This window comes from Nonomuraea gerenzanensis, assembly GCF_020215645.1.
GTDB lineage: Bacteria > Actinomycetota > Actinomycetes > Streptosporangiales > Streptosporangiaceae > Nonomuraea > Nonomuraea gerenzanensis.
Map to the genome: position 1 here is coordinate 726883 of NZ_CP084058.1, position 54979 is coordinate 781861.

A 54979-nucleotide genomic window follows, 5' to 3' on the forward strand; every position below is an offset into this window, starting at 1 on the left:
GCGTGGGAGACGATCTCCACGCCGTTCAGGTCCTGGGACGACTTCGTGTCCTTCGCCGGCACCGTGGGCGCGGTGGCCGGGCTGGCGGTGCTGGTCATCGGCACCGGCGGGCTGGCCGGGGTGATCCTGGCCGGCGTGGCGGTGGCGGCCGGCGCGGTGGTGCTCGGCGACGCGCTGAACAAGTACCGGCAGGGCAAGGGCTCGCTGGGCCAGGTCGGCCTGGCCGCGCTGGGCGTGCTGCCGGTCGGCAAGGGGATCGCCGTGCTGGGCCGCGGCGCCAAGGCCGTCCTGGGCCTGAACGGCGCGGCGGGAGCCGTACGCGCCGGCGGCGGCACGGTGCTCGGCACCGGCGCCCTGGCCATGCGTGGCGGCGGGAACGCGCTGGGGTCCCCGGCGCTGCGTACGGCGATCCAGAGCGGCGGCGCCCGCCAGGGCACGGCCGCGACCGGCTCGTGGCAGCGTGGCCGCCAGTTCTTCAGCCAGGACCCGGTGCACTTCCCGACCGGCACCGTGCTGCTCCCGCAGACGGACGTCGAGCTGCCGGGCGTGCTGCCGCTGCGCCTGGAACGTACCCATCTGTCCACTTACCGCACCGGCCGGTGCTTCGGCCGCTCCTGGGCCTCGACGCTGGACCAGCGGCTGGAGGCCGACGCCGACGGGCTCTGCCTGGCCACGGAGCACGGTGCCCTGCTCACGTTCCCCTACCCGGAGCAGGACCGCCCGGCGTACCCGGACGACGGCCCCCGCCTGGCCCTGTACGAGACCGACGGCGGCTACGCCGTCACCGACCCCCTCACCGGCCGCACCGTGCACTTCGCAGAGACCACCGAGGCCGGCGTGCTGCCCATCGCGGCCGTCACCGACCGCAACGGCAACCGCGTCGAGGTGCGCTACACCGACGGCCTGCCGTCCGAGATCGTGCACTCCGGCGGCTACCACCTGGACATCGAGACGTCCCAGGGCCGCGTCGTGGAGATCCGCCTGCGCGGCGCCGGCCAGCGGCTGCTCTCCTACGCCTACGACGAGGCCGGCGACCTGACCGAGGTGACGAACTCCTCCGGCCTGCCGCTGCGCTTCACCTACGACGAGGAGGGCCGGCTGACCCGCTGGCAGGACCGCATCGGCACCTGGTACGCCTACACCTACGACCTGCGGGGGCGCTGCGTGTACGGCACGGGGTCGGCGGGCGTGTTCAACACCGAGCTGTCCTACGGCGACGGCGTCACCCGGGCTCACGACTCGCTCGGCCACCCCACCACGTACCACCACAACGACCTGCTCCAGGTCACCGCCGAGACCGACCCGCTCGGCCACACCACCCGCTACCGCTGGGACGAGCACGACCGGCTGCTCGCCCGTACGGACGCGCTGGGCCGCACCACCCGCTACACCTACGACGAGGCGGGCGCCCCGCTGTCGGTCACCCGCCCGGACGGCGCCACCCGCCGCTGCACGCGCGACGCCCTGCACCTGCCCGTCACCGTCACCGACTTCGACGGCAGCACCACCACCCTGCGCCACGACGAGCGCGGCAACCTCCTGGCCACCGAGGACACCACCTGCACCTACGACGAGCGCGGCCACCTGACCACGATCACCGACGCGCTCGGCCACACCCACACCGTCGCCACGGACCCGGCGGGCCTGCCCGTGGCTATCACCGACCCCACCGGCGCCACCACCCGCTACGAGCGCGACGCCTTCGGCCGCGTCACCGCCGTCATCGACCCGCTGGGCGCCACCACCCGCCACACCTGGACGGTCGAGGGCCGGCCCGCCACCCGCACCACCCCCGGTGGCGCGGTCGAGCGCTGGGTGCACGACGCCGAGAACAACCTGGTCGAGCACGTGGACGCGCTGGGCGAGTCCACCCGCGTCGAGATCGGCCCCTTCGACGTGCCCACGGCCCGCACCACCCCGGACGGCGCCCGCCTGGAGTTCACCTACGACACCGAGTCGCGCCTCACCAAGGTGACCAACCCGCAGGGCCTGACCTGGCACTACTCCTACGACCCGGCGGGCAACCCGGTCGAGGAGATCGACTACGACCACCGCGTCCTGAGCTACCTGCACAACCCCGTGGGCAACCTCACCGAGCGCGTCAACGGCGCGGGTGAGTCCACCAGCTTCGTCTACGACGTCCTCGACCGGCTCATCGGCCGGCGCGCGGGCGACCGGCTGACCACGTTCGACTACGACGCGCTGGGCCGCCTCGTGCACGCCGCGAACCCGGACGCCGACCTCACCATCGTCCGCGACGCACACGGCCGCGTCGTCCGCGAGACCTGCAACGGCCGCACGCTCACCTCCGCCTACGACGCCCTCGGCCGCAGGGTGCTGCGCCGCACGCCGTCCGGGGCGGAGACCGTCTGGACGTACGACGCCCGCGACCTCCCCCTCACCCTCGAAACCGCCGGCCAGACCCTCCGCTTCACCCACGACCAGGCGGGCCGCGAGACCTCCATGACCTTCGGCGCCGACCTCGCCCTCCTGCACGAGTGGGACGACGACGGCCGCCTCCACTCCCAGACCCTCACCAGGGGCCCGGCCGCCCGGATGGTCCAGCGCCGCACGTACGGCTACCGCAGGGACGGCGGCCTCACCGAGATCGACGACCTCCTGTCCGGCCGCCGCCGCTTCGACCTCGACCCGGCCGGCCGCGTCACCGCCGTCCACGCCACCGGCTGGTCGGAGACCTACCACTACAACAGCGCCGGCCAGATCACCGACGCCGCCTGGCCCGCTCCGGGCGACTCCCAGGGCCCGCGCGCCTACACCGGCACCATGCTCCGCCAGGCCGGCCGCACCCGCTACGAGTACGACCGCCAGGGCCGCACGATCCTGCGCCAGCGCAAGGGCCTGTCCGCCAAACCCCGCACCTGGCACTACACCTGGGACGCCGACGACCGCCTCACCACCGTCACCACCCCCGACGGCACCCGCTGGCGCTACCTCTACGACCCCCTGGGCCGCCGCATCGCCAAGGAACGCGCCGACGGCGCCCACCGCACCGACTTCACCTGGGACGGCTGCACCCTGGCCGAACAGTCCACCGACGACCGCACCACCTCCTGGGACTGGGCACCCGGCTCCTTCCGCCCCCTGACCCAGACCGAACGGTCGCAGGACTGGGTGGACGAGCGCTTCTACGCCATCGCCACGGACCTGCTGGGGACGCCGGCGGAGCTGGTGTCGGCGGAGGGCGAGGTCGCCTGGCGCACCCGCCGCACGTTGTGGGGGGCTTCGCCGGGGGCGGTCACGGCCGGGGTGGAGTGCCCGTTGCGGTTCCCTGGTCAGTACGAGGATGCCGAGTCGGGGCTGTACTACAACTTCCTGCGGCATTACGACCCGGAGGCCGGGGTTTATGTGGCTGCGGATCCGATCGGGTTGCGGGGTGGGTGGGATCCGCATGCGTACGTGCCGAATCCACAGGTGTGGATGGATCCGCTGGGGCTGTCGGCCTGTCCACGGGAGCTGCCGGCGGGCAAGCCGCCCAACATCATCCCGGACCGGATGCCGCGAGCGGAGATCCCGCAGGCCCAGGAGATCGTCGCCTTCCGCGGCGGAGAGTTCGTGGGGGCGCCGACCCGCAACTTCCCCGGCATCGACGGCTGGCTCGACGGGACGCCGGCCAGCCTCAAGGGTTACGCGGGCACGTCACCGATGGGCGTGCTCTCGCACGCGACCAAGGCCGAGACCCAGGCGCGCAACGCGGGATACTCGGGTGTGGAGCTGTTCGTCGACGCCAAGAACGTGCCGGCCCGCCAGCTGGTGGACTTCGGCGTCAACGGGCCGCTGGTGCAGATACCGCGCCAAGGAACCATCAGCAGCATCTACGTCAACACAGCCGACGGCTGGGTCGTCTTCCCGGGGTGATGCATGTCCATCGAGATCGGAGTCGTGTGTCCGAGCAGGCCTGATCCGGACACTCTCGCGCGCGTGACCGGTTTCGCCATGCGCTCGATCCTGGACGTGTCGAACGTCGAGGTCGCCTTCGTCGACGAGGACGACCTCTGGAGGTTCCACTGGGGCGGGGCAGGGCAGGTCGCCGCGTTCTTCCTGCCTTCGGACCGGCACGAGTTCGCCGGGCAGTGGTACCTGTCGATCGAGGCGGGCCACGGGGACGAGCAGGTCACGGAACTGCTCATGATCGTCTTGTCCGCGGTCGCCGCGTTGCTGACCGGCGGCACGCTCGACGACGACAACTACCCCTTCGAACGCCCCGACCTCACCGCCGACGCGCTGCTGAGCCAGGCCCTACGCGAGGCACCCCTTGAGCCGGAGGCCGCCGTCCACCTCCTCGTGACCGGCCACCTCTAAACCCCCGCGAACTGCACCAACTCCAACCGCCGCCCCACCCCCATATACCCCCGCCCCACCGGCCCCCCAAAAAACTGATCAGGCTCCAGATTCACCCCATGCTCCCGAGCATGCACCCGGCTGGTAGGCGTCAACACGAACCGCACCCCCGACCGCACCACCTCACTCACCTCCCCCGCCAACGCCCGCCGATGCCCCTCCAGCAACGGCGTGGCATCCCCGCACAACACCAGCGCCCGCCGCCCCAACTCCGACGGCGCCAGAATGTCCTGCACCAACGTGGGCAGCGTGTCGAACCCCTGCTCCCGAGGCGTGACAGTCACCTGATCGAAGTCATCGACCACCACCGCATACCGCTCCCCCTCGAACGCCTCCACCGCCTCCCGCAACGCGGCGTCGGTGAACGCGGTGCCCGCCAGCGCCCTGGCCTCCGGCAGGGAGCGGACGAGCGGCGAGCGGGGCGGTCCGACGGCGAGCACCCGGACGCCCGCCCGCAGCAGCACGGTGGCCATGACGAGCGCGGCGTTGCTGCGGCCCGAGCCCGAGGGGCCGGAGACGAGGACGAGGTGCGGGCCGAGGTCGAAGAGGTCGAGGTCGACGGGGGTGACGTCGGGGCCGCCGAGGCCGATGGCCGGGGCGGGCAGGTCGCGGAGCGCGACGGTGGCCGGCAGCGGCGGGAAGGGTTTGGGGCCGGGGGAGGGCTCGCGGCTGTGGCGGGCGGGCGCGGGCGGGGCGGGAAGGGTCTCGGGCGGGAGGCAGATCTGGGCGTGCAGGCCGCTGGCCGCCTCGATGGCCCGCCCCGCCAGGACGGGCGGCGAGACCATGCCCGAGGTGAGGTAGGACCGCCGGGTCTCCTCGCGCGGGAACGGCAGGAACAGCCGCCGCGAGAACAGGTCGGGCGTCTTGCCGCGCAGCATGTCGTGCCCGCCCACGGCCACGACGTGGATGCCGACCGGCGGCCCGCCGGCGACGATGCCGCGCAGGGTGACGAGCAGCGGGGTCTCGAAGAAGTCGGGGCTGCCGCGATCCTCGAAGTACTCCCATCCGTCGATGACGAGCACGATCACCGGCGCGGACGACCCGCCGGGCGAGAGCCGCGACAGCCGCCGCCGCTCCACCTCCTCCGCCAGCCACGTCACCAGCCGCCTGATCCGGTCCGGCTCCCCGCCGCCGACGACCGCCCCGCAGAGCGGCAGTGACGCGTACGCGCCCAGCCCGCCCGGCTGGTGCTCCACCACGTACAGCCACACCTGCGCGGGCGAGCAGCGCGCCGCCAGGCTGGAGACGAGCGTCCGGCAGAACGTCGTCCGCCCCGACTGCGGCCCGCCCGCCACCATGAGCCGCTCGGTCCCGCCCAGGTCCAGCCCCATGGCGGGCTGCGCCTGCCCGGCCGGGTCGTCCAGCAGCGCGAACGGCACCCCGCCGGCCCCCGACAGCGCCGCCCCCGACAGCGCCGCCAGCGGCAGCGCGGCGGGCAGCGGCGGCAGCAGCGGGCGGAACGGCGGCTCGGTGGACAGGCGCGGCGCCGCCTCCAGCACGGCGGCGATGGCCAGGTCCTGGTCGGTACGGCTGGCCCTAGGCGCGCCCCTGGCCTCCGGGCGCGGCAGCCCGAGCGCCGGCCAGGGGGTGAGCCGGGCGGTGGCGGGGGCCGAGCCGGTGGGCGGCGGGTCGCCCAGGTAGCCGGTCTGGAAGAGCTGGGGGGTGCGTTGCTCGCCGCCCACCCGCATGATCATGCCCCGGCCGCGCAGCCGCGACGGGATCGTGGCGGCGTCGGGCACGCCGAGCACCTCGGTGCTGTCGGACGGCTCGTTCTGGCGCAGCGTGATGCGCAGGGAGATGTTGTTCTTCAGCTCGGGCGACAGCTTGCCCTGCAACGACTGCGTGGCCAGCACCAGGTGCATGCCGAGCGAGCGGCCCTTGGCGGCCACGTTCACCAGCTCGCGCAGGAAGTCGGGGGAGGTCTCCAGCACCCGGGCGAACTCGTCGAACACCATGACCAGCCGCGGCAGCCGCCCGCCCGCGTTCCAGTAGACGTCGATCTCGCCGCCGTACCTGGCCAGGATCGCCTCCCGCCGCCGCACCTCGGCCCGTACGGAGGCGAGCACGCGGCGGGCCGCGCTCTCGTCGAAGACGTCGGCGGCCGTGTCGCCGGTCGAGCGGATCAGCCCGACCACGTGCGGGCAGTGCTCGAACGGCAGGAACGCGCTGCCGCCCTTGAAGTCGACCAGCACCAGGTTCAGCTCGTCGGGCCGGTTGGCCAGCAGCAGCGAGGTGACCAGGGTCTGCAGCAGGATGCTCTTGCCCGCCCCCGTCGCCCCGCCGAGCATCGTGTGCGGGCCGTCCGCCGCGAGGTCCACGGTGACGGGGCCGGTGCCGTCGGCGCCGACGCACACCCTGGTGGTCGGCCCCGGATCGGCGGCCCAGCGCGCCAGCACGGCCTCGGCGTCGGGGACGCCCAGGCCAAGCGTGTCCAGCAGGCGCACGGCGTCGGGGATGACGCTCTCGGCCCTGGCCAGCGTGAGCCGGTCGCGCATCGGCGCCACCGCGCGGGCGATGCGCTCGGCGGCCTGCTCGCCGAGGCTCTCCGGCTGCACCGCGACCGGCAGCCCCTGGCGGCCCCGGGTCAGCAGCATGCCGGTGCCGTCCAGCTCGCAGACGCCGCGGCACTCGTTCAGGCTGCGCTGGTCGGCGCAGATCACGTACACGCCGACGGACGGCCCCTCCCGCAGCACCTCCTTCATGCCGGGGATGTCGCGTAACGCCCGCGCCCCGTCGAGCACGACGACCACTTCCTCGCCGAACGCGACGCGCCGCTCCTTGGCCTTGAGCCGCTCGGTGACCAGGTCCTTCAGCTCCTCGATCCGTTCCGTGCGGGTCTCGGGCGTGTTGCCGACCAGGCACGGTACGGGGGCGTCCACGTTCAGGTGCGGCAGCCAGCGCGCCCAGGCCAGGTGTTCGCCGCCGGAGGCGGTGATGAGCACCAGCCGCAGCTCGTCGGGCGCGCGCAGCGTGCCGAGCTGCACCAGCAGCCAGCGCAGCAGCGCGTCCACCGGGTCCGGCGGGCCGATGACGCCGAGCACGCCGATCTGGCGCAGGTCCACCGTGACCGGCACTCCACGCAGCACCGGCGGGGTGAACTCCGGCCACGGCTCGCCGTCGAACGTGATCGTGGCCGGCTCGTTCGCCACCCCCACGCGCAGGGTCAGCCCGTCGGGCGAGTCGGCGTTGCGCGGCCACAGGCCCGGCCCCTCGTGCGTGGCGGCGAACGTCAGGTCCACCTCGTCGGGGGCGACGACGTGCCGCAGCCACTGCTCGTGCACGACGTGCTGTCTGATGCGTTCGAGGGTCTCGCGTTTGCGCTGGTCGAACTCGCGCTCTTTCTTCCTGCGCTGCCGCCCTTCCACCCACTGGGTGCCGAAGAACGTGATCGGCGTCAGAATTCCGAACAGCAGAAAATACGGGCTTTTCAACAGGACGGCCATCGCGACCGAAATCGGCAGCGGCAACAACGACGAAATCAGCGCCACCGCGATATTGCGCTGCGGGATCTCGTTGCGCGGCATGGTGATCCGCGTGCCCGCGACGGCGGGCGCGGGGGAGAAGGCCCGGTCGAAGTCGATGTGGCCGTCCCGCGCGCGGGTGGTCCTGAGCCGGCTGGGCGGCAGCGGCGCCCACCGCAGCCGGTCGTCGCCCACCTGGAGCACCCCGTCGGGGCGCAGCGGCACGGGGCCCTGGACGCCCAGCTCGCCGACCAGCGTGCCGTTGCGCGAGCCGAGATCGACGACCGTGGCCTCGCCGGTCCACGACACGTCGAGGCGCGCGTGCCGCCTGGAGACCTTCTGGTCGCGGAGCAGGGGGATGTCGGTCCACTCGCGGCCGATCACGTGGCTGCCCGGGCTGAGCCAGACCACGCGGCCCGCGTCCGGGCCGGCGAACACGCGGATCGCACCCGCCGCCGCCAGGGGCCGCCAGGGCTGGGCACGCTCCGGCTCACCCACGCTGATCGTCGCTCCGGGCACCAGCGGGCTGTCCGCGAGGCGGGACTCGGGGTCGAGCTTGTCGCTGCCGACGTAACAGGCGCGGCCTCTGACGGGGAAGGGCAGCGCCCGCAGCAGCGAGCCGACGAGGGTCTCCGGCTCGGCCGTCACCTCGGCGTCGACGGCGGTGGAGGCCGCCGGATCGCGGATCGTCAACCGAATGATCATAATCCCCTCTCCAGGGGACTGAAGCACGATTTAACAGATAAATCTAGCTATGCAGCGAGACGGGCAAACTACCCAACCTTGGCCCCGTCTCGTGGCTAGAGTGATAATTCTCAATATCAGCCTACCGAGCGCGATATTTCATGATATCCGCAGCGCAGGGAGCCGCGGAGTGTCTCACCGCGTAACCGACGAGGCCATGGTCAGAGCCCTCTACCGCGAATACGGCGCCCCCCTGATGGCCTTCGCCGTCAGGCTGACGGGCGGCGATCGCCGCTGGGCCGAGGACGTCGTCCAGGAGACCCTCGTGCGAGCCTGGCGCAACCTGCACGACCTCCGTACGGACTCAGGCTCGCTGATGCCGTGGCTGGCCACGGTCGCGCGGCGCGTCGTCATCGACGACCGCCGCCGCTCCGGCTCCCGCCCCCTCGACACCGTCGAGGACATCCCCGAACGCGCCATGCCCGTGGCGGCCGAGGACGAGCGACTCTTACGGGAGATCGTCGTGACCGACGCGATGATGTCGCTCTCCCCGGCCCACCGGCAGGTGCTCACCGAGACGTTCCTGCTGGACCGCACCGTCCAGGAGGCGGCGGAGACGATCGGCGTGCCCGTGGGCACGGTGAAGTCCCGCGTGTACTACGCCATGCGCGCCTTACGGGTCGCGCTGGAGGAAAGGGGGGTGACGCTGCCGTGATGGTGGTGCGTCACGATGACAGGGGGGTGGCGCCATGACAGAGGTACACCACGAGGACGTGGCCGCGTACGCGCTCGGCCTGCTCAGCGAGGAGGAGCGGGCCGCTTTCGAGCGCCATCTCGACGGCTGCGGGAGCTGCGCGTCGGAAGTGGGGTCGTTCGCCGCGATGGGCGAGCTGATCAAGGGCGTCCATCCGGACGACCTGCTGCCCCACCCGCCGGACCCGCAGGTGGAGTCCCTGCTGGTGCACCGCGCCGCCAAGGAACGCAGGCGCCGCAGCCTGCACCGGGGCTTCCTGACCGCCGCCGCGTGCCTGGTGGTGGCGGCCGGCGTCTTCCTGGCCGTCAGCTCGGTGACCAGCGGGCCCAACCCCGACAGCATCCACGGCCCGGCCCGCGAGCTGCTCATGACCGGCCGCACCTACTCCGTCACCGACCCGGCCACCGGCGTGACCGGGCTCGTCGGCCTGGAGGACAAGGGCTGGGGCACGCACGTCGCGCTGGAGCTCAAGGGCGTCAAGGGGCCGCTGCAGTGCCGGCTGCTGGCGGTGGGCGACGACGGGCGCTCGGAGGTGGTCGCGAGCTGGGGCGTGCCGGAGAAGGGGTACGGCGTGCCGGGCTCGCCCGACCCGCTCGTCCTGCACGGCGGCACCAGCCTCCCGCAGTCCGAGCTGAACCACTTCACCATCCAGACCTTCGACGGGAGGACCCTGGCGACCGTGACGGTCTGACGCCCGGCGACCGTGGCGGCCTGACAGCTCTCACAACGCCAGCAACAACGACCGCAGCTCGCTGACCTGCTTCGGCTCCGCGATCCCGTCCCACGGCGACAGGGCCGCCAGCCCCGCCTCCTGGTGCTCGGCGGCCCGCTCCCGCCGCAGCCTGGCCAGGTGCAGGTGGGCCAGCGCGGTGCTCACCCCGGCCGGGGGCAGCCGCGACTCGGCCTCCTCCAGCAGCGCCGCCACCGCGTCCGGCGCGTGCCCGGGGTCCTCCAGCATGATCCCGGCCAGGTGCACCAGGCAGCGGGCCCGCCCGATCTCGTCCGCGGTCCCGGCGTAGAGCCGCTCCGCCTCGTCCAGGTGCAGGCCGGCGTCGTGGCTCTGGCCCAGGTAGTGGTGGACCAGCGCGAGCAGCTCGCGGGCGTGCGCCTCGGTCGTGGGGTCGCCGGCCCGCCGCGCCAGGTCCAGCGCCTGGAACAGCACGACCCTGGCGTTGGCGTACAGCGTGCGGGCCTCGGGGCCGCGGCCGTCGTGGTCGAGCGTCTGGCTCCTGCGCATGAGCAGCGCCGCCACGTTCACCAGCCGCGTCGCCTGGCCGAGCACGTCGCCGCCGGCCAGCGCCTGCCCGTACCTGACCAGGGCGGACTCGACGGCGGTGAACTCGTCGCCGCCGGACAACAGGATCGCCGCGTGCGCGAGGTGCAGGTCGGCCGGCCACGACTCGACTCTGACGCGCAGCGCCGCCGCGCGGTCGAAGTGGCGGCGCGCGGCGCGCGGATCTCCCGTGGTGAGCAGGGTCGTGCACTGGCGCAGCTCGGCCGTGGCCTGCACCGGCTCCTCGCCGAGCGCCTCGGCGGCCCTGGCCAGCTCGGCCGCCGCGCGCAGCCGGTCCTCGTGCCGCTGTTCGAGCCGGAACCAGCTCTCCAGCGCGTCCGCGATCCGCGCGAGCGCGCGCCCGGTCCTGGGCGCCGGAGTCTTGCGGGCCAGCACCTGCAGCAGCACCCGGTCCTCCATCGCGAACCAGGTCCTGGCCTCCTCGGCGGGCAGCCGCCCGGCGTACGAACCGGCCTGCTCGGCGAAGTGCTCGGCCAGCCGCCGCCAGGCCGCCTCCTCCTGCGGCGTGCCCTCGGCGCCGCTGCCGCGGTACGCGCTCGACACCCGGACCCGGGTCATCCGCACGTTCTCCACCAGCCCGAGGTCGGCCAGCTCCGCGATCGCGTCCGTGGCGGACGGCACGCCGAGCAGCGCGGCGGCGGCCTGGTGGTCCACCTCGGCGACGGGCAGGCCGGCGAGCAGCACGAAGAGCTGCTTGGCCGTCGGCCTGAGCTGCTTGACGCTGAGGTTGAGCACGAAGTCGAGCGTGTCGGCTACGGGCAGGCTGCGCAGGTCGTCCACCAGTGTCTGGAGGGACACGCCCGGGTTGCCCGCCAGCCAGCGGCCGACCCTGACGATCTCCAGCGGGCTGCCCAGGCAGACGTCGACCAGCAGCTCCAGCGCCTTGGGGTCGCGGGCCACCCGCTCGGGGCCGATATGCCTGGCCAGCAGCGCCTGGCCCGCGTCGGGGGCGAGCGGCCCGAGCTGGATGGGCTCGACGTGCTGCGGCGGGGCGTCCGTGAGCGTGCCCGCCAGCACGATGTGCGCGCCGGGCACGCGGGTGGGCAGCCAGTCGACCTGGCTCCACGCGCTGACGTTGTCCAGCAGGAGCACCTGCCCGGTGCCGGTGAGCGCCTCGATCACCTGCGCGGTCGCGTCCTGGGGCTCCTGGATGGCGCCCGGCGGGCGGTTCAGCGTGCGCAGCACCCGCTGCGCCACGCTGAGCGGCGTCTCGGGGTGGTCCCTGTCGGGGCCGCGCAGGTCGGCGTAGCGCTGCTTGCGCGCCTCGCCCGCCAGGTCCCACGCCGCCTGGAGGGCCACGGTGGACGTGCCCATGCCGATGCCGCCCTGCACGACGACGATCCCGCGCTCCAGGGCCTCGTCCTTGATCCGCCGCAGCTCGGCGTCGCGGCCCACGAGCCCGTCGATCCTGTCGGGGAACGGCATGGCCACCGTGCCCGGGCGGGGCGGCGGCTCTCGGCGGCGGCGTACCCAGTAGGTGAGCGAGGCGGCCCCGAGCGGCACCAGCACCACGAGGACGACCAGCAGCCAGATCGGCAGCCCGCCGATGAGCTGCTTGATCAGCTCCTCCTGGAGGATCAGGACGGTGCCGCCCACCGTCAGCGCCCCGCCGACCCCCAGCTCGGGCAGGTGCGCCACGGCCCGCCGGTACAGCCGTGAGAGCCGGAAGCTCAGCCGCTCCCTGCGTGAGATGTCCGTCATCGGCGCACCCCCCGGGTCAGCCCCCGATACAGCCGGCGCGCGGTCAGCGCCAGCACGAGCACGGGCACCGCGGTGGCGATCACGGCCTGCGCCGCCAGCTGGCTCGCGGCGCTCATGAAGTGGCGGGCCTGCTCCAGCAGGATCAGCGGCAGGTGGTCGCCCGACGGCCAGTTGAGCAGCAGCCCGACCACCGCGTCGTTCCAGACCAGGACGAACGCCAGCACCCCGGCCAGCACCACGGCCGGGCGCGCCTCGCGGACGACGTGGAACAGCTCGTACCTGTCCCGCGCGAGCATCGGCGCGGGCACGCGGACGAACGCGTTGTGCAGCACCAGCACCGCCAGCGGGATCACCAGCGCCGCGTGCACGATGATCAGCGGGAGCGCGGCGCCGACGGGGCTCAGCCAGCGCTGCAGCGGCACGGCGAACGCCTGCGGCGGCAGCGCCGCCAGGGCCACCGAGACCAGCAGCACGGGCCGCCAGGCGCGGCGCGGCAGCAGGTGCTCGTGCGCCAGCACGTACGCCGCAGGCACCGCGGCCAGCAGCACCACGCACACCACCGCCACGGCCCGCAGCAACGTGGTGCCCAGAGCGCCGGTGAACGCGCTGTCGGACAGGGCCTCGGCGTACGAGGAGAGCGTCCACGGCTCGCCGTTCCACCACCCGGTGCGCGCGGCGGCGGCCGGCTCGCGCAGCGAGGTGAGCAGCAGCGCCGCGAACGGCAGCAGCCACACCACCGCCACCGCCCCGGCCAGCGGCCACAGCCGCCTGCTGCGGCCGGGGCGCGGCCGCGCGGCCGGGGCCGGGTCCGCCCAGCTCACCCGCCCGCGCAGGCCGAGCAGCGCCGGCGAGGCCAGCCCCGCCACCAGCAGGGACATCAGCACGGCCAGCGCGGCGGCCCCGGCGTCGCCCAGGTCGTCGTTGTGCCGCCACCAGTACAGCCCGCCGCCCTCCACCAGCGCCTGCGTCGAGCCCGGCACCCCCATCAGCACCAGGTCGAACACGCGGGCCGCCGCCACCAGCGCGAACAGGTACGCCAGCGCGGCGGGCCCGGCCAGCGCGGGCAGCACCACGGACCACAGCCGGCGCCGCCGCCCCACGCCGAACGCCCTGGCCATCCGCAGCAGGCTCGACGGCAGCCGGGCCAGGGCCTCGTGGAAGACCAGGAACGCGACCCCGGCGTACTGCCAGACGAACGCCACCCCGAGCACCAGCCAGATCCAGCCGGGCCCGAGGAAGGCCACGTCCCTGCCGAGCAGGGCGGCGGCCATGCCGCGCTCGCGGCTCGTGTCGAACAGCAGCCGGAAGATCGCTCCCGTGGTGAGCGGGGAGACCACGGCGGGCAGCACCAGGATGACGCGCATGACCAGGCCGAGCGCGCTGCCCGCGTTCCTGACCAGCCAGGCCAGGCCGAGGCCCACCGCGCACACGACCACGACCAGCACCCACCAGATCAGCGTGTTGCCGACCGCCTGCCAGGCCTGGCCGTCGCTGAGCACCTCCGGCCAGGCGCCGGGCCTGGAGAGACTGATGACCACCGTCACCAGGAGCGGGGCCAGGATCACGCCCGCCGACAGCAGCACCGCCAGCAGCAGGTAGAGCGCGGCCCGCCAGCGGCTGAGCCCCTGACCGGCCACCGGCACCCGGGCGTCGTGATGGGGGGCCACCTCGAACAGGAAGGCGTTCTGCTCGCTCATCGGGCGGCGCCCTCCACGATCTTCTCGCGGGCGGTGGCCGCGGCCGTGGCCGGCGCGACCGTGCCCACGGTGACGTCGGTGAACAGCTCGGTGAGCACCCGCCACAGCCCGCGCCCGTCGCCGCCCTCCAACCGGCCGATGAGCCGGTCCGACAGGTCGTAGTGGCGGTTGCGCGCACTGCTCAGCAGCCGCGCGGGCGCCCGCAGCAGCGGGTGCGACGGCTCCCTGTACGGGGTCAGGAAGCCGCCCTCGTCCACCCACGCGGTCAGCGCGTCGCGCTCGCCATCCGCGCGCGGCCTGGTCAGCCAGTTCACGAACGCCACGGCGTCCTGCCCGCCGCCGCGCATCGCCACCGCCACGTCACCCCCGACCACGAGCGGGGGCGGGCCGTTCCCGTGCTGGGGGAAGGGGAAGTGGGCGGCCACGTCCCGGCCGCCGTACAGCTCGATGACCGGCAGCGCGAAGTCGGGCGCGGCGACCACGTCGGCGGTGCGGTAGCTGAAGACTTCGAGGATCGAGTCGTGGAACTGCATGGTCAGCGCCCGCCGGCCCTGGTCGTGGGTGAACGCCTCACGCCAGATCGTGGCCAGCAGGGTGAGCGCCTCGGTGACCTTGGCCACGCCCCACCACGCCTGGTTGCCCGGCTGCGCCGGCGGGAAGAGCCCGTCGTAGACCTCGGGGGCGTAGGCGAGCAGCACGTTCTCGAACCAGTCGCTGAGCACCCACCCGTCGGCCGCGCCGATCGCCAGCGTGCCGGGGCGGGGCTGCCAGGCGGTCAGGCTCGCCGGCGCCCGCTGCTCGCCCGCGCGGTGCCACACGAGCGACTTGTTCGCGAGCTTGAACCAGGCGCCGAGCTCCTCCTGGCTCCCGTACGGGGTCACCAGCCGCCGCCAGAACTCCGGCTGCGCGTGCCCGCCGGTCCTGGGCCGGATGCGGGGCCGCACCACGGGGTCGAAGAGCAGCCCCAGCCGGGGGATCACCGCCACGTCGGGGATGACGTCCTCGGCGGGGCCGCGCAGCAGCGCGCTGATGTTGTCGCCCGCCGAGTAGACGCTGACGGGCCGCCGGTATCGCGCCACGTACGCGTCCACCACGCGCAGGAAGCGGCGTAACTCCGCGCCGCTCCAGACCACCGCCACCCGCAACGGCGCCTGCCCCGCGCAACCGGCCACCGTGACGGCGGGGACGGCGGCCAGGAACGCCCTACGGCTCATCGACATCGGTGATCTCCCAGATGCAGGAAGGGGAGGCGAGGCTGGCCACCCTGGTGCCGTCGTCGGTCACGACGAGCACGGCCAGCCCGGGATCGGCACGCAACGCGCCGCTCACCGCCGCGTGGCACGGCCCGCAGCCCGTCCGGTCCTCGATCACCACCACCTTCACGGGCAGCGGCCGGCACAGGACCCGCGCCAGCGCGACGCTCAGCCGCTCGTCGTGGGCCAGCTCGTGCGGCCTGGAGCGCAGGAAGCCCTGGATGTCCATCCGCCTGGCCATGAACGCGATCCGGCCCTGCACGAACGACGGCGCCAGGTCGTCACGCGCGGCCAGCGCCAGGTTGCGCTCGACGGTCAGGTGCGGCAGCAGCCCCGCACCGGCCGGGACCAGCCCGATCTCGCGCTCCGCGGGCAGCCGCATGGTGATCTCGTGCCCGCCGATCCCGATCCGGCCGCCGACGGGCATCTCCAGGCCGAGCAGGAGGTCGGTGAACGCGTCGGCCCCGGCGGGCTCCCGGGCCACCACCACGGCGGTCTGCCCGGGGCCGAGCATCAGCGGGTCGGGTGACAGGCGGCGCCGGGCTCCCCGCGTGTCCCAGGTGAGACCGTCGATCTCCAGAAGTGGCACGTCCGCAACCGCCGTCGAGTCGGGATGTCATCCGCCCCGACGTTCGCACAAACCGGGCCCTGCGGCAACGTGATTGATCCATTCCGCTACGTGTTCAGGAAGAGGCAGAAGGGATGGCCGTCGGGGTCGAAGTGCACCAGCACGTCCTGCTGCGGCTGGTGCTCGGCCACCGTCGCGCCCAGCTCGACGGCCCTGGCGCTGCTCCCGGCCAGGTCGTCCACCTCGATGTCCAGGTGCGCCATCATCTGCTGGGCTCCCGGCCGGGCGGGCCAGGTCGGCCGCACGTACTGGGGGTCGGTGGAGAACGACAGCCCGGCCCCGCCGCCCGGCGGCCTGAGGACGACCCAGCCCGGCTCCTCGTCCGCCACCTCCCAGCCCAGCAGGGCGCGGTAGAAGGCGGCCAGCGCGTTGGCGTCGGGCGTCTCCAGCACGGTGGCGGACAGTCTCACATCGGCTCCCTGGGTCCGGAGAAGTGGGTGCTGAACCAGTCTCGGGCATGCCCGGCCACGGCCTCCAGCGCGCCGGGCTCCTCGAACAGGTGCGTCGCCCCCGGCACGACCGTGATCCTGCTGTCCGCGCGCAGGCGCCGCCGCGCCTCCTCGTTCAGCCCCACGACCACCGGGTCGCGCCCGCCCACGACGAGCAGGGTCGGCGCGCGGACCGCCGCCAGCCGGTCCCCGGCCAGGTCGGGCCGCCCGCCGCGCGAGACGATCGCGGCGACCGGGTTGTCCGGCTCGGCCGCCGCCCACAGGGCCGCCGCCGCGCCGGTGCTGGCGCCGAAGTAGCCGACCGGCAGGCCCTTGGTCCCGGGCTGCTCGCGTACCCAGGCGGTGCGCTCCAGCAGCCGCCCGGCCAGCAGCGGGATGTCGAAGACGTTCGCCCTGTCGGCCTCCTCCTCGGGAGTGAGCAGGTCGAACAGGAGCGTGCCCAGCCCGTTCTCGTTGAGCGCGCCCGCCACGTAACGGTTGCGCGGGCTGTGCCGGCTGCTGCCGCTGCCGTGCGCGAACAGCACGATGCCCTGAGCGGCGTCAGGAACGATCAGATCGCCGGACATGCGTCACCTCCTCCACTGCCGCGACCCTGCCGCTACCCGCTCAACGGCGGCTCTATCAGCGACGATGCTGGGCAGGGCTGTGAACATGGAGACCGAAACGGGGCGCGGGCGCGAGGTGCCCGGCTCCCCGCTCGAACGCATCGCGTCGGGCGGGGCGGCGGCGCTCGCCCGCGTGCGGAGCATGGGGATCGGGCGCTGGCTGCGCATGGAGCGCGAGGTGCTGGCCCAGACGGTGAAGGTGACGGTGGCGTGCTCGGTGGCCTGGTGGCTGGCCGCGTACGTGCTCAAGGTGGACCTGCCGGTCCTCGTGCCCATCGGCGTCCTGCTGACGGTCTCCGCGACCGCGTACAGCACGCTGGTGCGCGGCGGCCAGCAGATCCTGGCCGTGGTGGTCGGCGTCGGCGCGGCCACGGCGCTGATCTGGCTGATCGGCGCGAACGTGGTGACGCTGGCCGTGCTGGTGGTGGCCGGCCTGGTCCTGACGCGCCTGCTGAACCTGCCCGCCCAGAACGTCCAGATCCCCATCACCGCGCTGCTGGTGTTCGCGCTCGGCAGCACGTACGGCTTCGCCCGCCTCGCGGACGTGCTCCTCGGCGCCGGTATCGGCATCGCGGCCAACCTCCTGGTCATGCCGCCCCGCTTCGTGGACAAGGCGGGCAAGGAGCTGTGCGGCCTGTCCGCCGAGCTGGCCGGCCTGGCCGAGGACATGTCGCACGGCCTGCGGGACGGCTGGGACCGGGAGATGGCCGGCGACTGGCTGGACCGGGCACGCGAGCTGTCCCAGCGCTTGGAGGACACCGAGCAGGCCGCGGAGCAGGCGGCGGAGTCCGTACGGCTGTCGCCGCGCCGCCGCCGCTACGACCGCCGCCTGCGCCAGGTGGCCGAGGCCGCCACCTGCCTCGACCACGCCTGTCACCAGCTCCGAGGCATCGCCAGGGGCCTGGTGGACCTCATCGCCGGCGTGCGCGGCCTGCCGGGGGAGCGCGGCGCCGACCTGCCCGAGCCGCTGGCGGACGAGCTGGCTGCGCTGTCGCGGGTGTTCAGGGACTTCGGCATGCTGCAGGTCGGCCACGGGCGCCAGGAGGACATGGACGACCTGTGCGCCGCGCTCGACGACGGGGAGCGCCAGCAGCGGCGGCTGGCCGACGAGTTCCACCGCACCCGGCACGTGGAGCTGCGCTCGCTGCAGGGGGCGCTGCTGGACGACTGCGCGCGCATCCGCCACGAGTTCGACCCCGACACCGGCCCGCACCGGGCGGCCTTCCCGAAGCAGGACTGATGGCCCACGCCCCTCAGCCCGTGCGGCGCGGCCGCCCGGCGGTGATCATGGCATACTGCTCGAATGTCCGATTTCGCCGAGTTTCAAGCGAGGGGACGCGCGACCCTGCTGTCCGGTGGGGCCACCCACGACACCCCCATGGTGGAGGGCGCGCCGCGCTGGGGCCTGGGTGCGGTGCTGCGCCCCGAGGGCGAGGTGGTGGACCGGCTGACGGCGCTGGCCGCCACGATCGACGCCCCCGGCCACTGGGTGCACGGCGGCCGGACCCTGCACGTCACGCTCAGGTCGCTGGAGCCGTACCGGGCCCGGATCCCCGTGCACGACCCGCTGCGCCGCGCGTACGCGGCGGCGCTGGAGGAGGCGGCGCAGGGGCTGCCCTCGGCGCAGGTGCGGCTGGCGGGCGTGAGCGCCCACCAGGGCGGCATCCTGGTGGGCGCCCGTCCGGAGGACGAGACCCTGGCCGCGCTGCGCAAGCGCTACGCCCACGCGCTGGAGTCGCGCGGCGTCCGCGACCTGGAGCACGGCCGCGTCCGCGACCTCTGGTACGTCAGCCTCGTGCACTTCGCGGCCCCGCTCACCAACGCCCGCGAGCTCGTCCAGTGGTGCGACGCCCACGCGGACGCCGACCTCGGGACGGCCGAGCTGCGCACGGCGGAGATCGTCCAGTTCGTGCACACGGGCCACGGCGTCCGGGTGGAGTCCCTGGAGCGCGCCGTCCTCGGCGGAGGCGGCGGGGTGCCGCCCCGGCCCCATTCCTGAGGCGGCACCCCGCCACCGGCTCTCAGCCGAGCAGCAGCGCCGTCACGAACTGCAGCAGGTGCCAGGCCACGTAGGCGCTCAGCGAGCAGAACGCCCACTCCTTGCCCTGGCCGATCCGCGCGATCCAGCGCAGCTCCTCGGCCGGCTCCCGCCGCACCCGCAGGGTCCGCGACACCAGGTACGCCGACAGCAGCCAGGCGGCTCCCGACCCCACGGCGAGCACGGCCGAGATGACCAGCAGCACCGGCGAGGAGGAGACCTCCCCGGCGGCGGGGACCTGGTGCACCCAGGCCCCCAGGAGCCCGGCGAGCAGCCCGACGGTGATCCGTCTGTCCTTGCGCGCCTGTCGCTTGAGCCACTGAAGGTCTCGCCGCAGATGGTTCTTGAGCATCCGGATCACCTCCGTTGTGCGAGCTGGTGTCACCAGCTAACGGGAGCGGCCGGAGAAGATCTGCGACCTCAGGGCCGAGATTTGACGACTTTTGTCGACTTTTCAGGGAGAAGCCGGAGTTCTTCCGCCACCTGCTTCGCCTCGAAGACGTCACCCACCTCTTCCAGGGTGCGCACGGCCTCCCGGAGCTGGGAGACGGCCGCCCACCGGTGCCCGAGTCGGGCCGAGACGAGGCCCAGCGCCCGCAGCGCGCAGCCGAGGTCGCGCCGGGTGCCGCACTCCCGGTGCACGTCCGTGGCCTGCCGGGCGCAGACCACGGCCTCGTCCGGCCTGTCCAGGTCCAGCAGCACCAGGGCCAGCGTGGTGAGTGTCGCCGCCCACCGGTCGCGGGTGCCGGTCTCGTGCTGCAGCTCGACCGCCTCCCTGGCGGGCTCCAGCGCCTGCGCCGAGCGGCCCGCCGCGAGCAGCGCCTGCGCCATCGACAGCAGGGCGCTGCCCCGGTTGTCGCGCAGCTCCTCTCTGATCGCCAGCGCCGCCCTGGCCGCCCGCAGCGCCGCCTTGGGCTGCCCCAGCGACAGGTACGTGTACGTCAGCGTCTCCTGCACGTCGGCCTCGGCCCGCCGGTTCCCGTGGCCCTGCACGATGTCCAGGGCTTCGAGCGCGTACACGAAGGCCACCTGCGGCCGCCCCTGCCGCCGCCGCACCCGCGCCAGCCGGTTCAGCATGCGTGCCTCGATGGGCCCGTCGCGGATCACCCGGCTGATCGCCAGCGCCTGGCTCAGGTAGTCGTCGGCGCGCAGGTAGTCCGACAGCCGCCAGTGCACCAGCCCGATGTCGCCGAGCGTCTCGGCCTTGCCCTGCTCGTGGTGCAGCTCGACCTGCACCGTCAGGGCCTGCTCGTAGAAGGCGAGTGCCTCGTCGTAGCGGGAGCCGTTGCGGGCGATGCGGCCCAGCGCGCACAGGGCCCGGCCGCAGCCGTACTGGTCGCCGGTCGCGGTGTAGCCGGCCAGCGCGCGCTCGGCGTCGCGCCGGGCGTCGTGCGGCAGCCGCAGCAGGTCGTAGATCTCGGCCAGGCACAGCAGCGTCTCGGCCTCGGCGTGCTCGTCGCCCAGCTCGTGGCAGATCGACAGCGCCTCCAGGCCCTCCGACAGCGCGGCGTTCGGCTCGCCCAGGTTGCGCTGCACGGTGGCCAGGATGATCAGGCTCTGCGCGGTGCCGCGCCGGTCGCCGAGCTCCTCGCGCACGTCGAGGGCCTGGCCGGCGTGGAGCAGGGCCAGCTCGTAGCGCTCCTGCGACAGGTGCAGCCGCGACAGCGTGTGCAGGCAGCTCGCCACCCCGGCCGGGTCGTCGATCTCCCGGTAGAGGTCGAGCGCCTCGCCGGCGTACCGCAGCGCGTCCTCGCTGTTGCCGGCGATGCCGTGCACCTCGGCCAGCTCGTTCAGCGCCCGCGCCTGGCCCTCGCGGTCGCCCAGCTCGGCGAAGTCGGCCAGCGCCTCGCCGATGAGCCTGGCGGCCAGCGTGGAGGGGCCGATGTCGCGGTGCAGGGTGCCCAGGCGGCTGCGCATGAGCGCGACGGCCCGCCGGTTGCCCACCTGCATGGCCGAGGTCAGCCCGCCCTGCTGCACCTCCAGGTTGTTCTCGTAGAAGCGCAGCCGCCTGAACGGCTCGAACACCGCCTCGGCCAGCCGCCAGGCCATGCCGTGCGCGCCGCTCTCGCCGGCCAGCCGCACGGCCGACACCAGCGAGCGCCGCTCGGCCTCGAACCACTCGCGCGGCGTCCCCGGGTCCGTCGCCACCGCCAGGTAGTGATCCAGCAGCCGCGCCCTGGCCTCCCGCACGCCCGCCTCCGCGTGCCTGCCCAGCTCCCTGGCCAGCCGCTTGACCAGGTCGTGCACCCGGTAACGCGGCCCGGGCAGCGGCTCCACCAGGTACGCCCGGTGCAGCCCCGCCACCGCGACCACCGCCTCGCTCACCGGCACGCCCAGCGCCGCGGCCAGCACCTCGGGCGTGAAGTCCCGCCCCGGCAGCAGCCCGACGTGCCGGAACGCCCGCCGCTGCGCCGGGCTCAGCGACTCGTACGCCAGGTTGAGCGCCTTGGTGAACGCCTCCTCCGGATCGCCGACCAGCAGCAGGCCGGGCCGGCGCAGCTCCTGCGTCCTGGACCGGACGCTGAGCCCGGGATTCTCGGCCAGCTTGGCCGCCGAGATGCGCAGCGCGAACGGGTGGTAGGAGCACACCCGCGCCAGCTCGGCCAGCGCGTCGCGGTCGGCGGCCCGCGGTGAGTCCTCGCCCAGCACCGCGACCAGCAGCGCCACCGCGTTGCCCGGGTCGAGCACCGGCAGGTCCATCAGGTCGGCGTGCCCGGTGGCGCGCAGCGGCGCCATCCTGGTCCTGCTGGTGACCAGCACCACGCAGTCCTTGCTGCCCGGCAGCAGCGTCCGCACCTGCGCGGGGTCGGCGGCGTTGTCGAGGATGAGCAGCAGCCGCCGCCCGGCGATCCTGCTGCGGTAGAGCAGCATCAGCTCGGCCTCGTCCGAGGCGGGCTCGCCGATGCCGAGCGAGCGCAGGATCTGCCCGAGTGCCTCGACGGTGCTCATCGGCGGCTGGCTCGGCGACTGGCCCCGCAGGTCGATCACGATCTGCCCGTCGGGGAACCGGTCGGCGTGCAGGTGCCCCCAGTGCGTCGCCAGCGCGGTCTTGCCCACGCCGGGCAGGCCCTGCACGACCATGGTGTTCGTCCGCCGTGGCCGCTCCAGCCAGGCGGTGAGCAGGTCCAGGCTCTGCTGCCGCCCGATGAAGTCCGGCATGTCGGCGGGGAGCTGGCGTGGCTTGGGCACCTCGCCCACCGGCAGCGGCTCGGCCGGTCCCGCGGGCCGGACCAGGAAGGGCGGCACCCGGCCCGCCCACGGCGCCGACAGGTGCTCGTAGCCGCCTGCCGCGCCGCGCAGCGCGGCCGGGTCGGCGACGCGCAGCCGCCGGTACCGCAGCCGGACCAGCCAGCCCCGTTGCGTCCACTGCGTGATCTGGCGCTGCACCACGTCGGCCGAGCTGCCCACCAGGCCGGCCAGCGTCTCCATGGTCAGCGGCGGCGCCTGCTCGGAGCCCAGCTCGTACCGCTCGTCCAGGTGCAGCAGCCACACGGCCAGCCGGGCGGCGACGGGAGCGCGGGAGAGCGCCTCGTGCCTGCGGGCGGCCACGTTCCTGGCGAACAGCTCCTGCACCAGCGCGTTGGCCACGGCGGGGCTGCCGGAGGCGTGCTCGCGCAGCCGCCGCAGGTCGATGGGCCGGGCGCGCACCTCGGTCAGCGCGTCGACCCTGACCCGGTCGGCGGGGCTCCAGAAGGCCAGCTCGCCGACGAGGTCGCCCGCGCCGCGCAGGTCGTGCAGGGCGTCGAGCCCGCCCGCCGGTGTGTACTCGCGGGCGTAGCCCGAGTCGATCAGGTAGAGGTTGTGGTCGGGCCGCAACGGCGAGCACATCGTCTCGTTACGGTGGTACACGCGCGGGCGGGCGCCCTCGTCGACCAGCGATCCGAAGAGACCCATGAAGGCACCACCCCCTGAAAGGACGGCGGTGTCCTCGACATGACAGACGCGAAACAGTCCGTGCGACGACCTGTCACATCAGTGGAGCGCAGCGGGAACCCGCTGTCAATCGGCTGCCGCCGGTCAAACGGCGGCGGTGTCGGTGCGGTCGGGGACGAAACGGTAGCCCACGTTGCGCACGGTGCCGATCAGCGACTCGTACTCGGTGCCGAGCTTGGCGCGCAGCCGCCGCACGTGCACGTCCACCGTCCGGGTGCCGCCGAAGTAGTCGTAGCCCCAGACCTCCTGCAGCAACTGGGCGCGGGTGAAGACCCTGCCGGGGTGCTGGGCGAGGTACTTGAGCAGCTCGAACTCCTTGAAGGTGAGGTCGAGCACGCGGCCGCGCAGCCGCGCCGTGTAGGTGGCCTCGTCGATCGACAGGTCCCCGCTGCGGATCTCGTCGGGCACGTCCTCCGTGGAGGACTGCGAGATGCGGCCGGTGGCCATCCGCAGCCGGGCCTCCACCTCGGCCGGGCCGGCGCTGTCGAGCAGCACGTCGTCGACGCCCCACTCGGCGGTCATCGCGGCCAGCCCGCCCTCGGTCACGATCACCAGCAGGGGGCAGTCGATCCCGGTGGTGCGGATCAACCGGCACAGGCTCTTGGCCTGCACCAGCTCCTTGCGGGCATCGACGAGAACGGCGTCGGCCGGCGGGGTGTCGATGAGGGCGGACGCCTCAGCCGGGGCGACCCGGACCGAGTGGAGCAGCAACCCCAGCGCCGGTAGCACCTCGGCGGACGGCTCGAGGGCGTTGGTCAGCAGGAGCAGGTTGCTCATTTCGGCCTCCTCAAACACGCAAGGACCCGGGGGCTACGTCGCCCAGGTCCTGTAGGTGAGGATAGCCCACGAGTAAGTCGCGTCCATTGCGCGTCCAGCAGGTGAACAGCGCGTCTCTTGGAACAAGCTCGTTAAGGGCGGCGCACAATAGTGAGAAAAGGATTGTGAGGCAAGGCATGGCCACGGGAAAAGTGCGTTATTGGGCGGCTGCGAAGGAAGCGGCGGGAGTCGCCGAGGAACCGTTCGAAGCGGTCACTCTTGGTGAACTGATGACGAAAATCACACAAAATCGGTCAGAGCTGGCAAGAGTTGTGCAGCGCTGCTCGTTCCTCGTGGACGGCTCCCCCGTCGGCAAGCGCCCCCACGCGGAGGTCGTCCTCGGCGACGGCGCCACCGTGGAGGTGCTGCCGCCCTTCGCCGGTGGCTGAGCCGTCAGGTGAATGGGTGCTTCGTGGGGGAATGAGAGAGCCACTCGGTAGTCTCTTGACCCCCGCTCGAGACATGGGAGCCCCATGCGCAAGCTGATCGTCTTTCTGATCGTGCTGGTCATTCTCCTTGTCGCCGTCGACCGGGTCGCCGTGGCCGGCGTCCAGCGTGATCTGGCGAACCGCATCGCGGCGACGGCTGACCTGTCCGGCACGCCGACCGTCACCATTGAGGGCATCCCCTTTCTCACTCAAGCCGTCTCCGGGCACTATCCAGAGGTACGGTTCAATCTCGGCACGTTCACCTACGGCGACGTGCCGGTCAAGAACCTGCGGGGCGCCGCCTACGACGTGACGGCCCCGCTGGCGGACATCATCCAGAACAGACCTGACATCCGGGCCGGTCGCGTCGCCATCAGCGGCACTCTGACCAGGGCCACCATCGACAAGTACGCTCCCCAGGGCGTCAAGATCGGCGGCAACGGGCGGCGGCTCACGGCGTCGGGCGAGGTCACGGTGGGGGTGAGCAAGGTGCGGTTCAACGCCGAGATGCGGGTCGAGCTCGCCGACGGCGGGATCAAGGTCCAGGCGGAGAAGATCGAGGGCGTGCCCGACCAGGTCGCCCGGCTCGTCTCCTACACGATCCCGTTCCAGGGCAAGCTGCCCTTCGACGTGAAGGTGACGGGGGTCAGGAGCGTGGCCGAAGGGCTGGAGTTCTCGGCCGAGGCGACTGACGTGCCGATTCGTGGATGAGGCTGAACCGCTCGCGCCGGTCGTACGTGATGAGGGTGTGAGCAGAGCCGGGACCGCCGACGAGGACCTCGTGAAGACCCTCTTCGACGAGCACGCCGGGCCCCTGTACGGCTACGTTCTGCGACTGACCGGTGACTCCGGGCGGGCCGAGGACGTCGTCCAGGAGACGCTGTTGCGGGCCTGGCGGCATCCCGAGGCGATGTCCGGCAAGCCCATCCGTGCGTGGCTGTTCACGGTGGCCCGTAATCTCGTCGTGGACCAGCATCGCGCCAGGAAGGCCAGGCCGCAGGAGACGGGCGACGAGGCGCTGGCTGTCCTGCCGGCCGACGACGAGCTGGAGCGGGCGGTCGAGTCGTGGGCCGTGGCCGAGGCACTGGCCGCGCTGCGGGCCGAGCACCGGGAGGTGCTGCTGGAGGTCTACTACCGGGGGCGATCGGTGAAGGAGGCGTCGGCGACGCTGGGCATTCCGCCGGGCACGGTGAAGTCCCGCACCTACTACGCGTTGCGCGCGCTCAAGCTGGCGCTCGAGGAACGGGGGCTGGCACCGTGATGACGTGCGAGGAGGTCCGGATCTCGCTGGGCGCGCACGCGCTGGGCGCGCTGGAGCCGGAAGAGGCGCTGGAGATCGACCACCACCTGGCGACCTGCGACGCGTGCGGCGCCGAGCTGCTGGAGCTGGAGGGGGTCGGCGCGTTCCTGGGCAAGGTGTCGGAGCGCGACGTGGAGCTGGTGGCCAGCCCCCCGCGCCAGGTGCTCGACCGGCTGCTGAACGACCGCGTCAAGCGGACCAGGCGCGGGCGCGTCCTGATGTCGCTGCTGGCCGCGGCGGCGGTCGTGGTCGTGGGCGGCACGGTGTGGACGACGATCCAGACCGGCTCGGGAGGCGAGTCGACGGCGGCGCAGGCGCCCGCGCCCGCCGCGTCGGAGGTCCCTCAGGTACTGCGGGACCAGAGCCAGGAGAAGGCCAAGTCCCCCGCTGAGGACTACGGGCGGGCCGCGGAGGCCTCGCAGAGCCCCGCGACCCCCGAGGACGCGACGCAGGCCGAGCTCCGGCCCAGCCCGAAGCCGGCCAGGGCGTCCGACGAGGTGGCCTTCAGCGACGAGAACAAGGCCGAGGAGTACTACGCCACCGTGCTCGTCCGGCCCACGGCCACGGGCTCCGAGCTGGGCGTGCAGGTCACCGGGGTGCCCGTGGGCACCCACTGCCTGGTGGTCGTGGTCGGCGTGGACGGGCGGGAGGAACGCTCGCAGAGCTGGATCGTCCGGCAGGGCGACTACGAGACCGGCAAGATCTTCCGCTTCCGCACCGGCATGGCGCTCAAGGAGATCGCCAGGTTCGAGATCGTGGACACGGCGGGCAAGCTGCTCGTCGAGGTGCCCGTGAAGGACCGGGGGAAGTGAGCGGGCCCACGCGGTTGTCCGCCGACGACCTCGGCGCCGGGCTGGGCGACAGGGCCACTCTGGTGCAGTTCTCGACCGCCTTCTGCCAGCCGTGCCGGGCCACCCGGCGCATCCTGGCGGACGTGAGCGCGCTCGTGCCCGGCGTCGCGCACATCGAGATCGACGCCGAGTCCCGGCTCGACCTCGTGCGCAGGCTGGACGTCACGAGCACGCCCACCGTGCTGGTGCTCGACGCGGCGGGCGGCATCGTCAAGCAGGCCACCGGGCAGCCGCGCAAGGCCGACGTGCTGGCCGCTCTGGCGGCGGCCGTACCGTGATCCTGACTGTGAGCCGTCTCACAAGTTGTCTCACCAACCGGACGAGATGTGACAGATGACGAGACGCCGAGTAGTGTCGTCGCCATGAACCCATCGACAGAGCTGCTGACGAAGCGGCGCGCGGTTGATTTCTGCCGCGTCGCCACCGCGCTCTGTCGCGCTGCCTGAGGACGATCTCGCGCGGACCTGTGATCCGCCCCAATCGACCCTTCAGGAGCATCCCGCGATGCGTGCCGATCCTAGAGCGCTGCGCTTCGGCGCGGCCGTCACCACCCTGGTCCCCGTCTCCGTCCTGCTGACGGGGAGCCTTCCGGCTGTCCGCCGCCCGGGCGGTGGTGCTCGCGCTCGGAGCGCGTCGGCGCTCGTCGTAGGCGATGCTCTTCGAGGTGCTCGTCCGGAGCGTTCCACAACGGACCCCACGGCCGCGGCTCTCCTCGCCGCCTTCCTCAACGCAGCCATCGGATTCTGCCTCGGCTGCGCAACGTACCCGCTCATTCGCCGACTACTGCCCGCCGCCAACATGGAGGTATCCCAATGAGCCGCTCCGCCGCCCTGGTGGACGCCGACTGGGTCGAGGCCAACCTCGACACCCCCGGAGTCGTCCTCGTCGAGGTCGACGAGGACGTCAGCGCCTACGACAAGGGCCACATCCGTGGTGCCGTGAAGGTCGACTGGCGCAACGACCTGCAGGACCCTGTGCGTCGCGACTTCGTGGACAAGACCGGTTTCGAGGCGCTGCTGTCCGACCGGGGCATCGCCAACGATGACACCGTCGTGCTGTACGGCGGCAACAACAACTGGTTCGCCGCCTATGCGTACTGGTACTTCAAGCTGTACGGCCACGAGAACGTGAAGCTGCTCGACGGCGGGCGCAAGAAGTGGGAGCTCGACTCGCGCGAGCTGGTGAAGGACGTGCCGCAGCGGGCCAAGACCCAGTACGTCGCCCAGGAGCAGGACACCGCGATCCGCGCCTTCCGCGACGACGTGGTGTCCGCCATCGGCAAGCTCAACCTGGTCGACGTGCGCTCGCCCGACGAGTTCACCGGCAAGCTGCTCGCCCCGGCCCACCTCCCGCAGGAGCAGGCCCAGCGCGGCGGCCACGTGCCCACCGCCCGCAACATCCCGTGGTCCAAGGCCGCGAACGACGACGGCACCTTCAAGTCCGACGACGACCTGCGCAGCCTCTACCAGGAGGCCGGAGTCGACTTCGGCAAGGACACCATCGCCTACTGCCGCATCGGCGAGCGCTCGGCGCACACCTGGTTCGTGCTGCACGAGCTGCTCGAGCAGTCCAACGTGAAGAACTACGACGGTTCGTGGACCGAATACGGCTCGCTCGTGGGCGTGCCGATCGAGCTTGGGGAGGCCCGCTGATGTCGGCTGCAGCACAGGGTTGCGGCGCGCCGGAGCAGACCGTCGCGCTGCCCGCCGGGATCGATCTGACCAACCAGGCCGTGATCCAGGGCGTCGTGACCGGCGCCGGCACGGCGTACGCGCGGCTGCTCGACCACTCCGGTGAGTTCACCGGCGAGGTCGTGGTCTCCGAGGACGGCGTCTTCCGCTTCTTCGCCGCTCCCGGTGACTGGACCGTCCGCATCATCGCGGGCGGCGGCGTCACCAGGGACGTTCAGGTCGAGGCCAAGCTGGGCGAGGTCGCCCAGCTCGCGGTGGCCGTCTGAGCACCGCAGGACTTCATGGCCCGCGTTCCCTTCACGGGAACGCGGGCCTTTCGCGTGAGGCCGGGCCTTTCGCGTGAGGGCGGGCCTTTCGCGTGAGGGCGGGCCTTTCGCGTGAGGGCGGCGGTGTCGCGGCGCTGTCGCGTGCAACCGCTGGGCGCTTCGCGGTGTTGTAGTGAGCGTGGCTGAAACCGACTGTCCCGACCCGGTGCGCAAGGCGCTGCTCGACGACCTCGACGAGGGCTTCGCCGAGCTGTACGGCGCCTACCGCGGCCTGGTCTTCTCGACCGCGCTGCGGCTGAGCGGGCGCTGGGCCGACGCCGAGGACTACACGGCGGAGGCGTTCCTGCGGGCGTACCGGGCCCTGTCCGGGTACTCGCCGGAGCGCATCGCCGGGCTGCAACCACGCGCCTGGCTGATGACGATCCTCATGAACGTCTGGCGCAACTGCGCCCGGGCCAAGTCCCGCAGGCCGCCCACCGACCTGATGGAGGAGCCGGTGGACAGCGCCGACCCCGGCGAGGACGTCGAGGCGGCCGCCGTCCGCCGCGAGACCGGCGACGAGCTGGCCGCGCTGCTGGGGCGGCTCCCCGACGAGCAGCGGGCCGCCGTCGTGCTGCGGCACGTGGTGGACCTGCCGGTCAGCGAGATCGCCACGGTGTTGCAGATCCCCCAGGGCACGGTCAAGTCGCACGTGTCCAGGGGGTTGAGGCGGCTACGCGCACTGGGAGGTGCCCGATGACTCAGGATCCCCTGCTCACCGGACTCGCGGCACTCGCCGTGGAGCCGCCGGAGAGCCTGCTCGACCGGATCGCGGCCCGGTGGGTCCGCGTGCCGGCGCCGATCGGCGAGCTGGCGGTGGCGTACACCGATCACGGCGTCGCCTACGTGCACGCCGGCGAGGGCTTCTCACAGGCGTTCAGGGAGCGCTTCGGCCGCCCGCTGCTGCCCGCCGCCCGCCCGCCCGCCGGGCTGCTGCCCGCCCTGCGCACCGGCCGCCTGTCGGGGCTGCGGCTGGATCTACGCGGGGTGAGCGCCTTCCAGCGTTCCGTCCTGGAGGCGGCGCGGGAGATCCCGCGCGGCGAGGTCCGCCCCTACTCGTGGATCGCCGCCCGCATCGGCAACCCCAGGGCCGTACGGGCCGTCGGGACCGCGCTCGGGCGCAACCCGGTGCCCCTGCTCATCCCGTGCCACCGGGTCACCCGCTCGGACGGGATGGTGGGCGAGTACGTCTTCGGCGCGCCGGCCAAGGAGCGGCTGCTGCTGGCGGAGGGGGTGGACCTGGACGGGCTCCGCGCGCTGGCGGGGGAGCGGGTGTTCTACCTGGCCAGCGACACGACCGGGGTGGTGTGCTTCCCGACCTGCCACAACGCGCGGCGCATCACGGCCGCGCACCGGCACGGCTTCCGCAGCCTCGCCCAGGCCCGCGCCGCCGGCTACCGGCCGTGCCGCACCTGCCGCCCGGCGCAGGACGCCCCGGCGTGACCGGCCGCGGGGCTCACAGGGGCTTGGTCGGGTAGCGGATCAGCAGCGTGGCCCGCACCACGTCGGGCCCGTGGGCCCGGTAGCCGTGCGGCACGTCCGACACCCACGAGATGTGGTCGCCGGGCCCCGCGGTGAGCGGCTCGTCGATGGGCCCGGCGCTGAGCGTCCCGGTGAAGACCGTGATGTGCTCGCTGACGCCCTGGTGATGCGCGGGCGAGGTCTGGGTGAGCCCCGGCGGGATGCGCACGCGGTACAGCTCGTAGGTGACCCGGTCGTCCTCGAACACCTCGAGCAGCTCGGCCTCGATGGCGGTGCCCCGCATGATCTGCGGCTCGGGCGGCGCGTCGAGGATGGCCCCGATCGGCACCCCGAGCTGCGCCGTGATGGCCCACAGCGTCTCCAGGGTGGGGTTGCGGGTGCCGGTCTCCACGCCCGACAGCGTGGCCTTGCCGATGCCGGCGCGCTTGGCCAGCTCGGAGAGCGAGACGCCGCGCGCCTGTCGCAGCCGCCGCAGCCGGTCTCCCACCACGCGCGGATCGGTGTCGAGTGCGGGCTGCGGCTCCATACAGCCATATTGCCGCACCTTCAAGCACCATGCGGACGTGCCGCCGTGATTCGTCGTCCGCCTACGATGGGTGATCGCGGGCCGTTCATGATCGATCTGCGGAGAGTAGCGCAGTTGCCAGGTTGCTGCTGCGCCGCAAGGGACAGACCGATACGATTCCACAGATGTCCGGATCGACAGGTGTGACGGCACCCCCGCGACCTGGGCCTACGCCGGCTCAGCCACTGCCGTCGCCGTACTCGCTGCCCCTGCACGCCCTTCGCCTGGCGGGCAGATGTGCCCTGCCGTTGATGTGCTGGTTCGCCGTCGGCGAGCTGGCGCGCTTCGTGCTGCTGTACGGCGCCGTCGAGGTGGCCTACGGCGACTGGCGGCAGGTACGGCTCGTGGGTGTCATGACCCTGCTGACGATCATCATCCTGGTGGCGATGACCGTCACCACCGGCATGCTCTACACCCTGCGTGGCGCCCTCTGGGAGATCCGCGCCCGGACCGACGAGGGTGTGGCGAACGAGAAGTTCTTCCGGACGCTCGACCGGGTGGCCCCCGCCTTCGCGGTGCTCTACCTGGCGTGGGGGTTCCACGTGGAGGACGCCCGCGACATCTACCAGATGGACCTGTTCCACCACTTCTACGACATGACGGAAGCCTCCTGGTTCGGCGAGGACTCCGATGTCGGGCAGGGGCTCACCGATCTCGACTGGCGGGTGTCGCTCGGGGCGATGGTCGTCATGTTCGCTCTGAAGATGTTCTTCGCGAAGCTGGTGGAGAAGGGCAGGAGCGGGTTCTACGGCTTCGCCGCCGCCTTCTCCGAGTTCGCGTTCGTCTTCTACGGGCTGAACGCCACGGTCGCGTTCGCCGACGCGCGTTCCGAGTGGGTCACGCACCGCAGCGTCGTCGAGGGCACCACGGAGGTCTGGGCCGAGGCCCAGGAGAAGATCCCGGTCTGGGACGACCTCACGAGCTGGTTCGGCGACGTCTGGCCGCTGTTCCTGGACGCCGTCGCCGTCCCGCTCGCCTGGCTCACCGTCGCCATGCTCGTCTTCGGCGCCTACTCCGACGACACCCGCGCCCTGGTCAAGGGCACCAGACTGGAGAAGGGCGTGGACCGCCTGGAAGGCAGCCACGACCTCACGCAGCGGTCGTTCGACCAGGTCACCGGCGGGTTCAGGGACCGCTGGGTGCCGCTGGCCAACTCGCTGCGGATGGTGTTCAGGGCGGGCGCGCCGCTGTTCGGCATGATGTGCCTGTGCTACGTGGGCGTGACGGTGGCCGGCGAGTACGCCGACCGCTGGATCAGGCACCTCGTCGGCACCGAGGCCGAGTGGGTGTGGGCCTACCAGGGGCCGCCGCTGTCTTTCGTGCTCGACCTGGTGGTGACCGTGCTGGGCATGGCCATTCTGGCGGCCACGTACGACATCGCCGCCACCCGCGCCCGTCTCAGCGGAGAGCCGCTCAGCGACGTCTGAACACCAGCACCACGTCGTCCTTCTCGGCCTTCTCCATCGCCTTCCTGTCGAACAGGTCCCCCGTCGGCGTGTCCGAGCGGTAGGCGCTGGGGCGGAAGCTGAGCTGGACCTCGTTCGCCACCGGGGCCGGCACGATCGCCAGCCCCTGAATCCTGTACTCCTTGCCCACCACGACCTTGTCGATCGGCGCGTCGCCGACCGGCTGCGTCTCGACCACCCAGGTACGGCCCGCGGCGTCCCTCAGCTGCACCTCCGTGGGCCCGGCCGTCATCGTGGCGTGCGCCTCGTCCAGGACCTTCTTGGTGATCTCGACCTTCATCCAGGTCGCGCCGGGGCGCGGCTTGCTGCCCTCCGGTGCCTCGGTGGTGGCGACCGTGGCCCGGTACTCGGTGTTGTGCACCTTGCCTGCCTGGCCGGCGGGGACGATGGTCTCCTGGGTGTCCTTGCGGCTCTCGCTGGACTTCTCGTAGAAGAGGTAGCCGTCGTAGGTCTGGCCTGCCGTGACGAGCAGCGACGCGACGATCGCGCCTGCGGCGATCAGGGCGGTGCGGCGGCGCCTGGAGCGGGGGGTGGTGGGCGATGCCGAGCCGTTGGGCGACGGGGTGGCGGGCTGTTCGGGGTCGGCGGATGGTTGGGTGCCGGATGGTTGGGTGCCGGGTGACTGGGCGCCGGCTGGGTGCGCGCCGGGCGGTTGGGCGCCGGGCGGTTGGGCGCCGGGGGGCTGTGGGGCGCCGAACCTGGCCGTGCCGGAGGCCGTTCCCGCCGTCGGCCGGATGGCCGGGATCGGCTGGGTGGCGCCGCCGACGGGCTCACGCCGGGCCGGGGGCCAGACCTGGTGGTCGGAGGAGGGAGCGTGCCGGGGAGGGCTCGCGGGCGCGCCGAATCCGTGCGGCGGGCCTTGCGGACGCGGCCCGCGCTGAGGGCGCGGGCTCCTGTGGGGTTGCGTGGGCCCCTGCCCGTACGGCGACTCCGGCGCGTACGGCGGCTGCGGCCCGTACGGCGACTCCGGCGCGTATGGCGGCTGCGGCTCCGGAGGCATCGCCCGGCCATGCCGCCCGCGACGAGGCACCGGCCCCCACTCAGGCGGCGGCGTCGCACCGGGAGGCGCGCCGAGACCGGGCGGCGTCACCGGACTGCGCGGCGGAGCCTGCCCGGGCGGCGGCGTCGGGCCGGAGTCCGCGTCGAAGCCGGAGGGCGGCACGCCGGGCCCCGGAGCCGCGCCGAAGCCGGAGGGCGGCATGGCGTGGCGCGGCGCCGACTCAGGGCCGGACGGTGGCACGACCGAATCGTCACCGGGCTGCGGTGCGGCCGGGCCGGGAAACGCGCCGTGACCGGGCTGCGGTGCGGCCGGGCCGGGAAACGCGCCGTGACCGCGCTGCGGTCCGGCCGAGGCAGGCTGCGCGCCGTGGCCGTACGGCGGTCCGGCAGGGTCAGGAAGCACGCCGTGACCCCGCTGCGCAGGAGCAGGAGGCGCCCCGAGTCCGGGCGGCGGGGCCTGGCTGGGCGGCGGAGCCTGATCGGCCGGTGGGACCTGATCGGCCGCTGGGACCGCCGGATGGGGCACGGTGTCGTCAGGAAGCCGGTCGTTGCGCGGCGCGAACCAGTCGCGCTCGTCGTTCGTGCTCATGTCCCGATCACTTCTTCACGACGGAGTAGACGTCCTGCGGCGAGGCGGCCAGCTTGCGCGCGCCCTCCTCGTCCAGCCCCAGATCCACCTGCACCTGCGGCCGGTACGACTCCACCAGGACGGACGTCCCCAGCCCGAGCAGGACGCTCGCGCCGGGCAATGCCGAGGCCGGCACCTCGAAGACGAACCGCCCGCTGACCCAGATGTCCGGCTGGACCCAGGTGTTGGCCAGGGTGAGGGTGCTGTCCACGCGGTCGGTGGCGGCGAACTTCTTGCCGTCGGCCGTGACCAGCACCGCCTCCCGCATGTGGTACGGCTTGAGGCTCGACTTGGCGGAGACGCTGACGACGAGGAAGAGGTTGTCGGTCCCGATGGTCGAGCTGCTGTCCTGGATGGCCTTCGCCACCGCGAACGAGTCCACCCGCGCGGTGAACCGCCGCGCGTCCACGTCCTCGCCCTTCGCCCCGGTGTAGACGAGCGCGTCCGCGGCCTCGCCCTCGCTCATGTGCAGCGCCTGGAGCCCGACGGCGCCCGCGACCAGCACCAGCCCGGCGAGCGCGTTCAGCCACCGGGAGCCGCCGCCCTGCCGCCGCCCGGCCCGCCTGCCGCGCCGCGCGGGAGCGCCGCTGACCGCCGATCTCGGCTCGGTGGCGGTCATGCCGCGCCGCCCTGCTTGACCGGCATGGTCACCCGGGCCTTGATCTCGGGCAGGTGCTTGTCGCCCACTTCCTCGGAGACCATCTGCCAGGCGGCCACGTTGTCGTTGAACTGGGACTCGAACTCGAAGGAGGCCACGTCGAGCGTCACCTGCTCCGGCGGCTGCTCGTTCTCCTTCAGTTTGAAGCGCAGGACGACCTGGGTGGGCACGCCCGGGTGGAGCTGGCCGGTCTCGCCGCCCTTGCTGAGGCCGAAGGCGAAGGGGCCCGCGTCCTTGTCGAAGGCCGGGGAGATCTTGACCAGCGAGCCCGCGAAGGAGGTGTAGGTGAAGGCCTGCTCGATCTTCTGGGGAGGCAGGCCGACGGAGACGGTCTCGTCCCCCTTGTTGGTGACGTCGAAGATCAGCTCCACGAACCGCTTCTCCTCGTCCCACTCGTTCTGGGCCGGCTCGATCTTCAGCCGCGACTCGACGAACTTGGTGGAATACAGGCCCTGGTCGAGCACCGCGCCCGCGCCGAGCGGGTCCGGCGCGTCGGGCGTCTCGTTCAGCCCGCCCAGCAACGCGGTGATGCCGATGGCGGTGATGGCCACCAGGGCCACGGCGGGCACCGCTACCGGGCGTCTCGGCTTGTCAGTGCTGCCGCCGGAGGGTTCCGTCATGGGTAAGGATGGTAATAGGTCTCGCTTGTCCCATCTGCCGCAATGCTCCCATCGGACAGGTCGAATTGCCGAGAAACCCTGCCGCTATAGCGGTTGCAACTCATACGCTGTCACGGAGCGGAAAGGGCTGACCCCCACTCCTCATGACATATCGGCGGCCGGAGGGTCACGTGACGGACGTGCATCCCGAGCATGCCCAGCTCCAGGCGGACCGCATCTACCTGGGCTGGCAGTACATCCTGCTGCATCCGGACCCGGGCCCGCCACCCAAACGACCCTCCCCCGTCGAGGAGACGCCGGCGGCCGAGGGGCCCGACCCCGCCGAGCAGGAGCTGCTGCGCCGCGAGCGCATGCAGGAGGACATGCTCAACCGGCCGGTCCGCTTCCTGCGCCTGTTCATGCTGGCCATGTCCGTGGTCATCCTCGCCGCCGCCCTGGCCGGCTACCTGGCCTGGTCGTTCGCGGTGGTCGCGCTCGTCGCCGCCGGGGGTGTGGCGGCCATCCTCAGCTACGCGCTGCTGCAGGGCGACAGGGCGGTCAAGTACCGCGTGCTGGAGCAGCAGGCCAGGGACGAGCGGCAGCGCAGGGAACGCGACAAGGACCTGTTCCGCGCCCAGGAGGAGCACGCCGAGCGCTACCGGGAGTGGCAGGAGTCCAAGGAGCGCCACGACAGGCAGCTCACCTGGTACGCGGTGGCGGTGCCCGACGAGATCGACCGCATCGACGTGGCGGGTGGCACGCTGCCGGGCTGGTCCGCGCTGGTGACGCTGCTGGGCGCCACCCGGCTCTACAGCGGCGGGCACCTGACCGTGCTCGACCTGTCGGAGGGCGCGATCGCCAAGGACCTCATCGAGCTGGCCCGCAAGGGCGGTGACGACCCGCTGGTCTGGGTGCTGCCCGTGGACCTGCCCCGGCTCGACCTGGGCGCCACGCTCAAGCCCGAGGCGTTCGCGGACGTGCTGGCCCACGTGGTGAGCGTGAGCGAGGAGCAGCGCAGCACCCGCGACCTCAGCTTCGACAACGCGATCCTGGAGCGGGTGCTGGAGGTGCTCGGCGAGAACGCCACGATCAGCCAGGTGACCGCCGCCCTGCGCGCGCTGGCGCAGGTCGGCGACCCGCGTGACGACCTGCGGTTCGGGCTGATCACCGCGACTCAGCTGGAACGCATCGGCACGCTGTTCGGGCGCGGGGTGAGCGACCGGGTGGTGATCGAGCGGGCCTGGGCGCTGGAGTCGCAGTTACGCAAGCTGGAGACGCTCGGCACCCAGGCCGTACGGCTGCCGCCCGCCAGGCTGCGGGTGGTGAGCATGGACCGGCAGGCAGGCGTGTTCGGCAACCGCGTGCTCGGCACGTACGTGGCCACGGCGCTGACCCACATCCTGCGCCAGTCGCCCTCCTCCGACCGGCCCTGGTACCACACGATCATCGTGGCGGGCGCCGACAAGCTCAGGGGCGACGTGCTCGACCGGCTGATGGACGCCTGTGAGACCTCCCGTACCGGGCTCGTCCTGACCTACCGCTCGCTGACCCCGACCGTGCGCGAGCGGCTCGGCAGGGGGCACGCCGCGGTCGCGTTCATGCGGCTCGGCAACGCCGAGGACGCGCGGGTCGCCAGCGAGCACGTCGGCACCGAGCACCGGCTGGAGCTGGCCCAGCTCACCGAGACGATCAGCGAGTCGCTGCCGGGCCTGGACGGCGGCTACACCTCCACGATCTGCCAGGTCGAGGACGAGCGGGAGCAGCGCGACGGCGAGCACACGGACCTGGCGGAGGACATCACCGAGTCCACCGAGTGGGGCAGGACCGCCGACAAGATCTCAGAGAAGGAGCGGGTGCTGCAGCGCTCGCGCGAGTTCCTGGTCGAGCCGCACCGGCTCCAGCAACTCCCCACGACGTCCGTGATCGTCACGGACGCCACCGCGGACGGCCGCCGCGTACGCCTCGCGGACGCCAACCCGGCCATCCTCACCTTCCCCAAGACCACGCTCGGCGAGCTGGAGGACGTCCGCGAGGCCGTGCTGGCGCTGGACCCGCAGGCCGTGGACGGCAACGGGGAGCCGCCGCCGAACCTCGGGCCACCACCGCCACGCCTGGACTGGCGCAAGGGCAGGCAATGACATGGTCAATGTCAACGTGACGAGCTGACGGTTGGCGGAATTTAACAAAGAACCGTCTGTGGGGGATTGAAATGCAGCCGAGTGTCTCGCTGAGCGGGCCCTGGTATCGAATTCAGTCGATCGCAGCACCCTCGCGAAGCTCGTCGGCGGAGTGGGATTTCGTCACCGTGCTTCCCGCGGTGCTGTCGGCGGCGCAGCGCGACCGGCCGTTCGTCATCGGATGGTTGTCGCGAGGCTCGGGGGCGCCGCTCGAACTCATCACCAACGCAGGACCGCTGTCGCCACCGCGCCAGCCACGCAGGTCCACGGACCTGCCCGACGAGCCGAGCGGGCCGCAGCCGCTGCTGTTCCCCGGGGGTGCGCGGGGGATGCGGCTGAACGAGGAGTACCTGGCCGACCTGGCCGATCTGGTGTGGACGCCGTGCCCGGGGCGGCAGGCGCCGCCGCTGGGCAGCAGGGGGCGCGAGTTCGACCCCGACGAGCTGAAGCGGCCCACGCTGTTCGAGTCGACGCTGGTGACGCTGATGTCGCGGCCGTTCGCCTGGCTGGTGGTGGCCGAGCCGACCGACCTGCTGGACGCCGAGGTGGCGCACCTGCGTACGCAGCTCAACGTGCTGCGGCAGTACGGCGACGCCTCCGAGCGCTCCCGCTTCGACGCCGAGCGGGCCGAGCGCCGCATGCAGGAGCTGGACGCCTTCCGCGAGGCGGGGCTGTGGAACGTGCGCGTGCTGGCCGGCGGGGCCACGGCCGACGAGCTGCGGCAGATCGCGCCGGTGCTCGTCGGGTCCGTGGAGATGAGCCAGCATCCGTACCGGCTGCGCAGCTCGCACGGCGCGGCGTACTCGCTGCCCGAGGCGCTGGCCATCACCATGCAGGACCCGGCCGACGGCGCCGCCGCCCCGTTCGCCGCCACCGCGGGTGCGCTGGCCGCGCTGGCCGGGCTGCCCAGGCGGGAGGTGCCGGGCGTACGGGTGCTGGAGTCGGGCTTCTTCGACGTGACCTCGGAGTCGGAGGGCGGCGAGCTGGAGCTGGGGGAGATCCTCGACGGCCAGGACCGCGGCGTCGGCTCGTTCCGGGTGCCGCTGGCCACGCTGAACCGGCACGCGTTCGTCACGGGCGCGACCGGCTCCGGCAAGTCGCAGACCGTGCGGCACCTGCTGGAGCAGCTCAGCAGGGCGCGCATCCCGTGGCTGGCCATCGAGCCGGCCAAGTCCGAGTACGCCGCCATGGCAGGCCGCGTGGACGACCCCGTCACCGTGATCAACCCCTCGGCGCCCGACGGCGTGCCGTTCAGCGTCAACCCGCTCGAACCCGAGCCCGGCTACCCCGTCCAGGCGCACATCGACATGGTCAGGGCGCTGTTCATGGCCGCGTTCGACGCCGAGGAGCCGTTCCCGCAGATCATGTCGCTGGCGCTGCAGCGCGTCTACGAGGCGACCGGCTGGGACGTGGTCACCGGCGGCGCCGTGCCCGGCTCGAACGTGCCGCCCAGCATCCCCACCCTCGAACAGCTCCAGCAGCACGCCATGGACGTGATCAAGGAGATCGGCTACGGCCGCGAGGTGCAGGCGGACGTCGAGGGCTTCATCTCGCTGCGGCTGCGCTCGCTGCGCGTCGGCTCCGCCGGGCGCTTCTTCGAGGGCGGCCACCCCGCCGACATCGGCGGCCTGCTGGAACGCCAGGTCGTGCTGGCGATCGAGGACGTGGCCAACGACGAGGACAAGGCGTTCCTGATGGGCACGCTGATCATCCGGATCGTGGAGCACCTGCGCATGCGGGCCAGGCGCGAGCGCTCCGGCGAGCTGCGCCACGTCATCGTCATCGAGGAGGCGCACCGGCTGCTGCGCGACCGCGGTCACGGCCGGGCCTCCACCCACGCCGTGGAGCTGCTGGCCGGGATGCTCGCCGAGATCAGGGCGTACGGGGAGGGCATCGTGGTGGCCGAGCAGATCCCCACCAAGCTCGTCTCCGACGTCGTCAAGAACACCGCGCTGAAGGTCGTGCACCGGCTGCCCGCCGAGGACGACAGGCAGCTCGTCGGCGCCGCGATGAACCTGAGCGACGAGCAGTCCCGCCACGTGGTCTCGCTGCAGCCGGGCTCGGCCGCCGTGTTCGCCGACGGGATGGACCGGCCGCTGCGGGTGCGCGTACCGCTGGGGGAGTCCAGGGAGAAGGCGCTGCCCGGCCCGCCGCCGCCGATCCGCGGCCGCCGCTCGGCGGCCTGCGGCGCGCAGTGCCGCACCGGGCAGGCGTGCACGCTGGTGGAGCTGCGCGAGGCCGACGTGCTGGCCGGCGCGGCCGAGTGGGCGTGGCTGCGCATCTGGTGCGACACGGTGGTGCTGGCCTTCGTCGGCAACCGGCCGCTGCCAGGCGTGCCGCGCGCCCTGTCGGCCGCCTGGTCGGACCTGCCGGCGCGGCGCCGCGAGTGCCTGCTCGCCACCCTGGTCGAACGCTCGGTGCAGCGGCGGGCCTGGTCGCTGCGCACGTGGTTCGACCCGGCCCTGCTGACCGAGAAGGCCGCCGGGACGGCCACCCGCCTGCTCGCGGGCCTCGACAGCGGCGGGGAGCGCCCCGGCGCCTCGTGGGTCATCCCGCAGGTGCGCTGGCTGCACGAGGTCGACAGGCTCTTCCCGTACGGGCAGCCGGCCCCGAACCTGCGCAGCCCCGCGCCCCCCATGGAGTACGCCCTGTTCCGCCAGCCCGGCGGCACCGGCCCCGGCTCCGTCGAGCCCGAGCTGCTCGGCCACCGCGCCAAGGCGCTGCGCCACCATCCGCTGTCGATGGAGGTGGACCACAACCGGGCGCTGGCCTGGCGGGTGATCCTCGGGGACGACGAGCACGAGGGCGTGCAGCGGGACATCGTGACGGTGGCCATCGGCGTGGAGTCGGCGGCCAGGATCAGGCACGTGGGGCAGACGATGGGCGCGGGGTGGCTGGAGAGCGTGCTGTCATGGCCGCGCCGCTTCGTGCTGCCGTTCGAGCAGGGCGGCGCACCGGAGATCGCCTTCGCGGAGCCGCCCGCCACGTGATCGCAAAGGGGTGCGTTTTCGCGCGTGTCTCCAGACTTGGGGCCAACGCCGACTAGGATCCTTGCACATGACCCAGCTTCCTCTGCGGGCCCAGCTCGCCAGTGCCCTGGGCCGCAGCGCCGCCACGCTGTCCAGGATGACCGGGCGTGGCGACGGCTCGGTGATCGGCGGTCGGGTCGGCCTGATGCTCGAGCCGGATCTCCTGCGTCAGCTGGCCCGCGACCGCAAGCTGGCCCTGGTCAGCGCGACCAACGGCAAGACGACCACCACCAGGCTGATCACCTCGGCGCTGCTGGAGCTCGGCGAGGTGGCCACCAACGCCTTCGGCGCCAACATGCCCGCCGGCCATGTCTCCGCGCTGTCCCAGTACAAGCGCGCCCCGTACGGCGTGCTGGAGGTGGACGAGAAGTACCTGCCCGAGGTGCTCGACACGACCGGCGCCGGCGTCGTCTGCCTGATGAACCTCAGCCGCGACCAGATGGACCGCGCGGCCGAGATCTGGCTGCTGGCGCAGAAGTGGCGCAGGGCCCTGTCCGGCAAGCCCACGCACGTCATCGCCAACTGCGACGACCCGCTCGTCACCTGGGGCGCCTCCACGGCCGCCGCGGTCACCTGGGTCGCCGGCGGGCAGCGGTGGAAGGAAGACTCCTGGTGCTGCCCCGAGTGCGGCGGCCCGCTCGACCGCAAGGACGCCGACTGGGCGTGCCGCGAGTGCACCTTCCACCGTCCCGAGCCGCAGTGGGTGGTCGACGGCGACTCGGTGATCGACCCGCGCGGGCAGCGCTGGCTGCTCGACATCCAGCTGCCCGGCCAGGCCAACCGCTCCAACGCGGTGATGGCGCTGGCGGTGGCCGAGGCGTTCGGGCTGCCGGTGGACCGGGCGTTGCCCCGGCTGCGCGAGGTCACCTCGGTGGCCGGCCGCTACACCACCGTCGAGCGCGACGGGCGGCACGCGCGGCTGCTGCTGGCCAAGAACCCGGCCGGCTGGCTGGAGGCGTTCGACGTCGCCGACCCTCAGCTGCCGATCATCCTCTCGGTCAACGCGCAGGGCCCCGACGGGCGCGACACCTCGTGGTTGTGGGACGTCGACTACCGCATCCTGCGCGGGCGCCCCGTGTTCGTCACCGGCGAGCGCCGCCTGGACCTGGCGCTCCGGCTCGACGTCGCGGACGTGCCGTTCACGCTGTGCGGCACGTTCACGGAGGCGCTGGCCATGCAGCCGCCCGGGCGGGTGGACGTGATCGCCAACTACACCGCCTTCCAGCAGATCCGATCGGAGTTCGGCCGTGCCGTCTGACAGCGCCCTACGCATCGTCTGGATCTACCCCGACCTGCTGAGCACGTACGGTGACCAGGGCAACGTGCTGGTCCTGGAGCAGCGGGCGCAGCGCAGGGGGATCGAGACGGAGACGATCCACGTCCGCTCGGCCGACCCCGTCCCCGAGACCGGCGACATCTACCTGATCGGCGGCGGTGAGGACCGCCCGCAGATCCTGGCCGCCCAGCGCCTGCGCAGGGACGGCGGCCTGCACCGCGCCATCGCGCGCGGCGCGGCCATGCTGGCGGTGTGCGCCGGCTACCAGATCATGGGCAGCACGTTCGGCGGCGAGGAGGGCCAGCCGGTCGACGGCATCGGCCTGCTCGACATCTCCAGCGCCCGCGGCCCCGCCCGCGCGGTGGGCGAGCTGGTGGCCGAGGTGGACGCCGCGCTCAACCTGCCCACGCTGACCGGCTTCGAGAACCACATGGGCGTCACCCATCTGGGCCCCGGCGTCCGCCCGCTGTCGCGCACGATCAAGGGCGTGGGCAACGGCGACGGCTTCGAGGGCTGCTACGCGGGGCACGTCGTGGGCACCTACCTGCACGGCCCCGCGCTGGCCCGCAACCCGGCCCTGGCGGACCTGCTGCTGTCGTGGCGGGTGGGCGACCTCGCGCCGCTCGACGACTCCCGCTACGAGGCGCTGCGCCAGGAACGCCTGACCACGGTGCTGCAGTCGTCCTGAGATGAACTGTCCGGATTTGGGGTAGGACGTCGGCCGTGGGATCCACGGTCACCGTCCCCCAGACCCGCACGATGGGCGGGGAGGAGCTGTCCGCCGACGACGCTTGGGAGACCCTGCGCAAGTACGGCGTCTGGCACTTCGTGCGCGACTCGTTCGTCAGGTTCCGCTACGGCGACGGCATGAGCCATTCGCGGGCCCTGGCGTTCCAGATCTGCCTGGCCATCATCCCCGGGGCCATCGCCGTGGTCGGCCTGAGCGCGGTCACCCACCAGGAGGAGCTGGGCCGGGTGCTGCGGCTCACGCTGAGCGCCCTGGCGCCGGGCGGCGGCGCGCAGGCCGTCGCCGAGGTGCTCGACGGCGGCAAGGGCACCAGGGACCAGCTGGCGCTGTGGCTGGGCCTGGCCACCACGCTGGCCGCGCTCACCACGGCCATGGCCCAGTTCGAACGGGGCGCCAACCGCATCTACGGCGTCGAGCGCGACCGGCCCTTCCACCGCAAGTACGCCAGGGCGGTCGTGCTCGCGCTGACCGCCGGCCTCTGCATGATCACCGGGTTTACGGTGCTGGTGGGCGGCGGCGAGCTGGGCGACGCGCTCAGCGAGACGTTCGGCTGGGGCGCCGGCGCCCGCCAGGCCTACGCCTTCGTCCGCTGGCCGCTCGGCTTCCTGCTCGCCCTGGCCTCCACGGTCACGCTCTTCAGAGCCTCGCCCCGGCGCAGGCAGCCCGGCCACACGTGGCTGGCCGTGGGAGCGCTGGTCGCCCTGGGGTTATGGACGCTGTTCACGCTGGGGCTGGCACTCTACACCGAGCACAACAACACCTTCGGCAACACGTACGGGCCGCTGACCGCCGTGATGGCGCTGCTGCTGTGGTCGTTCCTCAGCTCGATCGCGCTCTTCCTGGGGTTGGCGTTCGCGGCACAGCTGGAGGCGTGCCGCGCGGGCTGCGTCGAGCCCGCCCACCCGGATCCGGGGCCGACGGCTGAGGAGGAGCGCGAGCCCTTCGTGGGGGAGGTCGGAGCGGCCGCGATCGCCGCCGTCAGAGGTCTGTTCGACAGGAGGAACGGACGCGGCTCCGCCCCGCGCACCTGACCCGCGGCGCCCGGAGCGGCCTCAGCCGTGCTTGCTCAACCGGCTCCGCACGAAGAACGCCACGCCCACCCAGACGAGCAGGCTGATCGCGCCGAATCTGGCATGGCGCCACCAGGGGATGGGCTGCTCTCCCGTCGTCACGGAGATGGCGACGCCGAGCAGGAAGAGGAACACCGCGGCGATCGCTCCCAAGATCGTCAGCGCGGCGATGGGGCGGGCGTTGATCTGCTGGCCGTACCAGTGCCCGGCAGCGGTGACTCTCGTACGCATCGCACCGATTGTCCGCACGATCATCATCGTGCCACACCTCGGGACGGCGGGGCAGCCCTGCGATCAGTAGACGAGCGCCTGCACGCCCTCCGTGGTCACTTCCTCCACGAACGCCGGCGCGCCCGCGATGCGCACCCCCTCGATGAGGTCGTCCACGGTGATGTTCCTGCGGGCGGCGCACTGCGTGCACAGCGTCACCCGCCCCGCCGCCAGCACGGCGTCGAGCAGGTCGGTGAGCGGCGCCGCGTGCGGCAGGGCGAACTCCTTGGCCCGCCCGGGGAGCGCGAACCACGAGGACTCGCCGGTCAGCCACAGGGAGACGGATACCCCGCTCGCGAGCGCGGCGGCCGCGACCGTGAACGCCTGGTTGCACCGCTCGGGAGCGTCGGCCCCGGCGGTCACCTTGATCACCAGTGAACGTGCCATATCCGTCACCCTAGCCCCGCGGGAGCCCGTACGGGCGTGGCGCGCCACTACGCTTGGGGAGCATGGAAGAACCTGAGGTGCACCCCGACCTGGAGCCGATCGCGTTCCTGCTGGGGCGGTGGGAAGGCGCCGGCGTGGGCGGCTACCCGACGATCGAGAGCTTCAACTTCGGCCAGGAGATCGAGTTCGGCCACAACGGCAAGCCGTTCCTGACCTACGTGAGCCGCACCTGGCTGCTCGACGACGCGGGCAACCGCGTCAGGCCGCTGGCCACGGAGTCCGGCTACTGGCGCTCGCTGCCCGAGCGGCAGATCGAGGTCGTGCTCTCCCATCCCACCGGCATCGTCGAGATCTACATCGGCGAGGTCGTCTTCCACAAGATCGAGCTGCGTACGGACGTGGTCGCCCGCACCGCCTCGGCCAAGGAGTACACCGCGGGCCACCGCCTGTACGGCCTGGTCAACGGCAATCTGATGTGGGCCTACGAGATGGCGGCCGTCGGGCACCCGCTCACGGACCACATGTCGGCAGAGCTGAAGAAGGTGGCCTGATCCCATGAGCACGCCGTTCACCGCCGACGCCGTCGAGGCGATCAAGCGGCACATGAATGACGACCACGCCGACGACGGGCTGATCATCGTACGCGGGCTCGGCGGCCGGCCGGACGCCCAGACCGCGCTCACCAGCGACGTCGACGCCGAGGCGATCACGTTCACGATCGACGGCGGGGAGCGGGTGCGCGTGCCGTGGGGCGAGACGCTCACCGAGCGGGCCCAGGTGCGCAAGGCCGTGGTGCGGCTCTACCGCGAGGCGTGCGAGAAGCTCGGCATCCCAGCCCGCGGCGAGCACTGACCCCCGGAAATTGAAGAGGGCCCCAGGCAACACTCCGCCGATGCGGCGGGCCGGATGGACCATGGTCGGGATCGTCGTCCCGCCCTCCGGCTGCCAGGGGCCCCGGTGGTTGCCTCGTATTCGCGTCACGTCACGAGACAACAGTCCGCGACGTCAGCGGACAACCACCTCGCTAGCCCGACTATGACTAACCATTATTCGGACCACCTCCTTTCCGCGTACTCAAGAAGCTATGCGGTCCACCGCGAACCGGGCAAGTAAATATCCGCGGGCCGTAGTATCGGAGCATGACCGAGACGCAGTGGCATGAGGAACTCCGCGCCAAGGGCTACCGGGTCACCCCCCAGCGTCAGCTCGTGCTGGAGGCGGTCAAGGAGCTGGAGCACGCCACGCCGGAGGAGATCTGCGTCAAGGTCCGTCAGACGGCGCGCGGGGTGAACATCTCGACCGTCTACCGCACGCTGGAGCTGCTCGAGGAGCTGGGCCTGGTCACCCACACCCACCTCGGGCACGGCGCCCCCACCTACCACCTGGCCGCCGAGGCCGATCACGTGCACCTGGTGTGCCGGGGGTGCGACGAGGTGTTCGAGGTGCGGCCCGAGCTGGCGGAGGGGCTGGTCAAGGGGCTGGACGAGGAGATGGGCTTCGTCGCCGACGTCCACCACCTGACCGTCTTCGGCCGCTGCCGCAACTGCCGCTGAGCCGCGCCCCTGACCATGCGCCCCTGACCACGCGCCCTGACCAGGTGGCCCGTGCCCGGCGCCGCCGGCGGTGCGGATAGCCTGGAAGGCATGCGTAGCCCTCTGCTCGACCTCCCCGGCGCCGTCCCGGCGGACGCCCCTGACTCCGACGTAGCCGCGCACTACGGTGACCTGTTCGCCGAGCAGCGCGCACTGGTCAAGGGAGAGGCGGTCGTCGACCGCAGCAACCGTGAGGTGATCCGCATCTCCGGCGCCGACCGGCTGAAATGGCTCAACGACCTCACCTCGCAGAAGCTCGACACGCTCCAACCGGGCGAGTGGACACAGACGCTCGACCTCGACCTGCAGGGCCGCGTCCAGCACCACCTCACGCTCACCGACGACGGCCGGAGCGTCCTGGCCCACGTCGAGCCGGGCACCGCGCAGAGCCTGATCGACTACCTCGACCGCATGCGCTTCATGCTGCGGGTGGAGGTCTCCCGCGCCGACGACCTGGCCGTGCTCTCCACGGCCACCGAGGACTTCCTGGTGCCGCGCGCCGAGCTCGCCGATCACCTGGGCAAGCCGCTGGCGGGGCTGTGGGCGTACGAGGCCCTGCGCATCGAGGCGCACCGGCCCCGGCTGGGCTTCGAGACCGACCACAAGACGATCCCGCACGAGGTGGGCTGGATCGGCGGGGCGGTGCACCTCACCAAGGGCTGCTACCGGGGGCAGGAGACGGTGGCCCGTGTGCACAACCTGGGGCACCCGCCGAGGCGCCTGGTCTTCCTGCACCTGGACGGCAGCGTGGACACCCTTCCTGCCCACGGGGCTCCGGTGATCTCCGAGAGCCAGGAGGTGGGCGTCGTCGGCTCGGCCGCCCGCCACCACGAGCTGGGGCCGATCGCCCTGGCCGTGATCAAGCGCACGGTGCCGCTGGACGCGCCGCTGCTCGCGGGCGGCGTGGCCGCGTCCCAGGAGGTCATCGTGCCGCCGGACGCGGGGCGCAACGTCGCCATCGACCCGGCCCTGCGCCGCCGCATCCGCTGACCACCACCCCGTCCGCGCCATCCCGGGCGGGCGGGGTGTCACATGTCCAGGACGAGGGTGATCGGCCCGTCGTTGACCAGAGAGACCTTCATGTCAGCCCCGAACACCCCTGTCTCCACCTGAGCCCCCAACCCCCGCAACTCCTCCACCACAGCCTCCACCAACGGCTCCGCCACAGGTCCAGGAGCAGCAGCCTGCCATGTGGGCCGCCGCCCCTTGCGGGCATCGCCGTACAGGGTGAACTGACTGATCACCAGGAGCGGCGCCCCCACGTCCGAGCAGGACTTCTCCCCGTGCAGGATGCGCAGCCCCCACAACTTGGCCGCCAGTCGCGCGGCCTCGGCGCGCGTGTCCGTGTGCGTGACGCCCACCAGGACGAGCAGCCCCGGCTCGCCGACCGCCCCCACCACCTGCCCGTCGACCTCGACGGACGCCGAACTGACCCGCTGTACGACTGCTCGCATGGCATCCCATTCTGGACCAGGACCAAACCCTTCATACACTCATGTCGAAAGGGGAACGTGAAATGTCGTTGATTGTGGAAGTCGTCCGGTCCGGGTTCGTGGAGTCCACGCATCACGCACGCATGCTGACCGTGGACGCGGCAGGCCGCCCGGTCGAGACCAGGGGCGCGGTGCACGTGCCGGCCTCGCCACGGTCGTCGATGAAGCCGCTGCAGGCGCTGGGCATGCTGCGCAGCGGCCTGCGCCTGGAGGGTGAGCTGCTGGCGCTGGCCTGCGCCTCGCACTCCGGCGAGCCCTTTCACGTGGACGGGGTCAGGAAGATCTTGGCGGGCGCCGGGCTGGAGGAGTCGGCGCTGCGGTGCCCCGAGGACTATCCGTTCGACCGCGCGGCGACCGAGCGCGGCCGGGTCTACATGAACTGCTCGGGCAAGCACGCCGCCATGCTGGCCACCTGCGTGGCGAACGACTGGCCGCTGAGCACCTACCTGGAGCCGGCGCACCCGTTGCAGCGGACGATCCGCGAGACGGTGGAGGAGCTGACCGGGGAGCGGGTGGCGGCCTCCGGCGTGGACGGGTGCGGGGCGCCGCTGTTCTACGTCTCGATGCTCGGGGTGACCAAGGCGTTCCGGGCGTTCCCGCTGTCGTCGGCCGACTCGTACGAACGCAAGATCTTCGACGCCATGCGCACCTACCCCGAGTGGACCTCGGGCACCGACAGGGCCGAGGCCAAGCTGATGCGGGCGCTGCCCGGACTGATGCTCAAGGCGGGGGCGGAGGCGTTCGACGCGTTCGTGTTCGAGGACGGGCGCGCGGGCACCGTCAAGATCGAGGACGGTGGCACGCGCGCCCGGGTGCCCGTCACCGTGGCGGCGCTGCGCTCGCTGGGCCTGGACGCGCCCGAACTGGCCGAGCTGGCCTCCGGCGCGGTGCTGGGCGGCGGACGGCCCGTCGGCGAGCTGCGGGTGCGCTGAGGCCCTCACCGGACGGCGAGCTACTCCTCCTGATCCGGTACGCGCTCAGCGAGCCGCTCGTAGCGCTGCCTGGCGGCCTGCGGCGTGCCGAGCCCGAGCCCGAAGGCGATCTCCTGCCAGGTCATGCCGCGCCCCCGGGCAAGCTGCAACAACGTGGCCTCCAGCGCGTCCATCTCCCCGCGGACCAGCGGCACGAGGCTGAGCGCCGCCGTGATGTCGGCGGCGTCCACCGGCGGCTCGCCGTCGTCAGGCTGCGCGGCCCCGCTGAGCAGGAAGGTGACGAGCCTGACCGCCTCGTGCGGCGCCAGCGCGGACGGGTGGATCTGGCGCGCCCGCTGCTCGTCGGTGGCCGCGTGCCGCTCGGCGATGCGGTGCAGGGACGCGTACACCCGCTGGGCGCGCGCCTGCTCGGGCTGCGGAGGTTTGAAGAGGCCGGCGTCGGAAGTCATGAGATCACGATGCTGCAGCGCGCCCACAGTTGTCAACAGCTCGTTTTAAACGAAGTGTTCAAGGGCTTGCCTTGACACCGGCGTCAGGCTTCTACCATGGCGCCGCATGAAGTTCGCCATCAGCTACAGCACCCCCCACCACGGCCCCGACCCCGACAAGCTCGCCGCCTTCGCCCGCCTGGCCGAGGAGTGCGGCTTCGAGGCGCTGTACGTCCCCGAGCACATCGTGCTCTACCCGGGCGCCCGGATCGGCTCCTTCGAGCTGCCTCCCACGCTCCCGTACGCCGACCCGCTCGACACCCTCACCTTCGTCGCCGCCCACACGGACCGGATCCTGCTCGGCACCGGCGTGCTCCTGCTCCCGTACCACCACCCGGTGACGCTCGCCAAGCGGCTGGCCACCATCGACGTGCTGTCCAAGGGCCGGATGCGGCTGCTCACCGTCGGCCTCGGCGCCCTGCCGGGCGAGGCGCGGGCCGTGGGCGTGGACTACGCGGCCAGGGGCAGGCGCGCCGACGAGGCGATGGACGTGCTGCGGCTGCTCTGGGCGGGTGGTGAGGAGGGCGTCAGCTTCGCCGGGGAGTTCTTCGAGCTGGACGCCCTGTGCAGCTACCCCAAGCCGCACGAGGCAGCCGGCCTGCCGATCCACGTCGGCGGGTCGAGCAGGGCCGCCGCGCGCCGGGCCGGGCTGCGTGGCGACGGCTTCTTCCCCGGCGGCAGGCTCCGCCCCGAGGAGGTGGCCGAGCTGTGGGAGCTGGCCCGCTCGACCGCCGCCGGTGCGGGCCGCGACCCGGGCGCGCTGGAGTACACCCGGTTCGGCGCGATCGACATGCCGCAAGGCCGGGCCGAGGAGCTGGCCGCGCAGGGCGTGACCCGCCTCGTCGTCAGCCCGTCCACCACGGAGCCCGACGAGCAGCGCGCGGAGCTGTCGGCGTTCGCCGAACGGTTCTCGCTCTAGAGGGAGCGGAACTGGCGGGTGGCGGAGATGGCGCCGGACGTCGTCGTGGTGAACGTCCGCATGGAGCCGGCGAACTTGGACAGGTCCCACTCCGCGGGCCCGTGGTACCAGTACAGGTTGTCGGCCTGGTGCCCGTTGCCGGTGACGGAGGCCACCACCCGCGACCAGTGCTCCACCCCGTCGAAGATCACGGCATAGGGCAGGTAGCGGGAGAACAGCTCGACCCGGTGCTGCTCGGGCACGTCTCCCAGCTCGCCGGAGAACAGGTACTGCCGGAACCCCATCGTGTGCGCCAGCGCCGCCGACCCCTTGGCGGTCTTGGCCGGCATGTACTGGCCGCCGACCGCCAGCGCGCCGCCCGCGATGACCACCGCCAGGCCGATCAGCCCGTACGTGGTGAACCAGGCCAGCCCCACCGTGGCCAGCAGCCCCACCCCCACGAGCACCACGCCGATCGTGGTCCACCTGGTGCGCTCGGTGTCGGGCCGCCGGGCGAACCACCCCTGCCTGACCACGTCGGCGTAGAGCGCGTCGCGCACCTTGCCGAGGTGGGCCGCGAACGAGCCGGACAACTGTGACAGCAGCACCGCGTCACGCCCGTCGAAGATGGCCTGGTAGAGCGCCAGCTCGTACGGCAGGAGCGCGTTCGCGGGCGCGTTCGGCAGCCGCACCAGCATCCAGTCGGGGGCGTCGTAGGTCTGCCTGGGCTGCTCGTCGATGCGCAGGTAGCCGCGCACGGCCAGGTCCACGATGGTGGCGGTCACGTCGATCACGTCGGCCTGCTCGTCCACCAGCGTGCCGATCTGGCCGGGGCGCACCCCGTCGGGCGGGGTGAAATGGCCGTTCTGCACCGGATCGACCTTGCCGCTCTCGTGGCCGGCGACCCTGGCGTCACGGCCGCGCGTCCAGTACAGCAGGCCGATGCCGCCGAGCAGCAGGACCAGCAGCCCCGCCAGGGCGCCGCCGGTGACGGTGTCGAGCGTGAACGCGGCCGACAGGGAGAAGCGCCGCTCCAGGATGGGCTTGCCGGTGCTGGAGCCCTTCGGGTATCCGACGACGACCGTGAGGGCCTGGTCGGTGGCGATGTCCTCCTGCTCGAAGTCGGCCTGCGTGGCGCCGTGGTCCATCGAGGCGGAGGTGCAGCCGATGGCGGAGGTGAGCGCGCCGGCGAAGCAGGACAGGTTCTGGACCTGCCCGGGGCCGTTCACCTTGACCGTGGCCTTGGCGACCGGCTGGTTCCAGCCGTTCACCGCGAACCAGCGCAGCTCCTCGACGCCGCCCGAGGGCGTCACCGCCCCCTTGACGTCGTACTCGACGGTCTGGCCCGTCACCGTGAGCACGTCGCCCGCCAGGGTGCCGCCCTTGACGTTCGAGATCCGGTAGAGGCGGTCGTTGTCGTCGTCGTACCGCGTCCGCGTGATGAACGTCCGCTTGAGCTGGCCCGACGCCCCGCTGATCTTCTCGACCACGTGCAGGGTGCCGTCCTTGCCGAGGGTCATCGTGACCTCGTCCGTCATCCCGGCCTCCGCTGCGAGAGCGGCGGGGGTTGCGGACAACGTCAGAGCGGTGGCCGCCAGGGCGGCCATCGTGAGTCTGATACCCATGGCGGCAAATCGTATCGGTTCGTACCTGTCAGGCGAGTGTGATGCTGTTCGCCGCCCGCTGGACGCTCTCCGGGGCGGCGCCCTGGCCGGGGTTCTCGTGAGCGAGGGCCTGGTTGGCGGCCACGAACGGGCGCATGCGCGCCTCGTACCGGTCGTGGGCGTCCGCGCCGCCGGCGCCGAGCTCCTCGGCGAGCACGTACGCGCCCACCAGCGCCAGGCTGGTGCCCTGCCCGGACAGCGGCGAGGCGCAGTAACCGGCGTCGCCCACCAGCGCGACCCGCCCCTTGGTCCAGCGCTCCATCTTCACCTGCGCCATGGAGTCGAAGTAGAAGTCGTCGGCCTTCCACATGGCCTCCAGCAGCCTGTCCGCCTCCCAGACCCCGGCGCAGTGCTCCTGGATGAGCCGCTTCTGCTGCTCGACGTCGCGATAGTCGTAGTCGAGCACGCCGGACCTGAAGCCGAGGTTGACCCGCATCTCGGCCGGGTCGCGGTCGCTGAACAGCGCGCCGCCCGCCTCGCCCGCGTTGAACCAGGTCTGCCAGTGGTCGAGGCCGAGGAAGTTCTCGGCGGTGTAGATGGAGACGTAGGTGCCGAGGTGGTGCAGGAACTGCTGCTCGGGGCCGAAGGCGAGCCTGCGCACGTTGGAGTGCAGGCCGTCGGCGCCGATGACGTGGTCGTAGCGGTCGTGCCGGCCGCTGTCGAACGTCACCTCGCCGTCCTCGCCCAGGGTGGCGATGGAGTCGCCGTAGAGGTAGCGGGCGGTGGAGGCGCCCAGCAGGACGCGGTTGAGGTCGTCCCGCATGATCTCGATGTCGGGGCTGTCGAACCGGCCGCCGCTGAGCGTCTCCTCCTCGCTGCGCATCAGCTCGTTGCCGTCCGCGTCCACCATGGACATGCCGCGCATGCTCGTGCGCAGCTCGCGGATCCGCTCCAGCAGCCCCATCCGCTCGACCACGGTCAGCGCCGCGCCCCTGATGTCGACCGCCTGGCCGCCCTTGCGCGGCGCCGGCGCCCGCTCGACCACCGTCACGTCGAACCCGTGCCGCCCCAGCCAGTACGCCAGGACGGGGCCGCCGATGCTGGCACCGGAGACGAGAACCTTCTTCATCACTTGCTCCCTGTGTGTTGACGTCGTACGCAGAAATGAATGTACGTAGTACATACAGCAGGTGGCAAGGGTATAGTGTGAAGATCTGTACTAGTACAGGAGGATGCATGGACACCCCGCCCCACGCCCGCATCGTGGCCGACATCAAGCAACGCGTCACCGACGGCCGGCTGCGCCCGGGCGAGCGCGTGCCCTCCACCAGGCAGCTCGCCAGAGACTGGAACGTCGCCCTGGCCACCGCCGCCAAGGCGCTGACGCTGCTGGCCCGCGAGGGCGTCGTGGTGGCCGAGCCGCGCGTGGGCACCGTGGTGGCCGAACGCCCCGGCAGCCCGGCCAGACCGCGCCCGGGCGCGACGGCGGAGCACGAGCTGACGAGGCGGCGCATCGTACGGGCGGCCATGGAGATCGCCGACGCGGACGGGCTGTCAGAGCTGACGATGCGCGCCGTCGCGGGGCGGCTCGGCGTGGCCACCATGTCCCTCTACCGGCACGTGGGCGGCAAGGACGACCTGGTCATGCTGATGGTGGACGCGGCGTTCGCCGAGTTCCCGCTGCCCGCGCGGCACCCCGACGGCTGGCGGGGGCGGCTGGAGACCTCGGCGCGGGTGCAGTGGGCCGCCTACCGGGCGCACCCGTGGATGGCCGGGGCCACGCCGCTGACCCGCCCGGTGCCCTCCCAGGCCCTGCTGCTGCACTCGGAGTTCGTCATGGAGATGCTGCAGGAGACCGGGCTCGACGCCACGACCAGGATGTACGTGATGATCCTGATCTACAGCTTCGTGCAGGGCATCGCCGCCCACATCGAGCTGGAGCAGCGCGCCAGGGCGAGCACCGGGATCACGGACGAGGAGTGGATGAGCGGGCAGGAGGAGTTTCTGCGCGACCTCACGGCAGCCAACCCGGCCTTCGGGCGGCTGCTCGACGAGCTGGGCGACTTCGACCTCGATCTCGACCGGCTCTTCACGTTCGGCCTGGAGTCGCTGCTCGACGGGCTGACGAGGCTGGTCGAGCCCCGCTAGTCGGAGATCTGGATGCGCAGGCGGCGGAAGCCGCGCCCCTTGCTCTCGATCTTGGCGACCTTGATCCGCCCGATCTGCTTGGTGGAGGCCACGTGCGTGCCGCCGTCGGCCTGGGTGTCGAGGCCGACGATGTCGACGACGCGCACGTCCTGGACGGTCTCCGGCACCAGGTTGGTGGCCGTGCGGATGATGTCGGGGATGGCGAACGCCTCGGAACGGGGCAGCACCTTCACGTCGATGCGCCGGTCGGCGACGATCTCGGCGTTGCAGGCGTCCTCGACGGCCTCCTTGAACCCTGCGGGCACCTCGGGCAGGTTGAAGTCCATGCGGGCGCTGAGCTCGTCCATGTTGCCACCGGTGACCAGGCAGCCGTAGTCGCGGAAGACCACCCCGCACAGCACGTGCAGGCCGGAGTGCGTCCGCATGAGGGCCGAGCGCCGCGCGTCGGCCACCGCGCCCCTGACCACGGTGCCGACCGGCGGGATCGGGTCGCCCTCGGCCGGGATCAGGTAGAGGTCGTCGCCCTTGCGCGCCCCGACGATGCGGGTCTCCACGCCCTGCCAGATGAGAACGCCGTGATCCGCCGGCTGGCCGCCTCCACCCGGATAGAATGCCGACCTGCTCAGCACGATCCCCTCAGGCGTGGCCTCCAGGACGACGGCCTCGAAGTCGCGCAGGCTCTGGTCCGCCAGTTCCAATCTCTGGGTGCGTCCGTGGGAATCGGTGCTCATGTCGGCAGCCTAGTGCCCTGAGGTGCTCATGCGTGATCTGGTGAGACGCGTCGTGGTGGTCGGCGCGGTGCTGGGGCTGCCCTCGTGCGCGTTCGCGACGAAGTCGCCGCCCGTCAAGGAGCAGGCGCCGGTGATGATGTTCGTGGGTGACAGCTTCACCGTCGGGTCGGGGCCGGTGCCGCCCTGGCAGACGTACGCCTCGCAGACCGCCCGCCTGCTGGGCTGGCAGCCGATCATCGCGGGCGCGGGCGGCACCGGGTTCTGCAACGAGGGGCGGGCGGGCCGCACGTTCCAGCGCTCGTTCGAGGTGGAGCTGGCCTGGCGCCCGGCCCCCGACCTGCTGGTCATCTCGGGCGGCCACAACGACCGCCGCTGGAGCGCGGAGCGGGTGCGCGGGGCCGCGGCGAGCCTGCTGGCCGAGGTGCGCGCGCACTGGCCGGCGACCAGGACGGTGGTGGTCGGCCCCATCTGGATGGGCGAGCCGCCGAAGAAGGCGTACGGGGTGCGCGACGCGGTGGCGCAGGCGGCCAGGGCGGGGAAGGTGACCTTCCTCGACCCGATGCGCAGGACCTGGCCCAAGGAGGCGATCCTGCCCGACGGCGTGCACCCCACGCTCGCCGGGCACGAGGGCCTGGCCGCCTGGCTGGCGGCCGAGCTGGCCTGATCTACCAGGGGCCGTACGGGCCGTTGTTGCCGCCCCGGCCGCCCATGCCCTTGACCGCGGGCTTGACGTCGACGATGTAGATCGTGGCCGCGATGACGGCCGCGATGGAGAACAGCCCGAGGCCGATGCCGATGAACTGGGCGCCGCCGACCACCATGAAGGCCTGGAAGTAGCTCAACGCCCCGGCGGCGGAGAACAACGTGGCCAGGCCGAGGATCAGCAGCCACAGGTTCTTCTGCAGCTTGCCCGCCGAGACGAACGCGTTGGCCGGCACCCGGAGCGCGTGCACGAGCGCGTAGATCGACATGCCGAGAATGGCCACGGCGAGCACCAGGAAGAGGAGGTTGAAGACCCCGTTGATCATGTCCATGTAGTCGTCTCCGCCCAACGCCGTGATGCAAACGGCTTCAGCCTAATAGGCGCCCCCGGCCTAGGGGCACCCCGTACGAAAAGGCCCGTCTCCCTCTTCGGGAGACGGGCCCGGGGTTGGGTCAGGCCTGCGCCTTGGCCGAACGGGTCTTCTTGACCGGCTGGACGGGCTCGGCGACGGCCGGCTCGGCGGCCTCGGAGACCTCTTCGAGCTCCAGGGCGGCGGTGCCGGTGGCCTTGCTGACCACCTTGCGGCCGCGCGTGGCGAAGTCCTCGTAGACCTCGGTGGCCCTGAGGGTGAGGTGGTCGGCGTACTCGCGGGCCTTCTCGGGCAGGTCGCGGGCGAAGCCCTCGGCCTTGTCGGCGTACTCGCGGGCCTTGACCGGCAGGTCCTTGGTCAGCTCGGAGCGGCGCGACTGCAGCCTGGTCAGCTGCTCGGGCAGCTCGCGCAGCTTCTCG

General features: G+C 72.4%; 54 protein-coding genes (2 of these 54 running past the window's edge). 31 read left to right on the forward strand and 23 right to left on the reverse strand.

The genetic code is table 11. The features are described from left to right. Both LCN96_RS03715 and LCN96_RS03720 read left to right on the forward strand, forming a co-directional pair. On the forward strand, positions 1-3876 hold the 3' portion of the coding sequence (locus LCN96_RS03715) for a DUF6531 domain-containing protein (protein WP_225271185.1). The gene continues 630 nt to the left of window position 1, outside the view; 3876 of the gene's 4506 nt are visible here — the last part of the coding sequence; its start codon lies off the left edge, out of view; it ends in the stop codon at positions 3874-3876. A 63-nt stretch (positions 3877-3939) separates the two neighbouring features. Next, the gene (locus LCN96_RS03720; protein ID WP_225271186.1) at positions 3940-4320 is read left to right on the forward strand and encodes a hypothetical protein; all 381 of its coding nucleotides are present in this window, start codon (positions 3940-3942) and stop codon (positions 4318-4320) included. On the opposite strand, the gene LCN96_RS03725 is transcribed toward LCN96_RS03720, so the two are convergent. Further along, on the reverse strand, positions 4317-8513 hold the full coding sequence (locus LCN96_RS03725) for an FtsK/SpoIIIE domain-containing protein (protein ID WP_225271187.1): 4197 nt from the start codon (positions 8511-8513) through the stop codon (positions 4317-4319). The genes LCN96_RS03720 and LCN96_RS03725 overlap by 4 nt on opposite strands. Before the next feature lie 181 nt (positions 8514-8694). On the opposite strand from LCN96_RS03725, the gene LCN96_RS03730 reads away from it, so the two are divergent. Then, on the forward strand, positions 8695-9219 hold the full coding sequence (locus tag LCN96_RS03730; RefSeq protein ID WP_263657435.1) for a sigma-70 family RNA polymerase sigma factor: 525 nt from the start codon (positions 8695-8697) through the stop codon (positions 9217-9219). Positions 9220-9253: 34 nt separating this feature from the next. Continuing rightward, on the forward strand, positions 9254-9949 hold the full coding sequence (locus LCN96_RS03735) for a zf-HC2 domain-containing protein (RefSeq protein ID WP_225271188.1): 696 nt from the start codon (positions 9254-9256) through the stop codon (positions 9947-9949). Positions 9950-9979: 30 nt separating this feature from the next. On the opposite strand, the gene LCN96_RS03740 is transcribed toward LCN96_RS03735, so the two are convergent. The 6 genes from LCN96_RS03740 to LCN96_RS03765 all read right to left on the reverse strand — a co-directional run bounded on the left by LCN96_RS03740 (position 9980) and on the right by LCN96_RS03765 (position 16846). Further along, entirely contained in the window at positions 9980-12253 is a 2274-nt protein-coding gene (locus LCN96_RS03740; RefSeq protein ID WP_225271189.1) for a hypothetical protein, read from the reverse strand. Further along, on the reverse strand, positions 12250-13950 hold the full coding sequence (locus tag LCN96_RS03745) for an ABC transporter permease subunit (protein ID WP_225271190.1): 1701 nt from the start codon (positions 13948-13950) through the stop codon (positions 12250-12252). Before LCN96_RS03745 ends, LCN96_RS03740 begins: the two co-directional genes overlap by 4 nt. Next, positions 13947-15170: a hypothetical protein gene (locus LCN96_RS03750; protein WP_225271191.1), complete on the reverse strand. Its 1224-nt coding sequence runs from the start codon at positions 15168-15170 to the stop codon at positions 13947-13949. Before LCN96_RS03750 ends, LCN96_RS03745 begins: the two co-directional genes overlap by 4 nt. Beyond that, positions 15154-15792 carry an ATP-binding cassette domain-containing protein gene (locus tag LCN96_RS03755; RefSeq protein ID WP_225271192.1) on the reverse strand — a complete coding sequence of 213 codons (639 nt, stop codon included), beginning with the start codon at positions 15790-15792 and terminating at the stop codon, positions 15154-15156. Before LCN96_RS03755 ends, LCN96_RS03750 begins: the two co-directional genes overlap by 17 nt. Positions 15793-15878: 86 nt before the next feature. Next, on the reverse strand, positions 15879-16241 hold the full coding sequence (locus tag LCN96_RS03760) for a VOC family protein (RefSeq protein ID WP_225271193.1): 363 nt from the start codon (positions 16239-16241) through the stop codon (positions 15879-15881). Next, positions 16238-16846, reverse strand: coding sequence for a dienelactone hydrolase family protein (locus LCN96_RS03765; protein WP_225271194.1), 609 nt, complete (start codon positions 16844-16846; stop codon positions 16238-16240). The genes LCN96_RS03760 and LCN96_RS03765 overlap by 4 nt, the downstream gene beginning before the upstream one ends. An 85-nt stretch (positions 16847-16931) precedes the next feature. Here LCN96_RS03765 and LCN96_RS03770 point away from each other — a divergent pair, with 85 nt between their 5' ends. Both LCN96_RS03770 and LCN96_RS03775 read left to right on the forward strand, forming a co-directional pair. After that, positions 16932-18125 (forward strand): FUSC family protein, encoded by a 1194-nt coding sequence (locus LCN96_RS03770; protein WP_225271195.1) that lies wholly within the window; start codon positions 16932-16934, stop codon positions 18123-18125. Between the two features lie 63 nt (positions 18126-18188). Further along, a complete protein-coding gene (locus LCN96_RS03775) occupies positions 18189-18884 on the forward strand; it encodes a hypothetical protein (protein WP_225271196.1) in 696 nt (231 codons plus the stop codon). Between the two features lie 22 nt (positions 18885-18906). Here the strand turns inward: LCN96_RS03775 and LCN96_RS03780 are convergent, their stop codons facing one another. The 3 genes from LCN96_RS03780 to LCN96_RS03790 form a co-directional block, all read right to left on the reverse strand. Next, on the reverse strand, positions 18907-19275 hold the full coding sequence (locus LCN96_RS03780; RefSeq protein WP_225271197.1) for a hypothetical protein: 369 nt from the start codon (positions 19273-19275) through the stop codon (positions 18907-18909). A 68-nt stretch (positions 19276-19343) separates the two neighbouring features. After that, a complete protein-coding gene (locus tag LCN96_RS03785; protein ID WP_225271198.1) occupies positions 19344-22817 on the reverse strand; it encodes a tetratricopeptide repeat protein in 3474 nt (1157 codons plus the stop codon). Positions 22818-22940: 123 nt separating this feature from the next. Beyond that, entirely contained in the window at positions 22941-23633 is a 693-nt protein-coding gene (locus LCN96_RS03790; protein WP_225271199.1) for a response regulator transcription factor, read from the reverse strand. 176 nt (positions 23634-23809) lie between these two features. Between LCN96_RS03790 and LCN96_RS03795 the strand changes: the two genes are divergently transcribed. The 11 genes from LCN96_RS03795 (at position 23810) to LCN96_RS03840 (ending at position 29690) form a co-directional block, all read left to right on the forward strand. Continuing rightward, complete coding sequence (locus tag LCN96_RS03795) at positions 23810-24061, forward strand: MoaD/ThiS family protein (RefSeq protein WP_225271200.1); 252 nt, start codon at positions 23810-23812, stop codon at positions 24059-24061. An 84-nt stretch (positions 24062-24145) separates the two neighbouring features. Then, positions 24146-24811 (forward strand): LmeA family phospholipid-binding protein, encoded by a 666-nt coding sequence (locus LCN96_RS03800; protein ID WP_225271201.1) that lies wholly within the window; start codon positions 24146-24148, stop codon positions 24809-24811. Between the two features lie 37 nt (positions 24812-24848). Further along, positions 24849-25361 carry a sigma-70 family RNA polymerase sigma factor gene (locus LCN96_RS03805; RefSeq protein ID WP_225271202.1) on the forward strand — a complete coding sequence of 171 codons (513 nt, stop codon included), beginning with the start codon at positions 24849-24851 and terminating at the stop codon, positions 25359-25361. Next, entirely contained in the window at positions 25361-26212 is an 852-nt protein-coding gene (locus tag LCN96_RS03810) for an anti-sigma factor family protein (RefSeq protein WP_225275917.1), read from the forward strand. The genes LCN96_RS03805 and LCN96_RS03810 overlap by 1 nt, the downstream gene beginning before the upstream one ends. Beyond that, positions 26209-26529: a thioredoxin family protein gene (locus LCN96_RS03815; RefSeq protein ID WP_225271203.1), complete on the forward strand. Its 321-nt coding sequence runs from the start codon at positions 26209-26211 to the stop codon at positions 26527-26529. The genes LCN96_RS03810 and LCN96_RS03815 overlap by 4 nt, the downstream gene beginning before the upstream one ends. A gap of 84 nt (positions 26530-26613) precedes the next feature. After that, positions 26614-26697, forward strand: coding sequence for a putative leader peptide (locus LCN96_RS57315; RefSeq protein WP_350668905.1), 84 nt, complete (start codon positions 26614-26616; stop codon positions 26695-26697). Positions 26698-26755: 58 nt separating this feature from the next. Further along, a complete protein-coding gene (locus tag LCN96_RS03820; RefSeq protein WP_225271204.1) occupies positions 26756-27067 on the forward strand; it encodes a DUF4395 family protein in 312 nt (103 codons plus the stop codon). After that, a complete protein-coding gene (locus LCN96_RS03825; protein ID WP_225271205.1) occupies positions 27064-27903 on the forward strand; it encodes a sulfurtransferase in 840 nt (279 codons plus the stop codon). The genes LCN96_RS03820 and LCN96_RS03825 overlap by 4 nt, the downstream gene beginning before the upstream one ends. Continuing rightward, positions 27903-28208 carry a DUF1416 domain-containing protein gene (locus LCN96_RS03830; RefSeq protein ID WP_185110452.1) on the forward strand — a complete coding sequence of 102 codons (306 nt, stop codon included), beginning with the start codon at positions 27903-27905 and terminating at the stop codon, positions 28206-28208. Before LCN96_RS03825 ends, LCN96_RS03830 begins: the two co-directional genes overlap by 1 nt. Positions 28209-28386: 178 nt before the next feature. Next, entirely contained in the window at positions 28387-28947 is a 561-nt protein-coding gene (locus LCN96_RS03835; RefSeq protein ID WP_225271206.1) for an RNA polymerase sigma factor, read from the forward strand. Further along, positions 28944-29690, forward strand: a complete 747-nt coding sequence (locus tag LCN96_RS03840; protein ID WP_225271207.1) for a methylated-DNA--[protein]-cysteine S-methyltransferase — start codon at positions 28944-28946, stop codon at positions 29688-29690. The genes LCN96_RS03835 and LCN96_RS03840 overlap by 4 nt, the downstream gene beginning before the upstream one ends. A 13-nt stretch (positions 29691-29703) precedes the next feature. Here the strand turns inward: LCN96_RS03840 and LCN96_RS03845 are convergent, their stop codons facing one another. Next, entirely contained in the window at positions 29704-30255 is a 552-nt protein-coding gene (locus LCN96_RS03845; RefSeq protein ID WP_225271208.1) for a helix-turn-helix domain-containing protein, read from the reverse strand. A gap of 290 nt (positions 30256-30545) precedes the next feature. On the opposite strand from LCN96_RS03845, the gene LCN96_RS03850 reads away from it, so the two are divergent. Continuing rightward, positions 30546-31721: a hypothetical protein gene (locus LCN96_RS03850; protein ID WP_225271209.1), complete on the forward strand. Its 1176-nt coding sequence runs from the start codon at positions 30546-30548 to the stop codon at positions 31719-31721. Here the strand turns inward: LCN96_RS03850 and LCN96_RS03855 are convergent. The 3 genes from LCN96_RS03855 to LCN96_RS03865 all read right to left on the reverse strand — a co-directional run bounded on the left by LCN96_RS03855 (position 31708) and on the right by LCN96_RS03865 (position 34665). Next, entirely contained in the window at positions 31708-32760 is a 1053-nt protein-coding gene (locus LCN96_RS03855; RefSeq protein ID WP_225276300.1) for a hypothetical protein, read from the reverse strand. The two genes, LCN96_RS03850 and LCN96_RS03855, sit on opposite strands and share 14 nt — an antisense overlap. 595 nt (positions 32761-33355) lie before the next feature. Further along, complete coding sequence (locus LCN96_RS03860; protein WP_225271210.1) at positions 33356-34006, reverse strand: hypothetical protein; 651 nt, start codon at positions 34004-34006, stop codon at positions 33356-33358. Then, complete coding sequence (locus LCN96_RS03865; protein WP_225271211.1) at positions 34003-34665, reverse strand: hypothetical protein; 663 nt, start codon at positions 34663-34665, stop codon at positions 34003-34005. Before LCN96_RS03865 ends, LCN96_RS03860 begins: the two co-directional genes overlap by 4 nt. Before the next feature lie 170 nt (positions 34666-34835). Between LCN96_RS03865 and LCN96_RS03870 the strand changes: the two genes are divergently transcribed. From LCN96_RS03870 to LCN96_RS03890, 5 genes are all read left to right on the forward strand, one after another. Continuing rightward, complete coding sequence (locus tag LCN96_RS03870; RefSeq protein ID WP_225271212.1) at positions 34836-36782, forward strand: hypothetical protein; 1947 nt, start codon at positions 34836-34838, stop codon at positions 36780-36782. A 167-nt stretch (positions 36783-36949) separates the two neighbouring features. After that, the gene (locus tag LCN96_RS03875) at positions 36950-39811 is read left to right on the forward strand and encodes an ATP-binding protein (RefSeq protein WP_225271213.1); all 2862 of its coding nucleotides are present in this window, start codon (positions 36950-36952) and stop codon (positions 39809-39811) included. A gap of 67 nt (positions 39812-39878) precedes the next feature. Further along, the gene (locus LCN96_RS03880; RefSeq protein ID WP_225271214.1) at positions 39879-41108 is read left to right on the forward strand and encodes a Mur ligase family protein; all 1230 of its coding nucleotides are present in this window, start codon (positions 39879-39881) and stop codon (positions 41106-41108) included. Next, positions 41098-41814: a type 1 glutamine amidotransferase gene (locus tag LCN96_RS03885; RefSeq protein ID WP_225271215.1), complete on the forward strand. Its 717-nt coding sequence runs from the start codon at positions 41098-41100 to the stop codon at positions 41812-41814. Before LCN96_RS03880 ends, LCN96_RS03885 begins: the two co-directional genes overlap by 11 nt. A gap of 35 nt (positions 41815-41849) precedes the next feature. After that, positions 41850-42905, forward strand: a complete 1056-nt coding sequence (locus LCN96_RS03890) for a YihY/virulence factor BrkB family protein (protein WP_225271216.1) — start codon at positions 41850-41852, stop codon at positions 42903-42905. A gap of 21 nt (positions 42906-42926) precedes the next feature. Here LCN96_RS03890 and LCN96_RS03895 read toward each other — a convergent pair whose 3' ends face one another. Together LCN96_RS03895 and LCN96_RS03900 are read right to left on the reverse strand one after the other, a co-directional pair. Further along, a complete protein-coding gene (locus LCN96_RS03895; RefSeq protein ID WP_225271217.1) occupies positions 42927-43175 on the reverse strand; it encodes a hypothetical protein in 249 nt (82 codons plus the stop codon). 63 nt (positions 43176-43238) lie between these two features. Beyond that, positions 43239-43601 carry a DsrE family protein gene (locus tag LCN96_RS03900; protein ID WP_148433460.1) on the reverse strand — a complete coding sequence of 121 codons (363 nt, stop codon included), beginning with the start codon at positions 43599-43601 and terminating at the stop codon, positions 43239-43241. A gap of 62 nt (positions 43602-43663) precedes the next feature. Between LCN96_RS03900 and LCN96_RS03905 the strand changes: the two genes are divergently transcribed. The 4 genes from LCN96_RS03905 (at position 43664) to ygfZ (ending at position 46183) form a co-directional block, all read left to right on the forward strand. Then, positions 43664-44152, forward strand: coding sequence for an FABP family protein (locus LCN96_RS03905; RefSeq protein ID WP_148433461.1), 489 nt, complete (start codon positions 43664-43666; stop codon positions 44150-44152). A 4-nt stretch (positions 44153-44156) separates the two neighbouring features. After that, on the forward strand, positions 44157-44453 hold the full coding sequence (locus LCN96_RS03910; protein ID WP_225271218.1) for a DUF2470 domain-containing protein: 297 nt from the start codon (positions 44157-44159) through the stop codon (positions 44451-44453). A 287-nt stretch (positions 44454-44740) separates the two neighbouring features. After that, complete coding sequence (locus LCN96_RS03915) at positions 44741-45154, forward strand: Fur family transcriptional regulator (protein WP_225271219.1); 414 nt, start codon at positions 44741-44743, stop codon at positions 45152-45154. Between the two features lie 90 nt (positions 45155-45244). Next, positions 45245-46183, forward strand: a complete 939-nt coding sequence (ygfZ, locus tag LCN96_RS03920) for a CAF17-like 4Fe-4S cluster assembly/insertion protein YgfZ (protein ID WP_225271220.1) — start codon at positions 45245-45247, stop codon at positions 46181-46183. Between the two features lie 38 nt (positions 46184-46221). Here the strand turns inward: ygfZ and dtd are convergent, their stop codons facing one another. Further along, positions 46222-46647, reverse strand: coding sequence for a D-aminoacyl-tRNA deacylase (gene dtd / locus LCN96_RS03925; protein WP_225271221.1), 426 nt, complete (start codon positions 46645-46647; stop codon positions 46222-46224). A 62-nt stretch (positions 46648-46709) separates the two neighbouring features. Here dtd and LCN96_RS03930 point away from each other — a divergent pair, with 62 nt between their 5' ends. After that, on the forward strand, positions 46710-47618 hold the full coding sequence (locus tag LCN96_RS03930) for an asparaginase (protein ID WP_225271222.1): 909 nt from the start codon (positions 46710-46712) through the stop codon (positions 47616-47618). A 20-nt stretch (positions 47619-47638) separates the two neighbouring features. On the opposite strand, the gene LCN96_RS03935 is transcribed toward LCN96_RS03930, so the two are convergent. Then, on the reverse strand, positions 47639-48067 hold the full coding sequence (locus LCN96_RS03935; protein WP_225271223.1) for a DNA-binding protein: 429 nt from the start codon (positions 48065-48067) through the stop codon (positions 47639-47641). 106 nt (positions 48068-48173) lie between these two features. On the opposite strand from LCN96_RS03935, the gene LCN96_RS03940 reads away from it, so the two are divergent. Then, complete coding sequence (locus LCN96_RS03940) at positions 48174-49025, forward strand: TIGR03619 family F420-dependent LLM class oxidoreductase (protein ID WP_225271224.1); 852 nt, start codon at positions 48174-48176, stop codon at positions 49023-49025. Here LCN96_RS03940 and LCN96_RS03945 read toward each other — a convergent pair. Together LCN96_RS03945 and LCN96_RS03950 are read right to left on the reverse strand one after the other, a co-directional pair. Next, positions 49022-50629 carry a DUF2207 domain-containing protein gene (locus tag LCN96_RS03945; protein WP_225271225.1) on the reverse strand — a complete coding sequence of 536 codons (1608 nt, stop codon included), beginning with the start codon at positions 50627-50629 and terminating at the stop codon, positions 49022-49024. The two genes, LCN96_RS03940 and LCN96_RS03945, sit on opposite strands and share 4 nt — an antisense overlap. A 28-nt stretch (positions 50630-50657) precedes the next feature. After that, entirely contained in the window at positions 50658-51737 is a 1080-nt protein-coding gene (locus tag LCN96_RS03950) for an FAD-dependent monooxygenase (RefSeq protein ID WP_225271226.1), read from the reverse strand. A 107-nt stretch (positions 51738-51844) separates the two neighbouring features. On the opposite strand from LCN96_RS03950, the gene LCN96_RS03955 reads away from it, so the two are divergent. After that, positions 51845-52756, forward strand: coding sequence for a TetR/AcrR family transcriptional regulator C-terminal domain-containing protein (locus LCN96_RS03955; RefSeq protein WP_225271227.1), 912 nt, complete (start codon positions 51845-51847; stop codon positions 52754-52756). Here the strand turns inward: LCN96_RS03955 and LCN96_RS03960 are convergent. Continuing rightward, positions 52753-53487 (reverse strand): alanyl-tRNA editing protein, encoded by a 735-nt coding sequence (locus LCN96_RS03960; RefSeq protein WP_225271228.1) that lies wholly within the window; start codon positions 53485-53487, stop codon positions 52753-52755. The two genes, LCN96_RS03955 and LCN96_RS03960, sit on opposite strands and share 4 nt — an antisense overlap. Before the next feature lie 28 nt (positions 53488-53515). Between LCN96_RS03960 and LCN96_RS03965 the strand changes: the two genes are divergently transcribed. Continuing rightward, positions 53516-54151, forward strand: a complete 636-nt coding sequence (locus LCN96_RS03965) for an SGNH/GDSL hydrolase family protein (protein WP_225271229.1) — start codon at positions 53516-53518, stop codon at positions 54149-54151. Between the two features lies 1 nt (position 54152). Here the strand turns inward: LCN96_RS03965 and LCN96_RS03970 are convergent, their stop codons facing one another. Then, positions 54153-54521, reverse strand: a complete 369-nt coding sequence (locus tag LCN96_RS03970) for a DUF2516 family protein (protein ID WP_225271230.1) — start codon at positions 54519-54521, stop codon at positions 54153-54155. Between the two features lie 121 nt (positions 54522-54642). Continuing rightward, positions 54643-54979: the 3' portion of a hypothetical protein gene (locus LCN96_RS03975; protein WP_225271231.1), read on the reverse strand. It continues 80 nt past the right edge of the window; the window shows 337 of its 417 coding nt (coding positions 81-417); the start codon falls outside the window, past its right edge — the gene reads right to left on this strand; it ends in the stop codon at positions 54643-54645.

Coding starts and splice junctions, on each gene's coding strand:
- LCN96_RS03915 (WP_225271219.1), top strand. CDS start 44,741: ATGACCGAGACGCAGTGGCATGAGGAACTCCGCGCCAAGGGCTACCGG.
- LCN96_RS03735 (WP_225271188.1), top strand. CDS start 9,254: ATGACAGAGGTACACCACGAGGACGTGGCCGCGTACGCGCTCGGCCTG.
- LCN96_RS03865 (WP_225271211.1), bottom strand. CDS start 34,665: ATGACGGAACCCTCCGGCGGCAGCACTGACAAGCCGAGACGCCCGGTA.
- LCN96_RS03905 (WP_148433461.1), top strand. CDS start 43,664: ATGGAAGAACCTGAGGTGCACCCCGACCTGGAGCCGATCGCGTTCCTG.
- LCN96_RS03960 (WP_225271228.1), bottom strand. CDS start 53,487: ATGAGCACCGATTCCCACGGACGCACCCAGAGATTGGAACTGGCGGAC.
- LCN96_RS03850 (WP_225271209.1), top strand. CDS start 30,546: ATGTGCTGGTTCGCCGTCGGCGAGCTGGCGCGCTTCGTGCTGCTGTAC.
- LCN96_RS03830 (WP_185110452.1), top strand. CDS start 27,903: ATGTCGGCTGCAGCACAGGGTTGCGGCGCGCCGGAGCAGACCGTCGCG.
- LCN96_RS03930 (WP_225271222.1), top strand. CDS start 46,710: ATGTCGTTGATTGTGGAAGTCGTCCGGTCCGGGTTCGTGGAGTCCACG.
- LCN96_RS03765 (WP_225271194.1), bottom strand. CDS start 16,846: ATGTCCGGCGATCTGATCGTTCCTGACGCCGCTCAGGGCATCGTGCTG.
- LCN96_RS03790 (WP_225271199.1), bottom strand. CDS start 23,633: ATGAGCAACCTGCTCCTGCTGACCAACGCCCTCGAGCCGTCCGCCGAG.
- LCN96_RS03750 (WP_225271191.1), bottom strand. CDS start 15,170: ATGTCGATGAGCCGTAGGGCGTTCCTGGCCGCCGTCCCCGCCGTCACG.
- LCN96_RS03840 (WP_225271207.1), top strand. CDS start 28,944: ATGACTCAGGATCCCCTGCTCACCGGACTCGCGGCACTCGCCGTGGAG.
- LCN96_RS03775 (WP_225271196.1), top strand. CDS start 18,189: ATGTCCGATTTCGCCGAGTTTCAAGCGAGGGGACGCGCGACCCTGCTG.
- LCN96_RS03740 (WP_225271189.1), bottom strand. CDS start 12,253: ATGACGGACATCTCACGCAGGGAGCGGCTGAGCTTCCGGCTCTCACGG.
- LCN96_RS03860 (WP_225271210.1), bottom strand. CDS start 34,006: ATGACCGCCACCGAGCCGAGATCGGCGGTCAGCGGCGCTCCCGCGCGG.
- LCN96_RS03745 (WP_225271190.1), bottom strand. CDS start 13,950: ATGAGCGAGCAGAACGCCTTCCTGTTCGAGGTGGCCCCCCATCACGAC.
- LCN96_RS03855 (WP_225276300.1), bottom strand. CDS start 32,760: ATGCCTCCGGAGCCGCAGCCGCCATACGCGCCGGAGTCGCCGTACGGG.
- LCN96_RS03910 (WP_225271218.1), top strand. CDS start 44,157: ATGAGCACGCCGTTCACCGCCGACGCCGTCGAGGCGATCAAGCGGCAC.
- LCN96_RS03800 (WP_225271201.1), top strand. CDS start 24,146: ATGCGCAAGCTGATCGTCTTTCTGATCGTGCTGGTCATTCTCCTTGTC.
- LCN96_RS03825 (WP_225271205.1), top strand. CDS start 27,064: ATGAGCCGCTCCGCCGCCCTGGTGGACGCCGACTGGGTCGAGGCCAAC.
- LCN96_RS03795 (WP_225271200.1), top strand. CDS start 23,810: ATGGCCACGGGAAAAGTGCGTTATTGGGCGGCTGCGAAGGAAGCGGCG.
- LCN96_RS03965 (WP_225271229.1), top strand. CDS start 53,516: ATGCGTGATCTGGTGAGACGCGTCGTGGTGGTCGGCGCGGTGCTGGGG.
- LCN96_RS03770 (WP_225271195.1), top strand. CDS start 16,932: ATGGAGACCGAAACGGGGCGCGGGCGCGAGGTGCCCGGCTCCCCGCTC.
- LCN96_RS03935 (WP_225271223.1), bottom strand. CDS start 48,067: ATGACTTCCGACGCCGGCCTCTTCAAACCTCCGCAGCCCGAGCAGGCG.
- LCN96_RS03880 (WP_225271214.1), top strand. CDS start 39,879: ATGACCCAGCTTCCTCTGCGGGCCCAGCTCGCCAGTGCCCTGGGCCGC.
- LCN96_RS03895 (WP_225271217.1), bottom strand. CDS start 43,175: ATGCGTACGAGAGTCACCGCTGCCGGGCACTGGTACGGCCAGCAGATC.
- LCN96_RS03780 (WP_225271197.1), bottom strand. CDS start 19,275: ATGCTCAAGAACCATCTGCGGCGAGACCTTCAGTGGCTCAAGCGACAG.
- LCN96_RS03785 (WP_225271198.1), bottom strand. CDS start 22,817: ATGGGTCTCTTCGGATCGCTGGTCGACGAGGGCGCCCGCCCGCGCGTG.
- LCN96_RS03810 (WP_225275917.1), top strand. CDS start 25,361: ATGACGTGCGAGGAGGTCCGGATCTCGCTGGGCGCGCACGCGCTGGGC.
- LCN96_RS03945 (WP_225271225.1), bottom strand. CDS start 50,629: ATGGGTATCAGACTCACGATGGCCGCCCTGGCGGCCACCGCTCTGACG.
- LCN96_RS03950 (WP_225271226.1), bottom strand. CDS start 51,737: ATGAAGAAGGTTCTCGTCTCCGGTGCCAGCATCGGCGGCCCCGTCCTG.
- ygfZ (WP_225271220.1), top strand. CDS start 45,245: ATGCGTAGCCCTCTGCTCGACCTCCCCGGCGCCGTCCCGGCGGACGCC.
- LCN96_RS03900 (WP_148433460.1), bottom strand. CDS start 43,601: ATGGCACGTTCACTGGTGATCAAGGTGACCGCCGGGGCCGACGCTCCC.
- LCN96_RS03970 (WP_225271230.1), bottom strand. CDS start 54,521: ATGGACATGATCAACGGGGTCTTCAACCTCCTCTTCCTGGTGCTCGCC.
- LCN96_RS03820 (WP_225271204.1), top strand. CDS start 26,756: ATGCGTGCCGATCCTAGAGCGCTGCGCTTCGGCGCGGCCGTCACCACC.
- LCN96_RS03940 (WP_225271224.1), top strand. CDS start 48,174: ATGAAGTTCGCCATCAGCTACAGCACCCCCCACCACGGCCCCGACCCC.
- LCN96_RS03845 (WP_225271208.1), bottom strand. CDS start 30,255: ATGGAGCCGCAGCCCGCACTCGACACCGATCCGCGCGTGGTGGGAGAC.
- LCN96_RS57315 (WP_350668905.1), top strand. CDS start 26,614: ATGAACCCATCGACAGAGCTGCTGACGAAGCGGCGCGCGGTTGATTTC.
- LCN96_RS03955 (WP_225271227.1), top strand. CDS start 51,845: ATGGACACCCCGCCCCACGCCCGCATCGTGGCCGACATCAAGCAACGC.
- dtd (WP_225271221.1), bottom strand. CDS start 46,647: ATGCGAGCAGTCGTACAGCGGGTCAGTTCGGCGTCCGTCGAGGTCGAC.